Genomic DNA, 53104 nt, shown 5'->3' with positions numbered 1-53104 from the left:
CTGCCCGCTGTGTTTGACTTTGCGTCTGAATGGGCCATGATTGGCACATGTCCTCGCAGGTCCTGATCCGGCACGTCGAAGTGCATCCCGGCAGCAGCACCGAGCGCCTGCCTGCCCTGGGCTGAACCTGCCAGCTGCAGGCTGACCTAGGGCACCTTCCCCAGCTCGAGCTGGAATCGTGATTTCCGATCGCATGCGCCGACTTGGGTCTGGCCGCGATCGTGCGCGGAGGTTCAAATGGACAGGTTCGTGGTCGAGGCCGACCATCGGGTTGTAGGGATCGCCATTCGCGTTCCCGGAGGATTTAGGTTCGTGTGTTCGGATCCTGATTTCCAGGAGATGGACAGGAAAGTCTTCCCACGCGCGCGTGCATTGGCGAGCAGTGTTGCGGAGCTGGCAAAGGCGCGTCGCAGCGCGACCAACACGGTTCATTAGGGAGGGTTAGACGTGAATGCTATCTGTCCCTCCGTCATCGACTCGCTAGTTCACATCTGGACCGCGCTTCACAAGGATCTCGATGTCGAGATCGATGCTGGCAATGCTCGTTATCTGCGTGGCGTCGTCTTGAACATGGATGATGAACTGGTCGCGCGTCTGCTTTCGGCGAAACTGGCGATGTCGCGAATACCCGATGCTCAAAACGACGAAACGCTCGCGCGATGTGGAAGCGACCTAGTCTACTCGGTCCAAGGCCGAACATTGCACGCAACATTGGTGCACGGAACTGACGTCAGTGAGCGTCGCCTTGGCGTTGGAACCCGTTTTGGGGCCGCGTTGCTGGGCCTTCGACCAGATCAATCGCTGCTTTGGCCGATGGAGCGAGGACGATTGGTAGAGGTGCGCGTGCTGACGATCACATCGCCAAGCCTCTCTCGCCAGCGCCCAATCTCGCCGCTTTTGAGGATGGGAAAGCCATGCGCATTTGGGTGACCCGAACCGAGCCGGACAATCGCTCCACGGCGGCCCGTCTACAAGCTCTCGGGCATGACGTTGTAAGCGTGCCGGTGCTCGGTGTGCGACCGTTCTCGACCGAGCAGCCTGATCTGCTTCCGGACGCCATCGTGTTCACCAGCATGAATGGTGTTCGGCACCATGCCGCTCGCGCGCAATACAAGGCTTTACCTGTGTTCGTAGTTGGGGACGCTACCGCTGGCGCCGCTCGGGATGCAGGGTATTCCGACGTCCGTTCTGCCGGTGGCGACGTTCGAGACCTGCAACGACTGATCTTGAATGACCTGGCTCCGCCTGCCCGCATAGTTCACTTTGGCGCGCGCGAAACGGCTGGGGACCTCAAGGGATTCCTCCGGCGCTTTGGCTACCTGGTGGAACGTCGGATCGTCTACACCGCGCAGGCCGTTGCGATACGCTGGTTGCTGCAAGTGAGGACAGAGCTGCCGTCGATCGACGGTATTTTGGTCCACTCACCACGGGCAGCGGAGCGAGTCGCACGCGTCTTGGCGGGAACCTCATGGCGAGGAAATGTCTGGTGCCTATCGGAGGCATGCGCGCTGCGGTTGACGGATTTGCCGGGAATCCGGTTGCACTTTTCATCCCGTCCCAACGAGGCAGCGCTGATCGAGATGGTCCGTCAGGACCGAGTGATTAGAATGCCGTGTCGCGCATCGCTGCGCGCCGTTTCGGCCGCAACCAGACGAACGTTCGCCTCCGCTCCCTGGCAGCCAGCCAACGACAACCCGGATCTGCCTGGCGAGGATGATGGGCCGAAAACGGATCCGCCCCCCGCCGCTTGAACCATCGGCCTCGACGGACCCCGGGCGTTGACCTTATTGGGGCTCTCCCCAACACAAGGTGACCCATGTTCGAAGAAGCACTCTCGTGGGCAAAGAAGAAGCCGGACTTCGCCATCGATCTTGGCACCGCCAACACTCTGGTCGTTGACAAGGCTGGAGGCGTGATATTCGAGCAGCCGTCGGTGTGCTGCTTTGATGGCTCGGTCGGACCCGACGGCAAGCTGTTCGCCGTTGGGGCCGACGCGCAACCGATGATCGGCCGTGAAGTCAATCGCCTGCGAACCGTTCGGCCGTTGCGAAACGGGGTCTTGGTGGATGTAAGGGCAACATGCGAGTTGCTGAAGTTCGCGCTAAAACCGCTGACGCCCAAAAGGAGGCTGCGAGCCTCTCGTGTGGTCATCGGCGTGCCAACGGACGCAACACAGGCCGAACGTCGCGCGCTGGGTCGCGCCGCGCACGATGCTGGGCTTGCCGAGCCGATGCGCCTCGCCGATCCGATGCTTGCGGCCATCGGGTCTGGACTGGACGTGGCTGAAGCCCGCGGCCGGATGATCGTCGACTGTGGCGCTGGCTTGACCGACATCGTCGTGATTTCGCTTGGCGGGATCTGCATCTCACGATCGGTGCGGGGCGGCGGGGATGCGGTGGACGCTGCCCTGGTCCATCATCTTCATCTGCGCAAGCAGTTCAATATCGGCCAGTCGACCGCCGAGGCGCTGAAGATCGCGTTATCGGAAGCGCTGATGTCGCCCGGACGCTCTTATGTTGAGGTCAAGGGTCTGGACATGAGGAACGGTCTGCCGCGCGTCCTCGCGCTCGACGTCGAGGAGCTTCGACCCATTGTCGAGAGACACGCCGATGAGATCGCATCAGCCGTGCGAGGCGCTTTCGCGGCAACCCAGCCTGATCTGGTATCTGGGATCCTCGACGACGGGATTTCGCTGACAGGCGGCGCTGCTATGACTGCGCTAGTGGCCGAACGTATTCAGCGCTCGACAGGGATTTCCGTCAGGGTGATGGATGCACCGCAGCGCGCGGTGGCGCGCGGATTGGCCGTTATGCTGAATTAGTCTATAGCTTTCTGTGTTCGATCCCGGTGCGAAATTCGTCAAGCAGTCCGCGGCGGCTGAACTGGGTAGTCCTGCCTGGGTGGCCTGAACCGGCGATGTTCCCGTCACGGCCAGGCCTGAGTTCTCGGGCTTCCGACACCGCCTGTCGCGCCCCGGCGCCATGATCAAACAACATCGCCGATTACAGCCGGTGCAGGAGTTCACCGGTATCGACCACCTCAAAGAGGTCTGGGGCGATGTAGCGAACCCCCTCACCAGTCGAGAGCGCCAATCGAACCGCACCGGGAAATGTGCGGTGTCCGCGTTTCCCTTGCATCGTCAGGGAGTGCCGAAACTTGATCACGATCAACGGCGTGCCGTCGTCTCCGATGCATCGGAAGCGGGCAGTCTCCTCCTCCATCTCGCTCCCTCCTTGTCCGGCTAGATCTCAGCATGTGAGGTAAGGTCGCGCCTCGATTCTGCGGACCATTCACCGGCGAAACACTTTAGCAACCCGTCTGCGCACTTCGGGAAGAACATCCGCCTCGAACCATGGATTGCGCGTCATCCATCCTCGAGAGCGCCAGGATGGATGCGGCAGCGGAAGATATTGTGGGAGGTAAGTGTCGAAGTTCCGCACGCGGTCGGTCATGCGTCCCGCGCCCAACACATGATCCTGCGCGTAGGTGCCCACGAGTAGCGTCAGCTCGATTTCGGGAAGCTGCTGTAGCAACCGATCGCGCCATAATTCCGCGCATTCCGGCCGCGGTGGAGCGTCGCCGCTGCGGGCACGGCCCGGATAGCACAGAGCCATTGGAAGGATCGCAACTAACTCCGGATTATAGAACTTCGCATCCGTAACATCCATCCATCGCCGGAGCTGATCGCCAGACGCATCGGAAAACGGCCGGCCACTCCGATGCGCATGTGTCCCGGGCGCCTGGCTTGCAATCAGCAGTCGGGCGCGAGGTGAGAGTTGAAAAATCGGCCTCGCGCCCAAGGGCAATTGCGCTGCGCATGCCGTGCATGCTCGAACCTCCTCCATCAAACGAGCGAAGTTCGGCGATGCCAAGTCCTGGAGGCTTCCTCGACCCAGCATAATGTTCCAACCCCTTGCGCAAGATAGCGCCAGGAGATATATATCGGATCACGACATAAATCCACTAATGACGGGACGGGGCGCTAGCTCAGGCCGCTGCCGATGGCCTTAGCGATATACTGTAGGTGAGCAATATGGCTGCCGAAAAAGCATCGGATTGGTCGGTTTTAGCCAACTGCATTGCTGGTGACATCGAGCCCAGTCCTGCTGATATCGACCGGCTGGCAAGCCGCATATGGCGGGAAACGCATCCGAGCTCGTGTCCCTGGGAACAGGTGGCGTTGGAAAGCGATCAACATCGTGTCGCGGTTGTCATCGCCGAGGCCGCTGCAGGTGGTTCGAGGGGGACCGGCGTCCTCTCCGAACAACATTCAATCAGTCCGGACGAATGGGACACTCAACACGTTCTAGGCGCTTTGTTCGTTGGCAATGAGACTGCGGGCGATCGACAATTGCATTCGTTAAACTCAGGAGTTTCCAACTACTTGGATGACAATGCGTTTTCCGACGGCGACTATGCCGTGTTGGCAGCGTTCAGACGCAACTTGCGCCGCTTTCTGCGGTTCAGCGAAAAGGCCGCTGCGGAAGTTGGCTTAACAGCGCAGCAGTATCAGGTGTTGCTGTCGCTTCGTGCTGCACCGAACGGGCAGCTCTCGGTGGGAGAGCTTGCCGAACAGATGCTTTTGGCACCCCATAGCGCAAGCGAATTGCTCAGTCGTCTGGAAGCGGCCGGATTGGTGGTCCGATTCAAGTCGGATGTCGATGGCCGCCGGGTAGACGTCTCGATATCGCGGATGGGATCAAGGATCATCGCAACGCTGGCGCATTCGCATCGTGAGGAGCTCAAGCGTCTGCGGCCCATGCTTGAGGCGCTGATAGAGGGATTAGACGCTGGCGATCGGCGTCCGGAACCGATTGCGTTAGGAAGGTCCGATGTCTGAAGCGCTTCCCATCTATACGATCGGGCATTCGACGAGGACGATCCCTGAGTTCGTAACCCTGCTGCGAGCCGGGGGCGTTCAGCTCGTCGTGGACATTCGCACGGTGCCACGCTCACGCACCAATCCGAAATACAATCTCGACGTGCTTGGGGCAGAACTTGAACCCTATCAGATCGGACACAAGCGGATCGCGGAGCTGGGCGGGCTTCGCAAGAAGTCCGAGGTCGAGCCGGAGATCAACGGTTTGTGGCGGAATCAAAGTTTCCACAACTACGCTGATTACGCTCTTACCCCTCCATTCCGAGACGGATTAGCGACCCTTCTTAACGACGCAGCTGAGCGTCCGACAGCGATCATGTGCGCGGAGGCTGTCTGGTGGCGATGCCATCGCCGCATCGTGGCGGACTATCTGCTGTTCGAGGGGCGCACCGTGCTCCATCTCATGGGGCATAACACCGTCACGCTGGCGACGATGACTCAAGGCGCGTTCGCGTCGGATAACCGGATCCGCTACCCCGCCGTCACATCCAAGTGATCGTCGCACGCATCTTATGCTTCCGTGCCGCTGCGCGACGGTAAGCTGCGCGCCCGTGCTCATGGGACTGCCCTTTCGCTGAAATCTAGATACCCGCCAGCCGGTCATGGTGAGTATAATCGACCCACGCCTGCTTCTACGCCATGCCCACCGACCAGAGGCCTTCGCTGAAAATTCGGTCCACCAGCAACCGCTCGATCTCGACGGGCAGCTTTTCCACTTCCGCGTCGCTCGCCGTCCTGGTCGTATCACCCGCGCCCGAGAACATCGCTGACATCCCTTCGATCGTCTGCCGCTTCCACGCCGCGATCATCCTGTGATGCACGCCGTGCTTCGCAGCGAGTTTCGCCAGTTTCAGATCGTCCCGGATAGCATCCTGCGTCACTTTCGCATTGGAATCCGCGACAGAGCGCTCCATTTTCCTTTTTGTTGCCGTCCATCCTTCCGTCGGGTTTAGCTTAGCGACCTGTCGAATTTTCTTGGACCACCTCAGTTAGGTACCAAGCCGCGCGCACTTCATTGGTGTAGGCAGGCCGATAATAGGCAAGGTCGCTCCGTGCCGTCTCGTCAAACTCGCGCGTCAACGCAATCCGCTGTCCGATACCAAGCTGCGCCGATCGCAGATATGCACGGGCTCGTACAAGGTCTCGACCCTGATAGGTCAGCATCGCGCCAAGATTGAGTTCGTACAGGATACGGCGCGGATGGGCCGGTCCGGCGACTGCCGCCGTCATCCGGGCTGCCGAACGCGCAGCATCGATTGCCTCGGCCAGCCGCCCCTGCGATTGCAGATTCGTGGCCAGGTTGTTGTATGTCTGCGCAACATCGATGTGGTCTGCGCCGAACAAACGCTTCTGAATATCAAGCGCTTCGCGATAATAGGGTTCCGCTTCCGGGAACCGGCGCTGCTCGTCGAGATTGGTCGCGAGATTCTGGAGCCATAACGCAGTTATGGGGCTGTCCGCGCCAAAGCCCTTTCGACCGATCTCAACCGCGCGTCGATAGGCCGCTTCAGCCTCGCCGAACCGACCCAGGGCATCCAGCGTCACCGCAATATTGTTGAGCGCATAGCCAACATCGCTGTGATCGGCCCCCAACCTTTGCGTTTTGACATCGACTGCAGCGCGAAGCAACGCAATGGCCTGGTCATATCGGCGCAAGTTGCGGAGCGCGATGGCCAGCGCTTCCTGCGCGGTCGCAGTGTCCGGATCGGACGGACCTGCACGCGCAATTCGAAGCTCCAAAGCCCTGCGAAGCAATGGCTCGGCATCGCGGTAGTTGCCAAGGTTTACAAGGTTGTCCCCGGCGTGAATCAACGCTGATTCCAGCGCGACACCCGCGCGCTGCTCCTCACGAATGGCAAGCGCTCTTCGTAGCGGGCCGTCGGCATCGGCGTAACGCCCCGCCCCCGCCAAGATCGCGCCCAGATTGCCGACGGTTACGGCCACTTCCGTGCTGGAGAGGCCAAACAGCTTTTCTCGAAGTGCCAACGCTTGAAGGGCCAGTTCCTCGGCTTCCCGGTATTCCGCGACGCGATACAGAATGACGGCGAGCGAATTACAGGCGTCAGCCGTTTTGGCATGTTCCTTACCATAGAGTGCCAGACTGGCCGTCAGCGCTTTGCGATACAGCGCCTCGGCTTCGCGCGGTTGTGCGTTTTCAAGATTGCCCGCAAGCTGCATCAATGCCGTGATCGTGCTTTCGGACTGTGGTCCGGTTGCGGCAATGCTCAGGGGGAGCGCCTCACGAAGAAGCGGCTCGGCTTCCGCCGGTCGGCCGAGGCCCGTCAGATGCGCCGCAGCCATTGACGCTGCCGCCCATGCCTCAAACTTCTTGGCCGGGTCGGTCCTGTTGAAATTATAGGCGCTCCGCCATAGCGCGGCCGCCTCTTCGCTGGCACCGTCACGATCGAGGATACTGGCAAGCTGTGCTTCGGCGATCGCAATCAGGGCGGGTGATTGCGGTGGATCGCCACGCGCCAGCATTAGTGCTTCCCTAGAGCGCGCCTCATTGGTCTTCCGATCAGATCCAATCGTCGATGAGATCAGCATCAGTTCGATGCATAACGCGGGCCGGGTCGCCTCAATGCGACATCGGGCAATGGTTTGCTCGACGATGACATGCGCGGTGGCTTTGTCACCAAGGTCATACGCGGCGGATGCCTCAGCAGGGACAGGCCATTGCATGTCTACCTCTTCCGCGCGGTTTGAATGACCGCCCAGCAGCATCAGCACAGCAGTTACTGGAGGTAGATAGGACATGCTGGCCACCATGCGAAGGCAACGAAACATCGGCAGGGAATCGTAAATCCTGGTCGCAACGCATGGCAACGGACAATCTCGGTTGCACCGTCCCACTAACGCCGTGAGCGCTGTCTTACCGATCCATCAAATGTCTGTGGCAGGCGACTTGGTCAACGACGGTAAATGCGGGTTGTCTGCGCTGGGTCTGGACCGGTCAGGGTGTCGGTATTCGGAGGAACTCGACGTGGAATCGCACGACACCTAAAGGTGCCACCCGGTGCCGAACGGTAGGTTCGACCACGCCGGGATCTGTGTCGGGCGTGAGGATGCGCTCGGATCGGGGTCTCCTCGGGTCGTCCACAATATAGCGGAGCTGCCCTTTCTCGACGACGATCAGGCCCCACGTTCCTTCCTTAGTATCGTGATCTGCCAGAAGGCCTGCCGGCACGTTCTCCTCGGTGAAGGACGGCGTGCGCTTGTATGGGACAGCGTCGGGCGGTGGGCCAATCCTCATTTGACACTCCGATCGCGCGCATAGTGCACGCCGAGTTGCAGGCTCTCGGCGATCGTCTCAGCCTTCGACTGGAATTTTGCGGCCGTCTCGGGATCGAGGAGGTCGTTTGTCGTGGTCTTCCACAGCGCCAGCCAGTGCGCGAAGTTGGCGTGCGTCATCGCGTCCGCGTGACGCAAATGTACAGCCATCGGGTGCCCTTTGTAGCGGCCGCTCGTCAGCATCACCGACGACCAGAACGCCTTGAGCCGATCGAGGTGGTGGGGCCAGTCAGCGACTGCGCCATCGAAGATCGGCCCCAAGACCGGGTCAGCCCGCACCTTTTCGTAGAAGGTAGGCACCAGCCGCTCTATGTCCTCTTCCGTAATCATAATTACTCTCCGGTGACGTTGCCGACTGTACCGCTATGCTATGCTCCAAATCACGAATGGCGTGGCGGGGGAACACGTCCCGCAGATCAGGCCGCGTTTTTCCACATCGGCGTATCGCTGCGCGGGACTCACGCGGCCTGCGCGCGTTCGTACGCTTGCACCTCAGCTGCGATGAGGATGTCGGCAAGCATCCAGTAGGCTTCGCCCCAGGCGGCCAGCACGGTGTCGGTCGCGATCGCCTCGCCAAGCACTTCGCGGATGGCCGGAAGCAGCGCTGCGGCGACGTGCGGATAGTGTTCGGGTTTGACTCCAGTTTGCACGTGCCGAAGCACCATGCGCTCGACCGCGCTGCCGAGATTGTTCAGCTTGTCGATGTTCTTCGCGTAGGCCAGGATCGCTCCGGCCAGACGTCGGGGCTGCTCCCCACTGATTTGCGCGGCCTGATCGAACATTGCTTTGAGCTCGGGATTTTCGAACAGGCGTCGATACATTGCCGTGGTGATTGCGAGACCGTGCTTTTCCAGTGCAGGCGCGGTGGCTTTGACGATCGTCATGGTTTCAGTCGAGACAGTGCGCATCAAGATACTCCAACGACAGGGGAACGGGGCGCGGATGGCAGCGCCCCGATAGGTTCAGGCCGCCTTTTTCCAAATCGGCTCGAGTGCGACGTGCGGCGGGCAGTCGGCGACGGGACCGCTCGGCAGACCGGCAAGCTCGTTGGCGAAACCATGATTGACGTCGCGGTGGTGCGCCTCATCGGCGCGGACCACCAGCACCACATCGCGTAGCGTCGCGTCCTCGGGCAAGTTCCAATAGTCCTTCGCGATCTGCGGTGCGGGCACGTTCGGACTGCGGCCCTCGTCTATTTCGGCCAGGTAGTGGGTATAGCTGATGACCGCTTCTTCTTCGAAGTACCCGACGACACGATGTGCGGTCTTCGAGCTCACGAGGTAGAGACCGAAAAAGAACAGGTAGAACACCCACTGCACGCCGATGATCACCGCACGCTCGAACAAGGTGGGCTTCGAGATTTCGATGAACGTCATCAAATGCATACGCTCATTTTCGGCTTCGTCCATCAAGGTGCGGATCCAGCCCTTGTCGTCGCAGATGCGGCGCAGACAGGACAAGTGCGTGATGGTGGCGCCGACCATGCCGGGGACCGCAGCGACCGTTTCCAGAACCACGGCGCGATGGCCATAGCGCTCGGCAAAGAATGTGTCGGCGGTCCAGCGCAGCAGCTTGGTGAAACTGTAGGCGATGCGATCGGACAGACCCTTGGGCTGATGATGGACGCCGAGGTCGATATAGGGCGGGGTCATGGTCGGTCTCCGGTTCAATCTGCGTTTGGTGTGACGCCGAACTAAGCCCATGACGGACGCGCCGAAATTCAGATCATGTCCCTACGTAGGTTGACGGAGGTGGCGTTCGGCACGACCACGCGGCATGAAAGGCGTTGTGACCGAAAAGCGCCTTTCCCTGCGCCACACCATCATCCCCACGCCGCCGCTGCTGGTGACGTTGGCGATGGCGGCGATCGCCGTCGCCTTGGGGGCGGGGGTGCGGGTCACCTTCGCCGCAGAGCTCGGGCAGCGCGCGACCTACATCTTCTTCGTGCCTGCCGTGGTACTGGCGAGCGCGCTCAGCGGTCTGCGAACGGGCTTCGCGGCGAGCGTCGCGGGCGCGGCCGTCGGCCTATGGTGCGACCGGATGATCGGACCGGTCGGGGCGGGCAGCTGGATCGCCCCGGGCGCGTTCGTCGTGATCGGCGCTGCAATTGCGCTGGGCGGCGAGTGGTTTCAGCGCGCGCGGGCCGAAGCCGAGCGCGTGACCGAGGGACTGGCACGGCGCGAAGCGCATCTACGCTCGCTGCTCGACACTGTACCCGACGCAATCGTGGTGATCGACGAAGCGGGACTGATCCGCGACTTCAGTCCGGCGGCGACGCGCATGTTCGGCTGGGAGGCCGACGAGGTGCATGGCCGCAACGTCAGCCTGCTGATGCCCGATCCGTATCGCAGCGCGCACGACGGCTATCTCGCTCGCTACTACGAGACTGGCGAAAAGCGCATCATCGGCAAGGGTCGCGTCGTGGTCGGCGTCCGCAAGGACGGCTCGACCTTTCCGCTCGAGCTTGCGGTGGGGGAGATGCGGGTCAGTGGCCAGCGCCACTTCACCGGGTTCATTCGCGACTTGACCGAACGGCAGCAGGCCGAGACGCGTCTCCAGGAATTGCAGGCCGAGCTGGTGCATGTCTCGCGGCTGACCGCGCTGGGGGAAATGGCCTCGGCGCTGGCGCACGAGCTCAATCAGCCGTTATCGGCGATCGCCAATTACCTCAAGGGCAGCCGCAGGTTGTTGGCGCGGGACGAAGTGCCGGTCGAGCGGGTGAGCGACGCCGTCGAGCGCGCCAGCGAACAGGCGTTGCGCGCGGGCGATATCATCCGCCGACTGCGCGAATTCGTCGCGCGCGGCGAGACCGAGCGCTCAGTCGAAAGCCTGCCAAAGCTGGTCGAGGAGGCGAGCGCGCTGGCGCTGATCGGGGTGAAGGAGCAGGGTATCCGCGTGCGCTATTCTTTCAGCCCGGAAATCGATCTCGTGCTGGCAGACAAGGTGCAAATCCAGCAGGTGCTGCTCAATCTCGTGCGTAACGGGGTCGATGCGATGACTGCGGGGGACGGCGCCGTGCGCGAGCTGACCATCACCATTTCGGCGGCAGAGGACGATATGGCGGAGGTGACGGTGGCTGACACAGGTCCCGGAATTGATCCGGAAATCGCCGAACGCTTGTTCCAGCCGTTCGTCACGACCAAGCGGACCGGTATGGGGGTCGGCCTATCAATCTCGCGCACCATCGTTGAGGCGCATGGCGGCCACATCTGGGCGGCGGCGCGTGAGGGCGGCGGGGCAGTGTTTGGATTGACGCTGCGGCGCGTCGGGCAAGAGGAGCTGTATGATGGCGACTGACCCCATGGTCTATGTAATCGACGACGACGAGGCGGCCCGGCATTCGCTCGAGTTCCTGCTCGATTGCGCGGAAATCCGCGTCCGCACATTCCCCTCCGCCGATGCCTTCCTCGCCGCGTCGCCGCCATTGGCGGGGGCGTGTATTGTCACCGATGTGCGCATGCCGGGGCGCAGCGGGATAGAACTGGTCGAAGAGATGACGCGGCGCGGCGCCAGCGTGCCAGTCATCGTCATCACCGGCCATGCCGATGTCCCGCTGGCGATCCAGGCTATGCATGCCGGGGTCGCCGACTTTATCGAAAAGCCGTTCGACGACGAGGTCATGCTGGCCTCGATCCGCAAGGCGCTTGCCCGGCAAGCTGATAGCGCGGCTTCGCACGCCGAACGACAACAGGTGCTGGACCGCATCGCATCGCTGAGTGGCCGCGAGCGCGAGGTGATGGAAGGGCTGGCGCGCGGCGACGCAAACAAAGCGATTGCCTTCGACCTCGGTATCAGCGCGCGCACGGTCGAGGTCTATCGCGCCAACGTGATGCTCAAGATGCAGGCGAAAACATTATCTGACCTTGTGCGCATGGTGACCACCGCGCGGCTCGGCTGATCGCGAGGGCTCGGGGACTCAGGCCGGCTTTGGCGCACGCGTGACGAGCCATATGCCGCCGCACACCATGACCAGAGCCGCCAGGTTTTTCCAATGCCAAATGGATTCGCCGAGAAATGCCGCCGAGAGGCCGACGCCGAACACAGGCACAAGGAAGTTGAATGCGGCGATCAGACCCACCGGGTTATGCTTAAGCAACAAACTCCAGATCGCGAACGCCACAGACGACAGCACGACAAGATAAGTCAGCAGCGCGCCGGATCGGAAGTCCAGGTAATCGATGTGCCCGCCAAAGACTGTCCCTGAAACGGTAAGCAAAACGCCACCGACCAGCAGCTGCCAACCGGTCATGACCATCGGATCGAGTGATTGCGATAGCCGCTTGCCGTAGATGGAGGCGGCCGCCAGCACGAAGGCGGCAATGACGACAAAGCCTTCGCCCAGCAGGGTAAAGTCCAGACCAAGCTCGTTGTTTCCGCCGACGTTGACAACGATCACGCCCAGAAAGCCGATGAGGCAGCCGAGCGCTTTACGACTGCTCATGCGGTCATCGGCGTAAATTAAGTGCGCCAGCGCGACGCTGAAAAAGACGCCCGTGGCGTTCATGATCGACGACTTGACGCCGGTTGCGTGCGCCAGGCCGACATAGAAGAACACGTATTGAATGGCCGTTTGGGTCAGACCGAGCAGCGTCAGCTGACCCGCATAGCGGACGCCCTGGACGAGCACCGGACGACCCACCGCAGCAGCGAAGATCAGCAAGCCGGCGCCGGCGAGGGTAAACCGCCACCCGGCAAAGAGCATTTGGCTCGCAATGTCGGTTTTGCCGATGCCAAGCATCGCATAGCCACCCTTGATTGCGGGATACGCACTTCCCCACAGCAAGCAGCACAGCGTCGCCAGAATGAAAACGCCTGCGCGGCGCTCGTAGAGGCTTCTGCGGTCAGGTTGCACTGCAGCCCCGGGCGGAACACGCGCCGCTCCAGTCCCGGCGAGCGCTGAGGGCTCGACCGGCCCTGCGGGATTGTGTCGCTCTGTCATCGCGCCAGCTCAAAACTGTCCGAGCGCGCCAGCCGCCATGCCGCGCTGTAGAAGTCCCGGTCGTGAGATCCCGTGAGCAACTCGCCATCTTCGAGAAAGATGTGCAGCTGAGAAAAAAGCCGAATCTCGGTCAGTGAGACGCGACGGACAAGGTGATGAGGACCAAGCTGTGAAGGATGGTCCAGGCCTGCCGCAGCGAGCATCTCCGCTAGAGCCTTCATGGTATTGCGATGAAAGTTGAAGACGCGCTCGGCCTTGTCCGGCACGACGAGCGCACGCTGACGCATCGGATCCTGTGTGGCGACGCCCACGGGGCAGCGGTTCGTATGACAGGAGAGCGACTGAATGCAGCCAAGCGCGAACATGAAGCCGCGGCCCGCATTGGTCCAGTCAGCCCCCAACGCAAGCACCGATGCAATATCGAACGCGCTGACGATCTTGCCGGCCGCACCGATCTTGATGCGCTTGCGAAGCCCTGCGCCGACCAGCGTGTTGTGGACGAACAGCAAGCTCTCGCGCATCGGCATGCCGAGGTTGTCGGCGAATTCGACTGGCGCGGCGCCTGTTCCGCCTTCGGAGCCATCGACCACGATATAGTCCGGCATGATCCCGGTCTCGCGCATCGCCTTGACCATGCCCATGAATTCCCAGGGCTGACCGACGCACAGCTTCATGCCGACGGGCTTGCCCCTTGCGAGCCGGCGAAGCTCTCCCAGGAACTTGACCAGTTCCAGCGGTGTCGAAAACTCGCGATGGCGAGCCGGCGAGATACAGTCCTCGCCTACCGGCACGCCGCGCGTGGCTGCAATCTCGGGTGTCACCTTCTCGCCCGGGAGGATGCCGCCATGACCGGGCTTGGCCCCTTGGCTGAGCTTGAGTTCGATCATCTTGATCTGCGGATCAGCGGCCTGTTCGGTAAAACGGACCGGGTCGAAGCGTCCGTCCGCCGTCCGGCAACCGAAATAGCCACTGCCGATTTCCCAGATAAGGTCGCCACGATGTTCCCGATGGTAGGGACTAATGCTCCCTTCCCCGGTATCATGTGCAAAGCCGCCTAGACGAGCGCCCTTGTTCAGCGCGCGGATCGCGTTAGCGCTGAGCGAGCCAAAACTCATCGCCGAGATATTGAAGATCGACGCCATGTAAGGTGGAGCGCCATTACGTCCGCCGATCGGAATCCGGAAGGTTGCCGGGTCGGCGACGGGCGCTGGGCGCGTCGAGTGCGCTATGAACTCGTAGCCATTCTGATAGACATCGACGAGCGTGCCGAAAGCGCGGTCGCTGCTCTCGTTCTTTGCACGCGCGTAAACCAACGAGCGCTGGGCTCTTGAGAAAGGAGCCTTGTCGTTGTCGCCTTCGATCAGATACTGCCGGATCTCAGGCCTGATTTCCTCGAAGAACCAGCGCAGCCGACCGATGATCGGGTAATTGCGGCGGACCGAGTGCAGCGGCTGCGCAAGATCGTACAGACCGATTGCTGATAACACTGCTGTTACTGCGAACAAGAGCACGGCCCAAGCATTCGGGAGATACAGACATGAGACAACGGCGCTCACAAGGCAGACGCCGTGAGCCGTGAAGCGGGTGAAAAACAAGAGTGCCTCCAGGCACGGAGTACCCGCGCCATTCGAGAAATTATTCTGGTTGTATGTTTGTGCGGCGCGACGACGCCGGCTTTGCCTAGGCGAACATGCCTAGGGGCGCAGTCGCGCCGTGCCGCTGCCCCCAGGGCTCATGGCATTTGAAGGATCAACAACGATCATCGAACTGTAATGAGGCTTTGTCTGTGAGCTTTCAAGCCCTGCTCACGCTGGGGACGAGCGTCAAACATCTGGAGCGTCAAGCAACTACTCGACTTGCAGTGGTAGGCCAGAATATCCGATCTTGTCCTCGAGTCCGGCCTTTTGAAACACATTGCTCAGAAACAATGCCATCAGCGCTTTGCCGAAGCGTCGTTTGCGACGCGGCAGCTTTGCCGTTCTCGCCGACAAAGGCTGCTAGGCAGCATCCGGCCCACTTGCGGCCGTTCATATATAGCGGCCCACACACCTGGAGTTGATAATCTCTCATAGTTGGCGTGGTGGATCTATAAATTCGAAACCAGGCTCGCGCTCGCCAGACGCGAGTTTTGCAGCAATGCGTGCTGGAGACCCGGCAAAGCCGATAAACGCCACCAATAATTGAGGCGGCACATCGTGTTGATATGCGTAGAGCATCTGCTTTGAGTATACATTGCGATCGGAGTCCGAGAGCATCCCCTCGTCGGCAAACATCGCCACCAAACCCAGCTTGAATAAGTTCGAGCGCGCTTGAGTCACGAGGCGCTTGGGGCGCCCATCCGCCGCAGCAACATCCTCAAAGACACGCTCCTTCCCAGCGTCGATGTATGAGCGAATCAATCGATAGGCGTCGCGTTTGAATTGTGAATTGGGCGGGTCCCGACGATCGTCAGCATCCCGTTGCCGCCGCTTATACCAGCGCTCAGTTATAGCGCTGGCGTCCTTTACAAACTGCCTCACAGCTCCCGACACGGCCACTCCACAAATTTGCATTGCGATGCCAATTTGATTGGCTTATATTGGCTTCAGGATGCAAACTTATATGCGTTCCGCTCGTGCGTCAAGGCACGTGCGGAGCGATCAGTATGTGGGCGTGACATGGCGACAGGACGGAACAACCGATTTGACCCCAAGCGGCGATGCCAGACCTTGGAAGGGATCTGCGACTATCTTAACATCACACCGTCAACCTACAGGATTTGGCGCGCGCTTGGCCTGGTTCCTGGCCCTATCGCAGGGACGACCCGCTACGATTTGCGCCAGCATGACATGGTGCTGGATATGAGGGCTGGCATTAGCTCGGTGGGCGCAGGGAAAGCCGTCTCTGCCCTCGAGCAATTCGAGGCCAGCCTTGCGCGTTAGGCTGATTGGCGTTTACCGCAATCGAAAGCGGCTCGCGAGCGGGGTCATGAAGGACTTTTGGACGCTTCGTGGTGTCGGTCCGATTAAGCCCCTCCCAGGCGATGAAACGGCCGAGTTCCGCCCCGGAACGCCGGCCTTTATGCGTTCGTATCAGGCCATGATCGCCGCGCCGCGGTTGGCTCGTACCGTCGGCACGCTCCAGCAAATCATCAACGGCTATCAACGCAGTTCAAGCTGGTCGAAGCTCGCCCCGCGAACCAAGTCGGACTATGTCAAAGCCATTATCCGCATCGAAAATAAGTGGGGCTCGTACCCACTTGATGCGATTGAAGATCCAAAGATCCGTAGCAGGTTGTTGAGCTGGCGCGATGAGATGGCGGTCGCATCGCCACGGCAAGCAGATGCTGTCTTCGGAGTTCTGCGGATCATTCTTGAATGGGGCCGAGATCGGGGCCTAGTCGCCATCAACCATGCCACCAGACCGAAGAAGGTCTACCGCGCGGATCGCTCGGATAAGCTTTGGTTGCCCGAGAACATCAGCACGTTAAGAGCCGCGGCCCCCTACGAGTTGCTTCTCGCATTTGAGCTCGCACTCGGGACAGGTCAGCGAAAAGGCGATCTCCTGAAACTCGAATGGAACGCCTATGTCGATGATGCGCGCCGACCGGGGCGCAAGCGGCTTCAGCTTGTGCAGGGAAAGCGCAAGCGGAAAATCGACATGCCGGTGCCGATCGCGCTTCAGGCGCTGCTCGACAGCACACTGAGAAGCGCGCCGACCATTCTCGCGCGGAATGGCAAGCCATGGGGTATGGTGAACTTCGATCACAACTGGCGGAAAGCGATTTTGGCCGCTGGCCTTGATGGCCTGCACTTCCACGACCTTCGCGGAACCGCCTGCACCTTGCTCGCAGAGGCGGGCGCCACACACGCCGAGATTGCGGCGATGATGGGCTGGACCGTGACGACAGTGCATCGAATGATCGAAACGTACGCCGCGATGACGGCCACATTGAGCGATTCTGCGGTCGCAAAATTAGAGTCAAAAGCAGGTGAAAGTGCGGAATGAGGTGCGGAATATCGGCCCCCACAGGACCGAACTCTACCGTAAGCTACTGATATTCCTGGCTGGGGCGGCTGGATTCGAACCAGCGCATGGCGGTACCAAAAACCGCTGCCTTACCGCTTGGCTACGCCCCAGCATGCGATGCGGCGCTCCTTAGAGTGCGCCGCGCCCGGTGAAAAGGGTCAACCGAACCGGTGGACCCAGCCATGGGGATCGGCGACTTCACCGCGCTGAATCGCGGTCAGCTTCGCCTTCAGCGCTTCGGTCACCTGTCCCGGGCCACCGCCCCCGATCGTGAATTCGCGGTCCCGGCCCATGACCCTGCCCACCGGCGTGACGACGGCCGCGGTGCCGCAGGCAAAGGTTTCCACCAGCCTGCCGCTGCGTGCGTCCGCCTCCCACTGATCGATGGCATAGGGTTCCTCGCGCACCGTAATGCCCTGCTCGCGTGCGAGGCGAAGCAGCGAATCGCGGGTGATGCCGGGGAGGATCGTCCCGCCCAGCGGCGGGGTCACGATGCTGCCGTCGTCGAACACGAAGAACAGGTTCATCCCGCCCAGTTCCTCGACCCAGCGATGCTCGGCAGCGTCCAGGAACACGACCTGATCGCATCCCTGCCGGATCGCCTCGGCCTGGGCGACCAGGCTGGCGGCATAGTTGCCGCCGCACTTGGCGGCGCCGGTTCCACCCGGCGCGGCGCGGGTATAATGTTGCGAAATCCAGATCGAGACCGCCTTCGCCCCGCTCTTGAAATAAGCGCCCGCCGGAGAGGCGAGGACGAGATAGAGATATTCGGCGGCGGGCTTCACGCCCAGGAACACCTCGCTCGCGAACATGAAGGGGCGCAGGTACAGCGACCCGCCCTCGATCGTCGGAATCCAGTCGCGATCGGCCTTCACCAACGCCTCGATCGAGCCGATGAAGAGGTCGTCGGGCAGTTCCGGCATCGCCATGCGCTGCGCCGATTCGCGGAACCGGCGCGCATTCTCACCCGGCCGGAACAGCGCGGTCGCGCCATCGGCGAGGCGATAGGCCTTGAGCCCCTCGAAAATCTCCTGCGCATAATGCAGCACCGCGGTTGCCGGATCGAGGGTGAGCGGGCCACGGGGCAGGATCTTTGCATCGTGCCAGCCACGCGCGTCGGACCAGCGCACCATCGCCATGTGATCGGTGAAGATCTTGCCGAAGCCGGGGTTCTCGAGCAGCCGCGTCCGCTCGTTCGCCTCGACCGGGGCCGGATGGGCTTCGAAGCCGAAGGTCGCGCTCACCTGTCTCTCCCGCATTGGACCGGACCGCATGATGCCGGTTGCGCACGCCTAGGCCCGCTGGCAAAACAGGTCAACATGGCTGTCCCAACCGCCTCCCCCCTGTTCCTTCGCGAAGCCGAGATCCGGCGCGGCGTGGAGCTGCTCTATTTCGGGTATAGCCACCTGACCCGCTCGATCGACGAGACGCTGGCGGCACAGGGACTGGGCCGGGCGCACCATCGCGCGCTGTACTTCATCGCCCGCCAGCCGGACCTGAAGGTCGGCGAACTGATCGCGCTGCTGGCAATCACCAAACAGTCGCTGGGACGGGTGCTGGCCGACCTGACCGAGCGCGGCCTGATCGAGACGCGCCCCGGCGCGCAGGACCGGCGCCAGCGATTGCTGCGCCTGACCGACGAGGGCCGGGCGCTGGAAGCGACGCTGTTCGAAGCTCTGCGGGACAAGCTCGCCGATGCCTATTCAAGCGCCGGCCAGGGCGCGGTGGGTGGATTCTGGGCGGTGCTTGAAGGGCTGATCCCGGACGCCGAACGCGCGCGCGTTTCCGCATTGGGGAAATAGCGCCCAATTCATTCGCGCGCGGCCGCCGCCATTTCGGCATTGCGCCGCGCCGACGCCGCAAGCGTGTCGACCAGCAGGCGCCGCAGCGCGTCGTCGCGATCGAGGACGTTGAGCCCTTCGCGCGTCGATCCGCCCGGGCTGGCGACCTTGTCGGCGAGTTGCGCCGGCGTGTCGGGCAGGCTGGCGGCGAGCGCACCCGCCCCTTCCACCGTCGCACGGGAGAGCCGCAGCGCCTGATCCGCCGGCAGCCCGAGCGCCGCGCCCCCCGCCGCGAGCGCGTCCACGAACCGGTACACGAAGCCCGGCCCGCATCCCGCCAGCGCGGTCACCGCGTCGAACAGCCCGGGATCGACCCATTCGACCAGACCGAGCGGCGCCATCAACTCGCTCGCCGCGGCACGGGCGGCGGCATCGGCCCCGTCGGACTGGAGCGCGACGACCCCCTTGCCGATCTCGACCGGCAGGTTGGGCATCGCGCGGACGACGGCCTGTGCGTCGAACCGGCGTGCGATCGCCTGCTCCTCGACCCCGGCGAGGATCGACACGAGCAGCGGCACGCCCGCGATCCGCGCGGCGACCTGTCCCGCAACGACATCGATCTGTTGCGGCTTGACCCCCAGCACCACGGCATCGGGGAGCGGCCCCGGCGGCAGCGCGCGGCCCTGCGCCACCCCGTCCGGAAGGACGCGATCGGTGCGGTTGAGGACGAACACGTCCTGTCCCCGCACCGCACCCGCCGCGATCCATCGCCGCAGCATCGCGCCGGCCATGGTGCCACAGCCGATCAGCCAGAGGGTGCGGGGTGCGTTCATGCCTGGTTCCATCCTGTTTCCCATCGCGAAGGTTTCAAACGTCCGGTCCGGCCGGTTGACCCGACATGATGGCCAGTGCGCGCGCCGCGCGGATCGGGTGGCCAGCGGGGGAGGAACGGGAACGCATCGTGGCACGGAATATGCCGACGCGCGCGATGCAGGAAAGCCGTTTCTTGCTGGATCAATACGCGCGCGGCGGGTCATCGTGACGGGGCGACCGAAGAACGGGGTGCGCTACGCGATCCTGGCACGCAAAAAGCGATCAGCCGGGCATCGGCCTTGCGGTCCGCAACGAATGCGGCTTCATCGCTGACCTGCGCACGACCGCCGATCCGATCGCCGCCATTCGCGCGACGGTGAACGATGCGGTGCAGGCGCCGGCGGCCGCGGCGCCCTGGCTAGGCCTCGCCCTGGGTTTCGATCAGCGCGGCGGCGATCGCCTCACGCGGGGTCTTGCCGCCCCACAGGACGAACTGGAACACCGGGTAGAAACGCTCGCATTCGTCGATCGCGCTTTCGATCAGCAGCTCGGCCTGCTCCAGCGTCATCGATCCGCCGTCATCGCCCGGGATCATCGCGGCGTGGCGGAAGAGGAGGATGCCACTGGACGACCAGAGTTCGAAATGGCCGATCCACAATTGTTCGTTGATCAGGCCGATGGCTTCATAGATGTCGCCACGCCGATCGTCGGCGACGCGCACGTCGGGGAAGGCGAGGAACTGGAGCACCCCGTCCTCCTGCCGCCAGATCGCGCGCAGCTCATATTCGGTCCAGCTGCCCTTGACCCGTGCGACGATCTCGTCGTCCTCGCGCTCATGGCTCCAGCCATGCGCGGCGTAATAGCTTTCCAGCATGTCGATCGGCGCGGCGTCGTCGCGCTCATATTCGCTCTCGTCGAGCATCCGGTCGTCCCTCCGCCCGGTCCTTGCCTGGGCGCCTAGGTGCCTTGCCACGCCGCGCCGCACAAGCGGCGATGGTGAACAAGGCGGAAATAGATGTGGAAAAGCGCGGAATTCCACGGGGTTTCGACACCCGGACATTCCCGTCAGATCACGCGACGGCGATCCACAATGCGCGGAAACGAACCGGAACCGATGGCTCCGACCTCGCCCTACGCCCCCGGCTTCTTGCGCGGCTTTGCGGCCTTTGGCGCGGCGGCAGGCGCGGCGCCCAGTCGCGCCTCGAGCGCGTCGATGCGCGCCTTCAACGTCTCATTCTCGTCGCGGGCGGCGGCGGCCATCGCTTTCACCGCCTCAAACTCGTCGCGGGCGACGAAATCCATGCCGCCGACAAACCCCTTGAACCGCTCGCGCGCCGCTGCCTCGCCCTCGCGCGCCATGCCGGCCATCGTGCCGGCGGCGCCGTTCACGAACTTCACGAAGTCGTCGAAAATGCGGTTTTCGCTCTGCATGGGTCCCTCGTCACCGCGAGCCGGTCTGGCCGGACCGCTTTCCAAAAAGTCAGATGTTCATCTGGGGTGCCGATTGTGCCGGCACAAGGGTTTCCGCATTCGGGTTCAGCTGGTCGATCTGGTAATTCAGCGAGCCGGCAAAGCACAGCCAGGCAAGATAGGGCAGCATCAGCACCGCCGCGCCGATCCGGATCCGTCCAAAGACGATCGTCGTCACCAGCGCCAGCACGAACATCACGATCAGCAGCACGAACGCCCAGAACAGCTGGTGCATGCCAAAGAAAAGCGGGCTCCACAGCAGGTTCGCCGTCATCTGGACCGCAAAGATCGCAAGCGCGGGGCCGCGCAGCTTCGACCCGCGCGCGTTGATGATCATCGCCAGCGCCAGACCCATCAGCACATAGATGGTCGTCCACGCCACCGGGAACACCCAGTCGGGTGGGGTGTTGGCGGGCTTCACCAGCATCTGGTACCACAGATTCTCGCTGCCGCCCGGGGCGATGCGGGCCGACGTAAAGCCGAGCAGGACGATGAACGGCACCGTAACCACCGCCCAGCGCAGGAACGCCAACCGCAACTGACCCTTTGACGCGATTTCCATGCCCGTCCCTTTATTCGGCGGGCTGTGGATCACCCATCGCCGCCTCAAGCTCGCGGCTCACCGCCTGGGGCGAGCCGGTCCATTTCGCAAGCCTACTATAGAGAATCGGGATCAGGAACAACGTGATGAGCGTGGCGAGCAGCACGCCGAAGACGATGACCACGCCGATCGCCGATCGCGCGCCCGCGCCGGCGCCGGTGGCCAGCATCAGCGGGACCGCGCCGGCGGCGGTCGCGATCGAGGTCATCAGGATCGCGCGCAACCGGCGGGAGGCGGCGATGCGAGTGGCGTCGGCGATGCTGCGCCCCTCGTCACGCAGCTGGTTGGCAAACTCGACGATCAGGATGCCGTTCTTCGCCGCAAGGCCGACCAGCATCACGATCCCCACCTGGCTGTAGAGATTGAGCGTCTTGCCGAACAGGAACAGGCCGATCATCCCGCCCGCCACCGCCAGCGGGACGGTCATGATGATGACGCCGGGATGGACGAAACTTTCGAACTGGGCGGCGAGCACCAGATAGACGATCACGATGGTGAGGGCGAAGACCAGCAGGATCGAGCCGCCGGTTTCCTTGAACGACTGGCTCTCGCCGCGATAGCCCACCGCGATGACCTCGGGCGATTTCGCCGCCTCTGCCTCCAGGAACTTGAGCGCCTCGCCCAGCGAATAGCCGGGCGCGATCCCGCCCGACAGGGTGATCGCGCGCAGCTTGTTGAACCGGCCAAGGTCGCGCGGGCCGGCGACCCGCCGGGTGGTGACGAGATTGGACAGCGGGACCAGCGAGCCGTCGCGGGCGCGAACCTGGATCGCGGCGAGATTGGCCAGCGCCTCGCGCCCGCCGGCATCGGCCTGGACGATCACGCGATATTCCTCCCCCCGGTCGAGATAGGTGGTCACGCGGCGCGAGCCGAGCAGGGTTTGCAGCGCCTGGCTGACCGCGCTGACCGATACGCCAAGATCGCCGGCGCGAGTGGTATCGACCTCCACCCGCATCTGCGGCTTGGTCTCCTTATAGTCGGAATCGAGATTGACGATGCCGGGATTGTCGGCGGCGGCGGCAAGGATGCGGTCGCGCGCCTTTGCCAGCCCCTCATAGGTGGTGCCGGCGAGGACGAAGCTGATCGGCTGGCCGCGCCCGCGGCCGAGCGCGGACCGCACCTGGGCATTGCCGCGGATCGCCGGTTGATCGGCCAGGATGCGATTGACCTCCTGCGCGATGTCCTGCGTGGTCTTGGTCCGCTCCTCCCACGGCTTGAGGAAGATGACGAAATTGCCGCTGTTGAAATCGTCCGACGCGCCAAAGCCGCCGGGCGTGCGGGTGATGAGCGTGCGGACGGTGCCTTCGTCGAGAAGCGGGAGCAGCTTGCCCTGCGCCGCCACCATGTAACGGTCCATCTGCGCAAAGCCGGTCCCTTCCGGCGCGCTGATCTGAACCTGCGCCGCGCCCTGATCCTCCGGCGGCACCAGCTCCGACTGAAGCGAGACGAAGGCGAGCGCCGCGACGCCCAGGAACGTGACGACGGCGATCAGCGGCAGCAACGGCCGATCGATCGCACGGTCGAGGCGCCGCGCGTAGAATGTCTCGAGCGACCTGAACCGGTCGTCCACCCATCCGGTCAGGCGTCCGCGCGATTCCCTGCGCAGCATCTTTGAGCAGAGCATCGGCGTCAGGCTGAGCGCGAGGAAGCCCGAAAAGGCGACCGCACCAATCATCGCGACCGCGAGTTCGCGGAACAGCAGCCCGGTCTGTCCCGCCAGGAAACAGATCGGCACGAACACCGCGCACACGACCAGCGTGGTCGAAATGACCGCGAAGCCGACCTGGCGCGTGCCACGGAACGCGGCGACGAGCGGCGTCTCCCCCTCCTCGATCCGGTGATAGACATTCTCCAGCACCACGATCGCGTCATCGACGACCAGGCCGATCGCGAGCACGAGCGCGAGCAGGGTGAGCAGGTTGATCGAGAAACCGGCCCCCCACAGCACCGCGAACGCGCCCAACAGACAGATCGGCACCGTGATGGCCGGGATCAGCGTGGCGCGCCATGACCCCAGGAACAGGAAGATGACGAGCACCACCAGCACCGCCGCCTCGGCCAGCGTATGCCACACCTTTTCGATCGCGCGCCCGATGAACTGCGAATCGTCGGATCCGACCGCGATCACCATGCCGTCGGGCAATTCGGGTTGCAGCGCGGCGACGGTGCGCTTTGCCCCGTCGGCGACCGCCAGCGTGTTTGCCCCCGACTGGCGTACGATGCCCAGCCCGACCGCCGGCGCCCCGTTCATACGGAACATGCTGTACGGATTCTCGGCCCCCTGCTCGACCCGGGCGACGTCGCCCAGCCGGACCAGATAACCGTCCGGGCCACGTCCGACGACAAGGCGGGAGAAACTCTCCGCGCTGGCGAACGGGCGATCGACGCGCAGCGTGGTATTCTGTTGCCGCGATTCGATGCGTCCGGCGGGCAGCTCGACATTCTGGCTGCGCAGCGCGGTTTCGACATCGGCGGGGGTGAGCGCGAACGCGGCGAGCTTCGCGGCGTCCAGCCAGACGCGCATCGACGGTTTCTGCTCGCCACCGACGAACACGCGCGCCACGCCGTCGATGGTGCTGAACCGATCGACCAGATTGCGCTCGACATAATCGGACAGCTGGAGCGGCGACCAGCCCGGGCGCGAGATGACGAGAAACATGATCGGCGACGCATCCGCATCCACCTTGCGCACTTCGGGCGCGATCACGTCCTCGGGCAGGTCCTCGACCACGCTGCCGACGCGATCGCGCACATCGTTGGCCGCGGCATCGACATCGCGCCCGGGACGGAATTCGATCGAAATGTCCGAAACGCCGTCGCGGGAGCGCGACGTGATCGTCTGAATCCCTTCGATTCCCGCCAGCGCTTCTTCGATCGGCTGGGTAATGCGCGCCTCGATCACGCTCGCGGCGGCGCCGGTATAGGCCGTCTGGACCGACACCACCGGCGGATCGGTGTCGGGATATTCGCGCACCGACAGGCTCATGAACCCGACGATCCCGACGATCGTCAACAGGATCGCCATCACCGCCGCGAGAACCGGCCGGCGGACCGAGACGTCGGAAAGCTGCATCAGCTCGTCTGGCGCGGCGCGGGCGTGGCGTTGCCCGGGCCGGCGGTGCGAACCGCCTGGCCTGGGGCGATCTTCACGATCCCCTCGGTCACCACGCGCTGGCCCGGTTTCAGTCCGGCGAGGATTTCGATGAGGCCGTTCTGGTGAAGCCCGGTGCGCACCTGCACCCGCTTTGCCTTGCCCCCCTCGACGACGAACACGAAGCTGTCATCGCCGTCGCCCGCGACCGACAGTTCGGGAACCGCCATCGCGGTGCGCGCGCTCGATTCGACTGCCACGGTGAGCAGCATGCCCGGTTTCAGCTTGCGGTCGCCATTGGGCAGGATCGCGCGGACCGTGGCGGCGCGGGTGGCGGGATTGAGCACCGGATCGACCGTGGCGACGGTGCCGCGAAACGGCTGATCGGGATAGGCGGCGGCAGTGGCGACGATCGCCTGACCCGGCCGAACCTGCGCCAGCAGCGTTTCGGGAACGGTGAAATCCAGCTTGATACGGCTGACGTCGCTGATCGTCGCGATCGCGGTTCCGGCGCCGACCACCGCTCCCGCGGAAATATCCCGCAGCGACACCCAGCCGCCAAACGGCGCGGTCACCACGCGATCGCCGATCGACGCGCGCGCCGCCGCCGCCTGCGCCCCGGCCTGGCTGGCCAGCGCCTGCTGCGCATCGACCGCGCTGCGGGTGGCGAAGCCGCGCTCCTTCAACGCCTCCAGCCGGTCGAGCTGCTGCCGTGCCTCCTGCGCGCGGGCCTTCGCTTCGGCAAGCTGGGCGGTTTCCTGTCCCTGCGCCAGCACCGCGATCACCTGACCGCGCCGCACGAACGCGCCGTCATCGAAATTCAGGCGCACGATCCGCTCGGTCACCGGCGCGCTCAGCGTCACCTGTTCGTTCGCGCGGGCGGTGCCGACCGCGTCGATCCGCTCGACGAAGCGGGCCGACTGGACCGGGGCGAGCGTCACCAGTGGCGCGTCCCGTTCCTTCTTTTGCGCCGCACCACCGCCATTGCAGCCGGCGAGTGCCGTCGCGGACGCGACGAGAAGAATGAGAAACCGCATGAACCAACGCGCTATGAAGACCGGGGGAGGAAAGACAAGCCTTTCCACGAATTTGTCGCAAAAGTGTGTCAGGCAGTGTTGCGGTGCAGCGTCGGTCGTGCGCGATGCGCGCTAATCGCCCGCAAAGCCGAAGGGCGAAACCCCCGCCTCACGCTCGTTCACCACCAGCGCGCGACCGGTCGGCGGAGCGGAGCGTTGCGGGCATTCGCGGGTGCAGGCGCGACAGCCCAGTCCGACCGGCGTCGCCTCACCCGCAAAATCAAGACCGCGCGCGGCGGCCAACCCCCGGGCCGCGTCCGCCGCAAGGCCGAGCATCACCACGAACCGCGCCTTGACCGCGCCCGCCCACCCCCCGGGCGGCGCAACGCAGCGCGATGAGGTGAACCAGCGCGTCGTGCCGGCGCCGGCGACATCCTCCAGCTCGACCAGCTGGACGACGCGCTCGTCGGCCCGCTGAAAAGCGGCATAGGCATCGAGCAGCGGACATGGCGCGATCGATTCGACGATCGGCGAACCGCTGGCCCCGGCGAAGCGTTTCGACACCTGTCCGGCGCGATCGATGCGCAGCATGAAGAAGGGCAACCCCCGCGCGCCGACACGTTGCAGCGTGGTCAGCCGATGTGCGACCTGTTCGGCGCTGGCGCCGAAGCGGCGGCGCAGCAGTTCGAGGTCATAGCCGGTCGCCTCACACGCGCGCAGGAAGCGGGCGTAGGGCATCATCACCGCCGCGGCGAAATACCCGCTGAGATGCCGGCGATAGAGCCGTTCGGCGGTGCGATCGGTAAAGCCCGCGCCGCGCACCAGCGCGTCGATCTCCGCGCGCGCCTCACTCGCCAGTTGCCGCGCGAGCGCGAAGACGCGGCTCGGCGGATCGAGCGCTTCCGACAGCTGCAACTGGCGGGCATGCAGGTCGAGCCGCACGCGCAGGCCCGACAGCACCTCGATCGGCAGCACACGGATCGACAGTTGATGCTTGACGCGCAGCCGATCGGCCATGGCGCCGAACGGATCGCTCGACGCGATACGCAGTTCGTCGGCCAGCGCCTCGGCCGCCGCGTCCAGATCGGCGAAATGATTGCGCCATCGCTCGATCTCGCGACGCACCGCGCCACCGGGATCCTCCCCCTCCCCCGTGCTCGCGACGGCCCCCGCGCCGATCCGGTCATAGGCACGCGCGAACGCCTCTGCCCCGCCCGGCGCGGCGGCGAGCCATTCGGTCAGTTCGGTGCGATCGATCTCGATATCGGCGAACAGCGGATCGGCGAGGCGACGGCGCATCGCCTCTTCCCCGCCGCCCGGCTCCCCCGCCGACAGCGCGCGCGGATCGAAATCGAAGGTTTCGGCAAGGCCCAGCAACAGGGTCGCGGAGACCGGGCGCTGGTTGCGCTCGACCAGGTTCAGATAGCTGGGCGAGATGCCGAGCATTTCAGCCATCGTCGCCTGGGTCAGGCCCTGGCCGCGTCGCAGGCGGCGCACCGCATGTCCCGCGAACAATTTGCGCTCCGCCATGTCCATCTCCGCCGTGATCGACGCGGCTTCGCAGCCCCGTCAGCGCGAGTCAATATTTTACAACATTTCCGCCCCCGCCTCCGGAGACGCTACAGCCGGACCCCGCGAAACGCCATGTCGGCGTGACAAAGCGCCCCGATGTTAGTCATGAAGTTCACACGACTTCAGTTGCAGGAGCATCGATCATGAATACCCCCGAACCGGCCCGCGCCCGCCCGATCTTTTCGACCGCCGATTTCGCGCTGCTGAAGGAAGCGGTCGCGGATTACACCCGCAAGATCGCCGACGAGCCGCGATCGGTGCAGTTCGCCAACCTGTACCACCGCCTGGGACGGCTGGGCTGAAACCCGCCCGGACGCGGCCCGCCAGCCAGCCATGGCGGGTCGCCGGTTCGGATTTTCCGTGACCCTGGCATTTCCTGCTGCTATCCGCTTTCGAAGATAGGGTATGGAGCAGGATCGCCGCGCATGAGCCTTGACGCAGATACGTTCGACGCGTTGATCGAAGCGGTACGCCGGTTCGTGGCGGAACGACTGCGCCCGCTGGAGGCGGAGGTAGAGGCCGCCGACGCGATCCCCGCCGATGTGATCGACGAGATGAAGGCGCTGGGCCTGTTCGGCCTGTCGATCGCGGAGGAACATGGCGGGCTGGGCCTGACCATGGCCGAAGAATGCCGCGTGGCGATCGAGCTGGGGCGGACGACGCCCGCATTCCGATCCACCTTTGGCACCAATGTCGGCATCGGCTCGCAGGGCCTGGTGATGGCCGGAACGCCGGAGCAAAAGACCCGCTGGCTGCCCGGCATCGCCAGCGGCGATATCGTCACCAGCTTCGCGCTGACCGAACCCGATGTCGGATCGGACAGCGGCGCGGTAAAAGCCCGCGCGGTGAAGGATGGCGACGTCTATCGCCTGTCCGGCACGAAACGCTTCATCACCAATGCCGACAAGGCACAGCTGTTCACGGTGATGGCGCGCACCGGCGACGAACCCGGCGCGCGCGGGGTCAGCGCATTCCTGGTCCCGCGCGACCTGCCCGGCGTCAGCATCGGCGAGCCGGAGAAGAAGATGGGGCAAAAGGGCGCGAAGGTCGCCGACGTCATCTTCGACGACGTTCCCGTTCCCGCCGCCAACCGGCTGGGCGCGGAGGGCGAGGGGTTCAAGATCGCGATGCGGGTCCTCGATCGCGGGCGGCTTCACATCAGCGCGGTGTGCGTGGGGGTCGCCGAACGCCTGATCACCGACTGTGTCGCCTATGCCACCGAACGGCGACAGTTCGGCAAGCCCATCGCCGAGCATCAGCTGATCCAGGCGATGATCGCCGACAGCAAGACCGAGGCGCTCGCCGCCCGCGCGCTGGTGCTGGAAACGGCCGCGGCAAAGGACGCCGGCCGGGACGTGGTGCTGGAAAGCGCCGCGGCGAAGCTGTTCGCGAGCGAAATGGTCGGCCGCGTCGCCGACCGGGCGGTCCAGATTTTCGGCGGCGCGGGCTATATCGCCGATTACGGGATCGAACGCCTCTATCGCGACGTCCGGCTGTTTCGCATCTACGAAGGCACCAGCCAGATCCAGCAACTCATCATCGCACGCGAGACACTGAAGCGCGGCGGCTGAAGATACGGGAGAGAGACATGGACACGAGCGGATTCTTTCGTCTGGACGGCAAGATCGCGCTGGTCACCGGCGGCAGCCGGGGGATCGGCAGGATGATCGCCGAAGGGTTCATCGCACAGGGGGCAAAGGTCTATATCTCGTCGCGCAAGGCGGATGCGTGCGACGAGACCGCCGCCGAACTCGGCCCGAACTGCATCGCGCTGCCGATGGACGTATCGACGGTCGAGGGGTGCAAGGCGCTGGCGGCGGCGCTGGCCGAGCGCGAATCCCGCCTCGACATCCTGGTCAACAATGCCGGCGCAGCATGGGGCGTGGCGTTCGAGGAATTTCCCGAGAGCGGCTGGGACAAGGTGATGGACCTGAACGTCAAATCGCCCTTTTTCCTGACCCAGGCGCTGCACACGCTGCTGAAGGCCGAGGCGAGTTTCGATGCGCCGTCAAAGGTCATCAACATCACCTCGATCGACGGGCTGCGGCTCAACCCGTGGGAAACATACAGCTATCATGCATCGAAGGCGGCGCTGATCTACCTCACCAAGCGGATGGCGGCGCGGCTGATCCATGACGGGATCATCGTCACCAGCCTGGCCCCCGGCGCCTTTGCCAGCGAAATGAACCGCGCCGCCCGCGACCATGGCGATGCAGTGGCCAAGCGTATCCCGATGCGGCGCATCGGCACGCCCGAGGATATGGCGGGCGCGGCGATCTTCCTCGCCAGCCGGGCGAGCGACTATGTCGTCGGCGACACGCTGGTGGTGGATGGCGGGCTGGTCAACGCGTCGCTGGGGACGAGCATCGACGCCTGACGCACGCGCGGCGCCTCAGCGCGACGTCGTGCAGAAGGTGCGCCAGGGATCGACGATGTAGCTGCCATCGGCGCGACGATTGTCCTCGCGCTCGAAATAGACCGCCGGGCTGCCGCTGTTGTCGGGCATCAATCGCCCCAGCGCACCGGCCCACGGACCGCTGGTCAGGCGGATCGCCTGCCCCTCGCGGACGAACCGGCCCGACCCGTTTCGTGCGACATAGGTGCCGGACGGTGACAGCGTCAGCGTGCCGAGCGCGCTGGGGCGGATTTCGCGGGTGCCGATATCGCCGGCGACCACGCCGCCCATACGCTCCATATAGCTACAGGTCAGCTTGCCGGCCGGCAGCACGCCGGCGGCCGGCGGCCGCGACCCGGCCGCACCCCATTTCAGCGTGCCGGTGAAGGACCCGTTCACCTCACCCACCTTGTCGTAATAGCCGTTGATCGTGCCGGAATAGGGTTCGCGATCGCACCGCCCGCGAAGCTGGAAGCGATTGCGCCCGGCAACCCCCTTCAGCACGCAAAAACCGTTCTCGAAATAGGCGTGGCCCTGATCGAGATCGACGGTCATCGTCCGCCCGGCGACGTCCACGTCGAGCGTCCCCTTGATCATCCCCGCCGACAGGACGCCGCGAACGCGCCAGGCCCCCGACTCGCCATCGCTGGTGGCCAGCGTGCCGGCGCCGCTGAACGGACCCGAATTCGGATTGACGCTGACGGGTCGCTGGGCGGCGGGCGGTGGGATCCGTGCAGGGCGCGAAACCGGCGTCGGAGCGGGCGCGGGTGCTGGTGCATCCGGCCTGCGGCTCGCCCCTGCCGCCGCGAGCGATCCGGTGAACGTCCCGGAAATGGCGCCCTCCCCATCCAGAAAGCCGCGCATCACGCCAGAGAACGGCTTCGCATCACAGCTTCCCGCCAGTTCGATCCGGTCCCGTCCCCGCTCGCCGCGAATATAACAGCGGCCGTTTTCGCGATAGGCGCGCGCCTGGCCCGGATCGAGCCGCATGGTCCGGCCGGCCAGCTGTACGACCAGCGTTCCGGTCAGCCCCGATCCGGCAGCAACGGCATCGACGCTCCAGCTGCCCTGCCGTCCCTCGCTATCCGAAAGGGTTCCGCCGCCGGCCAGTGCCGACGCGCTGCCCGGCGTCGATTGCGCCCGGGCCGGGGTCAGGGAAAGCGGCGCGAGGATGGCCGCCACGGCAATGATACCGACCGAAAACATGCGCACATTCATGCATATAGCCCTCAACCCAAGGGCGAACGCTATCCGGTGGAGAGCGAATGCACAATCGGCGACGCTTACCGCGCGATGCCCCCCGCCGCGAGCACCGCCAGCGTGACCAGATCGCCGGCGGTGCTGGTCATCGGGGTGACCTGCACCGGCTTTTCCATGCCGACCAGCATCGGCCCGATCATCGCGTCACCACCCAGTTCGCGCAGCAGCTTGGCCGAGATATGCGCCGACTGGAGGCCCGGCATGATCAGGATATTGGCGGGACCCGACAGCCGGGCAAAGGGATAGTTGGCGAGCTGGCGGGGATTGAGCGCCACATCGGGTGCCATTTCGCCCTCATATTCAAAGCCGACCCCGCGCGCGTCCAGCACCTTCACCGCATCGCGGATGTTTTCCAGATAGGCACCCTTGGGATTGCCGAAGGTCGAATAGCTGAGGAACGCGACGCGCGGCTCATGGCCCATGCGCCGCGCGACATGCGCGGTCTGTTCGGCGATGTCGGCAAGCTCTTCCGCGCTCGGCCGTTCGTTGACGGTGGTGTCGGCAATGAACACGGTATGGCTCTGGCCGACAAGGATGTGGACGCCGAACGCGGTCTGCCCCTCGGCGACGTCGATCACGCGGCGGATCTCGCGCATCGTCTGCGCATAGGTGCGGGTGACGCCGGTGATCATCGCATCCCCCTCCCCCAGCTGAAGCAGGAGCGAGCCAAAGATGTTGCGATCCTGATTGACCATCCGTTCGCAATCGCGACGCAGATAGCCGCGCCGCTGAAGCCGGGCGTAGAGGAAATCCACCATCGCCGGGACCAGCGGCGAGACGCGGCTGTTGTGCAGCTCGAAACTCTCCGGATCGGCGACGCCCAGCGCGCGCAGCCGGTCGTACACATCGTCGCGACCGACCAGCACCGGGGTGCCATAGCCGCCGTCGCGGAACGCGATCGCCGCGCGCAGCACCACCTCTTCCTCGCCCTCGGCAAAGATCACCCGCTTGGGGTGGGCGCGCGCGCCCTCATAGGCCAGGGTGAGAACCGATGTCGTCGGATTGAGCCGGGCGCGCAGCGCATGGCGATAGGCGGCGAGGTCGAGGATCGGCTTGGTCGCGACCCCTGAATCCATCGCCGCCTGCGCGACCGCGACCGACACCACCTCCATCAACCGCGGATCGAACGGCGCGGGGATGATATATTCGGGACCGAAGCTGTGCTGTGTGCCATAGGCCAGCGCCACTTCCTCCGGCACCTGTTCGCGCGCCAGTTCGGCGATCGCCTGCGCGGCGGCGATCTTCATCTCCTCGTTGACCGCGGTGGCGCGCACGTCGAGCGCGCCGCGAAAGATGAAGGGAAAGCCGAGTACGTTGTTGACCTGGTTGGGATAGTCCGACCGGCCGGTCGCGACGATCGCATCGGGCCGCACGCCCTTGGCCAGTTCGGGGCGGATTTCCGGTTCCGGATTGGCCATGGCAAAGATGATCGGCGCAGGCGCCATGTCCTTCACCATCTCCGGCTTGAGCGCACCGGCGGCCGACAGGCCCAGAAACACGTCGGCGCCGACCAGCGCCTCGGTCAGCGAGGTGCGATCGGTGGCGACGGCGTGCGCCGACTGCCACTGGTTGACGCCCTCGCGGTCGGGGGTGATCACGCCCTTGCGATCGCACATCAGCACATGGTCGTGGCGCACGCCCATCGCCTTGATGAGTTCGGTGCAGGCGATCGCCGCCGCGCCGGCGCCGTTCACCACCACCCTGATGTCCTTCAGTTCGCGACCGGTCAGCCGGCACGCGTTGATCAGGCCGGCGGCGGTGATGATCGCGGTGCCGTGCTGATCGTCATGGAAGACCGGAATGTTCATCCGCTCGCGCAGCGTCTGTTCGATGATGAAGCATTCCGGCGCCTTGATATCCTCAAGGTTGATGCCGCCGAAACTGGGTTCGAGCAGTTCGACCGCGTCGATGATGCGATCGACGTCCTCGGTATTCAGTTCGATGTCCATCGCATCGACATCGGCGAACCGCTTGAAGAGCACCGCCTTGCCCTCCATCACCGGCTTGGAGGCGAGCGCGCCCAGATTGCCCATCCCCAGGATCGCGGTGCCGTTCGAGATGACCGCGACCAGATTGCCCTTTGCGGTATAGTCGTATGCCGTCGCGGGATCGTCGGCGATCGCCTGCACCGGCACGGCCACGCCGGGCGAGTAGGCGAGCGCCAGATCGCGCTGGGTGGTGAGCGGTTTCGACGCGACGATCTCGATCTTGCCGGGCCGTCCTTCCGAGTGGAACAGCAGCGCCTCGCGCTCGGAGAACTGGAGATTGGCTTCTTCGGACATCGCATCTTCCGCATGAGAGGGGGTGGCACCTGCCCTGTGACCGATGCGGGGGCCGCTTTCAAGGCGCGACCTGTCGTGCAGCGCAGCATGCATCCACAGCTTTCCGCAGCGCCGGATGCCCGCAGGGCGGGTGCGGGGTTGCCGCGCGCCGCCTCCTGCCTTTAACCCCGCGTCATGGCCGACGCCGCCCCCACCCCGATGATGGCACAGTATCTGACGCTGAAGGCGGAGTCGCAGGACTGTCTGCTCTTCTATCGCATGGGTGACTTTTTCGAACTGTTCTTCGACGACGCGAAGGTGGCGAGCGCGGTGCTGGACATCGCGCTGACCGCGCGCGGCGAGCATGGCGGGGAGAAGATCCCGATGTGCGGCGTGCCGGCGCATTCCGCGGAGGGATATCTGGCGCGGCTGATCAAGGCCGGCCATCGCGTCGCCATCGCCGACCAGATCGAAACCCCGGAGGAGGCGAAGAAGCGCGGCGGATCGAAGGCCCTGGTCGCGCGCGCCATCGTCCGGGTCGTCACCGCAGGCACGCTGACCGAGGAAGCGCTGCTCGACAGCCGTACGGCGAACTGGTGCGCCGCGATCGGCGAGGCGGGGGGCGAGTTCGCGATCGCCGCGGCGGACATCTCGACGGGGCGGTTCGAGATCCTGGAATGCCCGCAGGACGGGGTCGGCGCCGCGCTCGCCCGGCTGGCGCCGGCCGAGACGGTGTCCGCCGAGGCGGGGACGCTGGCCGGACTGGCCACGGTGCTGCGGCCGAAGGGCGAGTTCGACAGCGGCCGCGGGGAGACGCGGCTGAAGGCACTGTTCGCGGTCGCGACGCTGGACGGGTTCGGCGCGCCCGGGCGTGCGGCGCTGGCGGCGGCGGGCGGGCTGGTCGCCTATCTGGACCATACGGCAAAGGGGGCGCTGCCGTTTCTGCGCCCGCCGCGCGTCACCCGGGCCGAGGCGTGCATGGCGATCGATGCGGCCACACGCGAAAGCCTGGAGCTGACGCGGAGCCAGGCGGGCGTCCGCCGGGGCAGCCTGCTCGACGCGGTCGATCGCACCGTCACCGGTGCCGGCGCGCGGCTGCTGGCCGCCGATATCGCCGCGCCGCTGATGGACCGCGACGCGATCGAGGCGCGGCTGGACCTGGTCCAGCGTTTCCATGACGAGCCGGGGCTGCGCGAGGATGTCCGCGCGGCGTTGCGGGCGCTGCCCGATATCGGCCGCGCGATCGGGCGGCTGGCGGCGGGGCGCGGCAGCCCGCGCGATCTGGGCCAGCTGCGCGACGGACTCGACGGCGCGTGGCGGCTGGGCGAAAAGCTGGGCAGGCTGACGGAGCCGCCGGCGCTGCTCGCCGGGCTTGCCCCCGAACTGCGCGGGCATGGCGCACTGATCGACCTGCTCCAGCGCGCGCTGGTCCCGGCGCCGCCGGTCGATGCGGCCAATGGCGGCTATATCGCCGAGGGCTATGACGCCGCGCTCGACGACCTGCGCGACGCCGGAGCGGGGGGGAGGCGCGCGATCGCCGCGCTGGAGGCCGATTATCGCGAACGCACCGGGATCGCGGCGCTGAAGATCAAGCATAATGGCGTGCTCGGCTATCATATCGAGGTCGCGTCGAAACACGCCGACGCGCTGATGCGGCCCGACAGCGGCTTTACCCACCGCCAGACGCTGGCGGGCGTGGTGCGCTTCAATGCGCCCGAACTGCACGATATCGCGGTCAAGGTGACGCAGGCCGGCGCCCATGCGCTCGCCGCCGAGGCCGCGCATCTGGAGGAGCTGACCGGCGCCGCGCTCGACCGGCGTGAGGCGATCGCGGCGACCGCCGACGCGCTCGCCCGGCTCGACGTCGCGGGCGCGCTGGCGGAACGCGCGGCAGAGGGCGGGTGGAGCCGGCCCGCGTTGGTCGATCACGCCTGTTTCGAGGTCGAGGGTGGGCGCCATCCGGTGGTCGAGGCGGCGCTGGCGAAGAGCGGCGAGCGGTTCGTCGCCAATGATTGCGACCTGTCGGAGCGCAGCCGCCTATGGCTGGTCACCGGGCCGAACATGGGCGGCAAATCGACCTTCCTGCGCCAGAATGCGCTGATCGCGGTGCTGGCACAGGCGGGCGCCTATGTCCCGGCCACGCGCGCGCGGCTGGGGCTGGTCGATCGCCTGTTCAGCCGGGTGGGCGCGTCCGACAATCTGGCGCGCGGACGATCGACCTTCATGGTCGAAATGGTCGAAACCGCCGCGATCCTGGCCCAGGCGACGCCGCACAGCTTCGTCATCCTGGACGAGGTCGGGCGCGGCACCAGCACCTATGACGGCCTCGCCATCGCCTGGGCGGTGGTCGAGGCGATTCACGAGGACAATCGCTGCCGCTGCCTGTTCGCGACCCATTATCACGAGCTGACGCGGCTGGCCGAGCGGTGCGAGGCGCTGTCGCTCCACCATGTACGCGCGCGCGAGTGGAAGGGCGATCTGGTGCTGCTGCACGAAGTGGCGGAGGGGCCTGCCGATCGCAGCTATGGGCTGGCGGTCGCGCGGCTCGCCGGCCTGCCGCCGGTCACGATCGCGCGGGCAAAGGCGGTGCTGGCGAAGCTGGAGGCGGGACGGGAGAGGACCGGCGGGATCGCGGCGGGGCTGGACGATCTGCCGCTGTTCGCCGCGACGAGCGTAGCGGAAGCCGAACCGGTCGATGCGCTGCGTGCCGAACTGGCGGAACTCGACATCGACGCATTGAGCCCGCGCGACGCGCTCGATACGCTGTACCGGCTCAAGGGGTTGATGGACGGATGATGCGCGAATCGGGACTTGTCGGCCTGTTGCAGGTGATCTTCGCGTGCGTGCGCGAAGGCTATGGCCGGGCGCGGGCGTGGCAGGTGATGGCGGGATTTGCAGGGCTCGTCCTGCTGATCGTCGCGGCGTTCGCGGTGCTGATCTCTGCCGGCCGGTGGCTCGCCTGACCGGATCAGTCCGACGCGGGTGAGTGGGCGCGCCGCGCCTTCACCGCCTCGACCCACCACAGCAGTTCGTCGGCGAAACCCGGGAAACCGCGAACCAGCGCGGCCCCGCCCTCCCCCTGCGGCGCGTCGCTGGCGTCCAGCGCCTGGCCGACCTGCCCGACCGTGAGCGTGGCGGGGATGACGACCATCCCCAATTCGGTCAGCGTCGGATGCCACATCGAATTGCTGCGCGCGCCCGCCAGTCGCCCGCCCGAATAACTGGCGATCGCGGCGGGCCGGCGGAACCATTGGGCAAGAAAATGATCGGTCAGGTTCTTGAGGCCCGGCTGCATCCCCCAATTATATTCGCCCGCGACGAACACGAAGCCGTCTGCGGCCGCGATCCGATCGGCAAGTGCCGCCATCGCCGCCGGCGCCTCGCCCTCGGGATAGTCGCTATGGCGACGGTCGAGCATCGGCAGCCCGACCTCCTGCGCATCGACCAGTTCGGCGTCGCATCCGCGCGCGGCGAATTGCGCGGTGAGCCAGCGGGCGAGGCGGATGCCGACCCGGTCGCGGCGATAGGACCCATAGAATATGAGGATGCGGTGCGACGTGGCGGCGGCTCCCCTGGCTTGGCGCGGGCATCGCGGCGATACGCGTGCCGGTCGGGTGCGATCGATGCCCTATACCCGATCCCGACAAATGAAAGAGGCCACCGGGGCCATCTCTGGCACCCGGTGACCTCCGACATGGTCAGCGGCCGGAGAGCTCCAGCCCGGGAGACCATGCGGACCGCGTTCCGCCTGGCGGTGCCGTTGATTGGAGGAGAATACCTCCCGGCACCCTATGGGTGGAAAAACCCCACCCAATGCAGACGATCAGCGGCGCGTCTCCCGAACGAACTGAACCGACCTCACTGCTGAACCATGAGACATCGGATCACCTCCTTTCGCTTGTTGAAACGGCGTGTCCTCGCCTGGACACGGACACACCATGAATCAGTGCGAAGAGCAGAACAAGCCTTGTTTTCGTTCGCGGAATCGGCGAATCATGGAGGTCTGGCGCGCGTTCAGCCGCGACAGTCCTCCACCACCCGCGACACTTCGGCCCAGGCCGGCACCACCAGCGGCGCGAGCGGCGGGGTTTCGACGATGAAGCGGCCGCGGCTGAACCCCATCGCGTCGAGCAGCGTGTCGCCGGCGGCAAGCACCGCGCCGGCGCCAGGCTGGGCGACCAGGCCGCGCAGCGTGCTGGACGTGCGGATCGTCATCGCGCCGGATGCGACGCCCACCCGCTGCAACTGCACCTGTCGCAACGCGCGATCGCAGCGAATGGTGAACACCGGCACCGCGCCGGTCACCCCGAACGCGGCGAGCGATCCGCGCGGATCGGCGCGATACGTCCAGGTGCCGGGCGTCACCGGCCAGTCGCGCCAGTCCCCGGCATAGGGCGACGGCGCCGGGGCGACGGGCGGTGGCGTATAGGTCGGCACCGGCACCGGCGCCGGAGGACGCGGCGCCGGAGCCGGCGTGGTGGCGCATCCGGCGATGAGGATGAACGGAGCGAGGGCGAGGGTGCGGCGCATGGCGCGCCTTATGGGCGAAGCGCCGGCGCGGCTCAACCGTAACCGGTCAATTGAGCGCCGGCGCGATCGTGCTTCTGGGCAACCAGATGCGCAGGCCCAGTCCGCCCCGCGCGGCGTCTCGCGAAATCCGGCCCATGAATTGGCGCCCGATTACCGAATCGACCAGCCGGGTGCCGAACCCTCCCGCCGACCCGTCGCCGCGCGCATCGGGGCCGCCACGCTCCTGCCAGTCGATTTCGATCGCATCGGCCAGATGCTCGACCCGCACCACCACCTCGCCATCGGGACCCGACAGCGCGCCATATTTGACCGCGTTGGTCGCCGCCTCGTGAAAGACGAGCGCGATGCCGGTCGCCGCCGACGCGCTGATCGCCACATCCTCGCCCTCGACGCGGATGCGCTTGCCCTGAACATCGCGATAGGGCGCGAACAACGTATCGAACAGGCGCAGCAACGTCGTTTCCCGCTCACCGGCATGTTCGGGCGGAACCACCAGATCGCTGGCACGCGCCAGCGCGCCCAGCCGGTCCGACAGCGCATTCCACCCGTCCACCTCCCCGTCATTGCGACGGGAAACGTGGACGAGTCCCCCGACGACGGCGAACAGGTTCTTGATCCGGTGCGACAGTTCACGCGCGATCAGCGCGCGCGATTCGACCTCGCGCCGCGCCTCCAGGATCGTCATGACGTTGGCCGCGAGCACCCGCATCGTCCGCGCCTGAACCGGGGTCAGCCCCGCGCGCGGAACGGTGTCGATGACGCATAGCGCGCCCAGCGGCACCCCCGACGAGGTGACGAGCGGCGCGCCGGCATAGAAGCGGATATGCGGATCGCCGGTCACCAGCGCGTTCTGGGCGAAGCGGGGGTCCAGGGTCGCGTCGGGAACCACCATCGTATCGGGCAGGTCCATCGCATGGGCGCAGAACGACACCGAACGCGGCGTTTCGGTCGCATCGAGGCCGGCCCGGCCCAGGAACCGCTGGCGCTCGCTCTCGACCAGGCTGACGAGCACCATCGGCGCGTCGCACAGTTCGCGCAGCAGCGCGACGATGGCATCGAACTCGCCACCGCCATCCCAGCCGCCCAACGCAAGCTCCATCATCGCCTGCGACCGGATCTGCTCATCCGTTAGAGCCAATTATCGCTCCTTACACAACGGCTTAACACGACAATGTGGCCGGGCGCGCAGTGAGAGCAACATTGCACTGCCAGGTCAACCTCGCCCGCCGCGTCCGCCCCCCCATTTGCGTTGCGTCTTGCCGAACCGGGTCTTGCGCGTGCCGGGCTTGCCCTCGTTGCTGCGGCCCATCACCGGCGCGCGATGCTCGCCCGCCGGCAGGCCCAGCTCCTCGGCCTCAAGGCTGCGGATCTCGTCGCGCAGGCGGCCCGCTTCCTCGAACTCCAGATTCGCGGCGGCGTCGCGCATCTTCTTTTCGAGCTCCTCGATATAGGCGCGCAGATTGTGGCCGACCATGTGCTGGGGGCCGTCCTCGATCTCGACCGTCACCTGATCCTTGCTCGCGACATGGGCGATGATGTCGCCGATATTCTTCTTCACCGTCGCCGGGGTGATGCCGTGTTCGGCGTTATACGCCTCCTGCTTCTCGCGCCGTCGCGACGTTTCGTTGAGCGCGCGCTCCATGCTGCCGGTGATCCGGTCGGCATAGAGGATCACCCGCCCCTCGACGTTGCGGGCGGCGCGGCCGATCGTCTGGATGAGCGAGGTTTCGGAGCGCAGGAACCCCTCCTTGTCCGCGTCGAGGATCGCGACGAGGCCGCATTCGGGAATATCCAGCCCCTCGCGCAGCAGGTTGATGCCGATCAGCACGTCGTACACCCCCATGCGCAGGTCGCGGATCAGCTCGATCCGCTCGAGCGTCTCGACGTCGGAATGCATGTAGCGGACCTTGATCCCCGCCTCGTGCATATATTCGGTCAGGTCCTCGGCCATCCGCTTGGTCAGCGTGGTGACGAGCGTGCGATAGCCCATCTCCGCCGTCTTGCGGCATTCGACGATCAGGTCCTGCACCTGCTCCTCGACCGGCTTGATCTCGACCGGCGGGTCGATCAGGCCGGTGGGACGGATCACCTGTTCGCTGAACACGCCGCCGGTCTGCTCCATCTCCCAGCCGCCGGGCGTCGCCGACACGCAGACCGTCTGCGGCCGCATCGCATCCCATTCGTTGAAGCGCAGCGGACGGTTGTCGATGCAGCTGGGCAGGCGGAAACCATATTCGGCCAGCGTGATCTTGCGCCGGTGGTCACCGCGCGCCATCGCGCCGATCTGCGGCACCGTCTGGTGGCTTTCATCGACGAACAGCACCGCGTTTTCGGGGAGATATTCGAACAGCGTGGGCGGCGGCTCGCCGGGCAGGCGGCCGGTGAGGAAGCGGCTGTAATTCTCGATCCCCGCGCACGAGCCGGTGGCGGCGATCATCTCCAGGTCGAAATTGGTGCGCTGCTCCAGCCGCTGCGCCTCCAACAAGCGCCCTTCGGCCTGCAATTCCTTCAGCCGTTCGGCGAGCTCGTGCTTGATCGCCTCCATCGCCTGTTTGAGCGTGGGGCCGGGCGTGACGTGGTGCGAATTGGCATAGACGCGGATCGTATCCAGGCTCGCGACCTTCGATCCGGTCAGCGGGTCGAATTCGGTGATCTCCTCGATATCGTCGCCGAAGAAGCTGATCCGCCAGGCGGTATCCTCATAATGCGACGGGAAGATTTCGAGGCTGTCGCCCCGCACCCGGAAATTCCCGCGGGCGAAGGCGGCGTCGTTGCGCTTGTACTGGAGCGCGACGAGCTTGCGGATGATCTCGCGCTGATCGACCACCTGCCCCTTTTTGAGGTCGAAGATCATCGCCGAATAGGTCTCGACCGATCCGATGCCGTAGAGGCACGACACGGATGCGACGATGATGACGTCGTCGCGTTCGAGCAGCGCGCGCGTCGCCGAGTGGCGCATCCGGTCGATCGCCTCGTTCACCGAGCTTTCCTTCTCGATATACGTGTCGGACCGGGGGACATACGCCTCGGGCTGATAATAGTCGTAATAGCTGACGAAATATTCGACCGCGTTTTCGGGGAAGAAGCTCTTGAACTCGCCATAGAGCTGCGCGGCGAGGATCTTGTTGGGGGCGAGGATCAGCGCGGGGCGCTGAAGGTGATTGATGACGCTCGCCATCGTGAAGGTCTTGCCCGATCCGGTAACGCCCAGCAGCACCTGATCGCGCTCCCCCTCCCGCGCTGCGGCGACGAGCTCCCGAATCGCGGTCGGCTGGTCGCCGGACGGGGCGTAATCGCTGACCAGCCTGAACGCGCGCCCGCCCTCGCTCTTTTCGGGGCGCTGCGGACGATGCGGGACGAAGCTATCCCCGGTTTCCGGTTCGGCGAGGCTGGTACGGATCTGGATCGGCATCGACGTGATATGGGACCTGAAGCTGATCAGACAATCGGTGGCAGATTGCCACAGGATTTGGAACGTAACAAGAACCTTGTCCGAATTCGTCGCCCCAATTCGTCGCCCCAATTCGTCGGTTGTCAAACGGCCGGTCCCGCGCCAGCATCGGCGGAACCATCGGGGGAGAAGCCACTATGCGCCGCACCGTTATCGTCACCACTGCCGCCCTTGCCCTCGCCGCCTGTGGCGGGAGCGAGGTGTCGATCACCAACGCCTCGCCCGAAGAGGTGGCAAAGAAGGTCGATGAAGCCGGCGGCGCGGGATTCAAGCCGGGCGAATGGGAAACGACGGTCGAGACGGTGTCGGTCGATATCCCCGGACTGGACGGCCCGATGGAGGAGCAGATGCGCCAGATCATGCTCAAGAAGAAGCAGGTCGGCAGGCATTGCGTGACGCCCGAACAGGCCAAGTCGCCATCGGCCGAGGTGCTGGCCAACAGCCAGGGCCGCTGTACCTATGAGACGTTCAGGATGGCCGGCGGAAAGATCGACGGCACGCTGGTCTGCGCCTCGCAGGAAATGGGCGGCAAGATGACGATGCGGATGTCGGGCAGCTTTACCGGCACCAGCTTCGCGATCGACAATGCGATGGAATCGCCCGCACCCAATGGCGGCCCGGCGATGAAGATCACTGCGCGCACCACCGGCAAGCGGATCGGCGATTGCCCGGCGGCGAAGGCGGCGACACCCGCTCCCGCCCCTGCGAAAACCGGCGGCTGAGACGGTCAGGCGCGGCGATAGGCCACGCGCCACATCGCCGCGCCGATCGCCGCGCCGACGATCGCCAGCAGGCCGCTGGTCGCGAGCGCGCTGAACCAGCGATAGAGCCACGTCCGGTGATCGGATGGGGGCGCGTCGAACAATCCGAATCCATAGGTCTGCCCGGCGACGAACACGATCATCGCCAGCAGCGCGCCCAGCGCCGCCGCGTGCCACATCCGCCGCAATCCCGACAGATGGAGCACCAGCCACAGCGGCGTGGCGACCGCAGTGATCCCCAGCATCGCAAAGACGGTACCGAGAATCCAGCTCGCCACCAGCGACAGCGCATCGCGCTGCCCTGCCGCGACGACGAGCAGCAGCACGGCCAGCCCGGCCAGCAGCCCCCCCGCACCGAGCGCCAGCCCGGCACGATCCAGCGATGTCTCATAGCTGCGCGATCGTCCGCGCATGGCAGATTCGTTCACCAGGACCCCTCCGGTGCCGACGCCATATCATCGCGCACGCGCTTTGCTCAAGCGTCCGCCACCGCGCCGATACCCGCATCGGGACGCGCGCGGCTATGGGCGGCGCGCGCCGGGACCTGCCACAGACGTGCCTCGCGGCGCGCCGGAAGGCGCATTTTGTGCCACCCGATGCTTGATCGGCATCCCCCGGCGGCGTAGCCGTCGCGGCGATGGCAGCGCTTCCCACCAACGACGCCGATGCCGCCGCCGAACTGGAGCGGCTGGCGCGCGAGATCGCCCGGCACAACCGGCTGTATCACACCGACGACGCGCCGGAGATCAGCGACGCCGACTATGATGCGCTGATGCGTCGCAACACCGCGATCGAGGCCGCGTTTCCGGCGCTGGTACGTGCCGATTCACCATCGAAACTGGTCGGAGCGGCGCCGGCGTCGAACCTGGTAAAGGTGGCGCACGCACGGGCAATGATGAGCCTGGATAACGGCTTTTCGGACGCGGACGTGGTCGACTTCGTCGCGCGCGTCCGCCGGTTCCTGTCGCTGGGCGAGGACGAGCCGGTTACGCTCACCGCCGAGCCAAAGATCGACGGCCTGTCCTGCTCGCTGCGATATGAGGGCCGCAAGCTGGTGCTCGCCGCCACGCGCGGCGACGGACAGGTGGGCGAGAACGTCACCGCAAATGCGCTGACGATCGCCGACATCCCGCGCGTCCTGCCGGACGACGCGCCCGACATTTTCGAGGTGCGCGGCGAGGTCTATATGGCCAAGGCCGACTTCCTGGCGCTCAACGCGCGGCTGGCCGAAGAGGCCGATGCGAGTGGCAAGGAGGCGCGCCAGTTCGCCAATCCCCGCAACGCCGCCGCCGGGTCGCTGCGGCAAAAGGACGCGGCGGTGACCGCGTCACGCCCGCTGCGGTTCCTGACCCATGGCTGGGGCGAGGCGTCGGCGGTGCCGGGCGAGACGCAGCAGGCGGTGATCGCCGCGATCGCCGGATGGGGCTTTCCGGTGTCGCCGCTGTTCATCGCCTGTGCGGACACCGATGCGGCGCTGGCCCAGTATCGCGAAATCGAACGGCAACGCGCCGACCTGCCGTTCGACATTGACGGCGTGGTGTACAAGATCGACCGGCTCGACTGGCAGGCGCGGCTGGGCAGCGTCGGGCGGGCGCCGCGTTGGGCGATCGCGCACAAATTTCCCGCCGAACGCGCCGAGACGACGCTGCGCGAAATCGACATCCAGGTCGGGCGGACCGGCAAGCTGACCCCCGTCGCACGGCTGGAGCCGGTGACGGTCGGCGGGGTCACCGTGACCAATGCGACGCTGCACAATGCCGATGAGATCGGCCGGCTGGGCGTGCGCCCCGGCGACCGGGTGGTGTTGCAGCGCGCCGGCGACGTCATTCCCCAGATCGTCGAGAATCTGACCCGCGATGCGCCGCGCCCCGACTGGCATTTCCCCGTCACCTGCCCCGAATGCGGATCGGAAGCCGTGGCGGAAGAGGGCGAGGTCGATATTCGCTGTACCGGCGGCCTGATCTGTCCGGCGCAGCGGCTGGAACGGCTGCGCCACTTCGTCAGCCGCGGCGCGCTCGACATCGAGGGGCTGGGCGAAAAGACGATCCAGGAATTCCTGGCGCTGGGCTGGATCGCGGAGCCGGCCGACATTTTCCGCCTGGCCGCGCATCGCGACGAGCTGATCGGGCGCGAGGGGTGGAAGGACCGATCGGTCGACAATCTGATCGCCGCGATCGAGGCGAAGCGCGCGCCTGACGCGGCGCGGCTGCTGTTCGGCCTCGGCATCCGGCACATCGGTGCGATCACCGCGCGCGACCTGCTCAAACGCTATGCGACGCTGCCGGCGATCGCCGCACTGGCGGATGAGCTCATCGCGCTGCGCGCTGCGGCGACGCCGGACCCGGAGGAGGAAGCGCAGCGGTTCCGCAACCGGCTGGACAAGGCGATCGCCGAGTTGATCGGGGTGGAGAATGTCGGCGCGGCGGTGGGGCATGCGCTCGCGGACTTCTTTCACGAACCGCACAATCGCAGCGTATGGGCCGACCTGCTGGCACAGGTGTCACCTCCGCCCTTCGCGGTCGAGGCGCGCGAATCGGAGGTGTCGGGCAGGACGGTCGTCTTTACCGGCACGCTCGAATCGATGAGTCGCGACGAAGCGAAGGCGCAGGCGGAGGCGCTGGGCGCGCGGGTTTCGGGTTCGGTATCGGCGAAAACCGATCTGGTCGTGGCCGGCCCGGGCGCCGGATCGAAGCTCAAAAAGGCGGAAGAGCTTGGAATCCGGGTGATTGACGAAGCCGGTTGGGCGGCGATCTTCGCTGCGGCAAAGTGATGCTTTTTTGCAACGCACAATTTGCTTGATTTGACTGTAACATAATCGCAAAGAACCGATCCCATGGGCGGGCGAGTGACGGTGCCTAGACATCGCAATCGCAGGCTTTGAAAGCCGATCCAAGGGGAATAGAATGCGACATTATCTACTCGTTGGCGCAGCTGCGGCTGCGCTTGTGGCGCCGGGTGCGGCGTTCGCGCAGTCGACCGGTTCGGTCGAATTCGACGACACCGAAATCGTCGTCACCGGCCAGTCCGGCCCGGAGCAGGTCGGTGGCATCCAGATCCCCGATCAGCCCAAGCCGAAGGTCGTTCTCGACCAGACCTATATCGCGCGCCAGAATCCGGGCCAGACGATCCTCGACACGATCAACGTGATCCCGGGCGTCAACTTCCAGAACAACGACGCGTACGGCTCGTCGGGCGGCACGCTCACCATGCGCGGCTTCTCGAGCGATCGCATCAGCCTGACCTTCGACGGCGTTCCGCTGAACGATTCGGGCAACTACGCCATCTATTCGAACCAGCAGCTCGACCCGGAAATCATCGAGCAGGTCAATGTCAGCCTGGGCTCGACCGACGTCGACAGCCCGACCGCTTCGGCGACCGGCGGCACGGTGAACTATCGCACCAAGACCCCGGACAAGGATTTCGGCGCGATGCTGTCGGGTTCGGCCGGCGAATACAGCTTCATGCGCATCTTCGGAAAGATCGAGACCGGCGAGATCGGCCCCTGGGGTACGCGCGCGTTCATCTCGGCCTCGACCGCGACGAACGACAACCCGTTCAACAATTACGGCCGCGTCCGCAAGGAACAGTATAACGGCCGCCTGTATCAGCCGATCGGCAGCAATGGCGACTTCGTCTCGATCGCCGGCAACTACAACCAGAACCGCAACAACTTCTTCGGCTCGCTGCCGCTGCGTTGGGACGCGGGCCGCGTCGTCGGTTCCAGCTCGAGCAACCGCTATCCGATGAATGCGGACGAGCGCACCTACAACATCAACTATCCCTGCACGACCAATCAGGCGTCTGGCGCGGGCGCGCAGACCGCCAACAGCTGCGGCACCGAGTTCGACCGCCGCTACAACCCGTCGAACACCGGCAACATCCGCATCAACTCGCGCTTCACCCTGGCTGACGGCCTCGTCCTGACGGTCGATCCGAGCTACCAGTATGTGAAGGCGAATGGCGGCGGCACCGTCACTCTGAACGAGCGCAGCGTCGCGCTCGCCAACGGCCGCGCGGCCGGCACGACCTTCACCGGCGTGCTGAACGCGGGTTCGGGTTCGGGCGCCACGTTCAATCCCAATGGCGGCTTCGGCTATTATGTCGGCCGTGACCTGAACGGCGACGGCGACACGCTCGACACCGTGACCGGCATCGCGCCGAGCCAGACCCGCACCAACCGGTACGGCGTGATCGCGGGCCTGCGCTACGACATCGCCGACGGCCAGGTCGTCCGCCTGACCTACACGCACGACTATGCGAACCACCGTCAGACCGGCCAGGTCGGCCTGCTGAACGCGAATGGCGAGCCGTTCGACGTGTTCCCGGTCAATTCGCCGCTGCTCGACGGCAATGGCCGCGCACTGCAAAAGCGTGACCGCCAGTCGTTCGCGATCCTGGATCAGGTCGCGGGTGAATATCGCGGCGAGTTCGGCGACCTGACCGTCAACCTCGGTCTGCGTGCGCCGTTCTTCAAGCGCAACCTGGACCAGCGCTGCTTCACCATCGCGGCGAACGGCAACGTGTCGTGCGTATATTCGAACGTCGCGGCCTATCAGGCGGCGAACCCGACCTACGCACCGCCGACGAAGCGCAGCTATGACTATAACAAGCTGCTGCCCAGCGTCGGCGTGGTCTATCACGTGACCCCGGACATCAGCGCCTTCGCGAGCTTCGCGCAGGGCCTGTCGGTTCCGGGTACGGACCCGCTGTACAACTCGCTGTACCTGACGACCGCGAATGCGCGTCCGGCGCCGGAAACGACCGACAGCTTCGACGGCGGCCTGCGCTACACCTCGCGGATGGTCCAGGCGTCGATCTCGGGCTACTTCACCAAGTACAACAACCGCCTCGCCTCGGCGTTCGATCCGGTTCTCAACGAGACCGTGTATCGCAACCTCGGCCGCGTGGATAAGTACGGCATCGACGCATCGTTCGCGGTTGCGCCGATGAAGGGCCTGACCTTCTACGCCTTCGGCTCGCTCAACGAGAGCGAGATCAAGGACAATGTCCAGATCGGCACCGGCACCTTCGCCCCGACCAAGGGCAAGAACGAATCGGGCGCGCCGACCTACAGCTATGGCGCGGTCGTCCGCGGTTCGACCGACTGGTTCGACCTCGGCATCACCGCCAAGCGGACCGGTGGTCGTTACATCTACGACACCAACCTCCCGGTGTGCAGCACCGGCCGTTCGGTCGGCACGACCGCGGGCGTGCTGGACAATTGCGGTGGCACCACGGTGTTCGGCGCCAAGGCCCCGGCCTACTGGCTGGTCAACCTCGACGCGCGCGTGCCGCTGAAGTTCGCGGGCCTGGGCGACAAGACCTATCTGCAGCTGAACGTCTACAACCTGTTCGACCAGTTCTATGTCGGCGGTTTCGGCGGCAACCTGGCGCAGACCGGCAGCCCGCCCTTCGTTCAGATCGGCGCGCCGCGCACGATCAGCGGCACCGTCGTGTTCGCCTTCTGATCGAAGCGCCTTCAGGGCAAAACGAAGCCGCCGCTCCGGAAACGGGGCGGCGGTTTTCGTTTGTGGTGGAGCGAGAACCGGCCGCGTCGCGCCGGTGTCAGCCGCCCTCAGCGGCGTGCGGCGAGCGCCGCTGCCTCCGCGCCCGCATCCAGCGGGTCACCGGCCATCATCGCCTGGGCGTCCGCCATCATCGCCGCCGACGATCCGGCCTGACGATAGGCCGTATCCTGCCGTGCGACGTCGCCATAATAGCGCCGCAACGCCCAGTCCTTTCCATCGGCGCAGGCGATGCCGCCCCCGCCGTCCTGCTCGAACGTCCGGCACAGCTGCCCGCCGGCGTCGCGAAAGCTCACGCCGATCCGGATCGGCGCATCGGCCGCCTGGGTCGAGGCGAGCTGGGTGTCGAGTGCATGGGCGACCGCCCCGCGCGCGACCGCGCGCCCATCGCCGAACGCGATATCCCCGCCCCCTGCCCCCGGCGCGACCAGCGGTGCGGCCAGCAGCCCGGCGACCAGACTCGCCGCGACCGCCGCCATCCATAGCGGGCGTTCCCGCGACACCGGACGCGGCGCCAGTCGCGATACCTTTGCCGCATCGCGCACCATCGCCTCCACATGCGGCGGCACCGGCGCGTCGGCGACCGGATCGAACGCGTCGCGCAGCATGCCGGCGAGCGCACGATGATCGGCGACACGCGCGCGCAGTGCGGGATCGTCGGCGATCGCCCGCTCGACCCGTTTCGCCGCGATCGGGTCAAGCTCGCCATCGGCATAGGCCATCAGCGTTTCGGGATCGATCGTCATGCCGCTTCTCCCAATCGGGCCATCAGCGCTTCGCGCCCCCGGGCAAGCCGCGAGGTCAGCGTTCCCATCGGAATGTCCAGAATGTCCGCCGCCTCGCGATAGGCGAACCCTTCGACCAGAACGAGAGCGATCGCCTCACGCTGCTCGGGGGGCAGGGTGCCGAGTGCGCGGCCGACATTGCCCAGCTCGACGGCATCCTCCTGCCCGCCGCCGGTGCCGACCTGCTCGCCGGCTTCGGGCGGGACGAAGGTTTCGCCGCGACGGTTCGTCGCGCGAACGGTATCGATCCACAGATTTCGCATCAATCGGTACATCCAGCTATCCAGTCGCGTTCCCGGCTCCCACTGGTCGCGCCGCATCAGGCCGCGCTCGACCGCCGCCTGCAACAGATCGTCGGCATCCGCGCCATCCCGCGCCAGCGCATGCGCAAAACGGCGCAGGCGCGGAAGGATGCCCAGCAGCTGCGTTTCGAACTGCAAGCCTTGTGTTCCTCCGGGTTCGGGGATGAAACGGATGCCCCCACGCGTTTCATCCAGCATGACGCAGAAAAATTCCTTGTCTAGAATGCGCGTGATGACGCTTCCGCGCTGGATCCGGACGGCGACGGGAGTCGCCCTGCTCGCCCTCGCCGCACCGGGCGGTGCGCAGATCCTGCCGCCGTTGCCCCCGGTCGGCCCGGTGATCGATCGCGCGACCGATTCGCTGCCCGTCGCATCGGCACTTCGCGGCGCGCAGGCGCTGGCGCGCGTGCCGATCGATCGCGCCCGCGATCTGGTGCGTCAGCATCCCGACCGCATCGCCCTCGATCCGGACGGCAACGCGGTCCGTGCGCATGAACTGATCGTGATGGACGCGGACCCGGCGCTGATCGGTGCGGCCGCGCGTCAGGGGTTCGCCCTGATCGAACAGGTGAGGCTGGACGAACTGGGGATCGGCTATGCCCGTTTCCGCACGCCGGCGGGCGCCTCGCTCAAACGGGCGCTCAAGCGGATGCGCGGTATCGCCGGCGATCGCGACGTCTCGACAGACCCGCTGCATTTCGCCAGCGGCGCGACCGGCGCCGCGACGGTTCCGGCGATCACGGCGCCCGCGCCCGGCGGGACCGGCACTGGCGGCGCGATCGGCATCATCGACGGCGGTGTCGCCCCCACAACCCCCGGCCTGACCGCGCAAAAGGGCTTCGCCGCCGGGGGGATCAGGGCGCATGACCATGCGGCGGCGATCGCGTCGATCCTGAGCGGAGGCGCCGGCGTGCGGGCCAGCGCACCGGGCGCGCGGCTGTACGTGGCCGACGTCTATGGTGGCGACCCCGCCGGCGGTAACGCCTCGGCGATCGGGCTGGCGCTCGCCTGGCTGACGCGCGAGAGGGTGCCGGTGGTGGTGGTCAGCCTGGTCGGCCCGCCCAACCCGCTTCTCGGCCGGATCGTCGCTGCGGCGCGACGCACGGGAACCGTGGTGGTCGCCGCGGTCGGCAATGACGGGCCGGCCGCGCCCCCGGCCTACCCCGCCTCCTACCCCCAGGTGATCGCCGTCACCGGTGTGGATGCACGCGGTCGCGCGCTGATCGAGGCGGGCCGGGCGACACGGCTGGACTATGCGGCGCCCGGCGCGGACCTGGTCGCGAGCGATGCCCGGGGCCAGCCACGCACGGTGCGCGGCACGTCGTTCGCCGCGCCGTTCGTCGCCGCGCGGCTGTCCGCGCATCTGGGCGGCGGGATCGATGCCGCGCTCCGCGATCTCGACGGCGAGGCGCGCGACCTGGGCCGCAGGGGCAGGGATCCGGCATTCGGCCGCGGCCTGATCTGCGGCGATTGCGCCACCCGCCCACGCTAGGCGCCAACCGCGACGCCGGGTTCCGACCGTTCGCCCCGACACGGGCGCGGATGCCGCCGCGCCTACAAAAGCCCCGCCGCACGAAAACTCCACCAACCGCCACGCGCCCCCGCGATCCAGTGATCGTGCAGCCGCACCTCCAGCGTGCGCAGCGCATGGGCCAGCCGCGCGGTAACCTCTCGGTCGGCACGGCTCGGCCATGCCTCGCCCGACGGGTGGTTGTGCGCCAGCACCACCGCCGCCGCGCCGAACGCCAGCGCGTCGATCGCGATCCGTCGCACCGACAGATCGACATGGCCGTGTCCGCCGCCGAAATGCCGCGCCCCGCACAGCTGGTCGTGCCGATCGAGATAGGCGATGGCCGCACGCTCGCGCGCCGCCCCGGAAACCCGGACAAGCACCGGCCACGCCGCACCGGCGGCAGAATCCGTCCAATCGAAGGAAATCGTGCGCGACGCCATGGCGTCACCCTTTCGCGCGGGCCGCCCCGGGTCGAGCATAACCATCTCCACGGCGGAAGGATTATCCACCGTTTTGGAGGGGTCGCGCTTGGCGCATCCCGGACGCTTCGCTAGGCTCGGCAACGATGCGGCAATATCTCGACCTCATGGAGCGCGCGCTCGCGCATGGCGCGGTGCAGATGGACCGGACCGGCGTCGGCACGCGCAGCGTGTTCGGCGCGCAGATGCGCTTCGACCTGGCGCAGGGCTTCCCGCTGCTGACGACGAAGAAACTGCATCTCCGCTCGATCATCGTCGAGCTGCTGTGGTTCCTGCGCGGCGACACCAACGTCAAATGGCTCAACGAACGGCGCGTGAGCATCTGGGACGAATGGGCCGACGCACAGGGCGACCTTGGCCCCGTCTACGGGAAGCAGTGGCGCGACTGGGAAGCGCCGGACGGCCGCCATATCGACCAGATCGCCGAACTGATCGACCAGCTGCGGACCGCCCCCGCCTCCCGCCGGATGATCGTTTCGGCGTGGAATCCGGGTGAGCTGGGCGCGATGGCGCTCGCGCCCTGCCATTGCCTGTTCCAGTGCCATGTCGCGAATGGCCGGCTGTCGCTCCAGCTGTACCAGCGCAGCGCCGACATCTTTCTGGGCGTGCCCTTCTTTTCCGGCATAGCGCCGACCTATCACTGAATGAATGCCTCCTAAAATGGGACTCTGGTCGGCAATAGCGTTATTGTCGATGAATGATGTTCCGTTTATGATCCGGTCACTGTGCTGAAAAGGATCGTATTAGGAACAGCTGAAAAGCTGAGTTGAATTGGGCGCGCTGGATTGCTTGTCATGCACCAAAACCGCGTCCCGATATCAGTGTGCAGAAAAGGGTCGTAGCATGAAGTTTGGATACATGCGGGTCTCAACGCCCGATCAGGTCACCGACCATCAGCGCGACAGCCTAACTGCTGCGGGCGTCGACGAAGATCGGCTGTATTCCGACATAGGATCGGGCGCACGCTTCGACCGGCCTGGCCTCCATGCCATGCTGAAAGCGATGCGCGACGGAGATCAACTCGTCGTGGCGAGCCTCGACCGAGTTGGCCGTTCGACCAAGGACCTGCTGGCCACGGTCGACGAACTCGCTCGCCGTGGGATCGAATTCGTCTCGCTGCGCGAGAAGATCGATACGAGCACAGCCACGGGGAAGCTGACGCTCACGATCTTCGCGGCCATCGCGGCGTTCGAACGCGAGCTCCTCGCCGAGCGCACCCGCGCGGGCCTCACCGCGGCCAGGGCACGGGGACGCAGAGGAGGCCGGCCTAGAGCATTGAAGCCTTCGGACATCCGGCTCGCAAGAACCATGCTCGCCGACAACAGGGTGACGGTGACGGAAGTCGCGGCTCATTTTCAGATCGGCAGGAACACGCTCTATCGAGCACTGAACAGGGAGAACGCGAAGTGATCAGCCAAGAGCAGCAGTATCTCGATCTCATGCAGGCCGTGCTTGAGCGCGGCGACGAGCGGATTGACAGGACCGGCGTTGGCACCCGTTCCCTGTTCGGGACGACCCTCCGGTTTGATCTAAGCGACGGCTCAGCGCCCATCATCACGACGAAGCGCGTCTATTGGAAAACCGCCGTCAAGGAGATGCTTTGGTTCCTCACTGGTGGCACGAACATCCAGGCCCTGCTGCGTGACAACGTGCGCATTTGGACCGACTGGCCGCTGGACCGATACCGGCGGGAGACCGGTGAGAACGTGAGCCAGGAGGCCTTCGAGAAACGCATCGTCGAGGACGACGAATTTGCCGGCCAATGGGGCGAGCTTGGACCGGTATACGGAAAGCAGTGGCGACGGTGGCAAGGACCTGACGGCCGTGAATACGACCAGATCGCAGAAGTTGTGCGGCAACTGCGTGAGAGCCCCGCGAGCCGGCGCATTCTGTTCCACGGGTGGAACGTCCCGGAAATTAGCAGCATGGCGCTCCCGCCATGTCACATGGTTTACCAGTTTCACGTGACGACTGGAGGGAAACTCAACTGTTTGCTCTTCCAGCGATCCTGCGATCTGCTGCTTGGGGCTCCGTTCAACTATGTGGGAGCGACCGCGCTCCAGCTCATGCTCGCCCAGCAGGCCGGACTGCAGCCCGGCGAACTCGTCTGGATGGGTGGCGACGTCCATCTTTACATGAACCATCTCGACCAAGCGCACGAGCAGATATCGCGGGCCCCGCGGGCGCTTCCCCGCATGTCGCTCGGGGCGGCGCCTTCGTCGATCGACGGATACACGATCGATGACTTCACGGTGGAGGGATATGATCCGCATCCCGCCATCAAGGCCGACGTGGCGGTGTGACATGTCGGATGCCGCATCACGAGGGCGACGGGCATCCCCGGCGTCCGACGCACGTGTCGTTGAGATGCGTGCTTGGCT

The 53104-nt window shown here is 65.5% G+C and carries 49 protein-coding genes, 1 tRNA gene and 1 pseudogene; 21 read left to right on the top strand and 30 right to left on the bottom strand.

What is annotated here, in order from left to right; genetic code table 11:
• Positions 1 to 447: 447 nt before the first annotated feature.
• The 3 genes from KF783_RS15045 (at position 448) to KF783_RS15035 (ending at position 2821) form a co-directional block, all read left to right on the top strand.
• On the top strand, positions 448 to 930 hold the full coding sequence (locus KF783_RS15045) for a hypothetical protein (RefSeq protein ID WP_294080776.1): 483 nt from the start codon (positions 448 to 450) through the stop codon (positions 928 to 930).
• Positions 915 to 1751: a uroporphyrinogen-III synthase gene (locus KF783_RS15040; protein WP_257842967.1), complete on the top strand. Its 837-nt coding sequence runs from the start codon at positions 915 to 917 to the stop codon at positions 1749 to 1751. The genes KF783_RS15045 and KF783_RS15040 overlap by 16 nt, the downstream gene beginning before the upstream one ends.
• A gap of 65 nt (positions 1752 to 1816) precedes the next feature.
• On the top strand, positions 1817 to 2821 hold the full coding sequence (locus KF783_RS15035; RefSeq protein WP_294080771.1) for a rod shape-determining protein: 1005 nt from the start codon (positions 1817 to 1819) through the stop codon (positions 2819 to 2821).
• A 181-nt stretch (positions 2822 to 3002) separates the two neighbouring features.
• Here KF783_RS15035 and KF783_RS15030 read toward each other — a convergent pair whose 3' ends face one another.
• Both KF783_RS15030 and KF783_RS15025 read right to left on the bottom strand, forming a co-directional pair.
• Positions 3003 to 3221, bottom strand: coding sequence for a hypothetical protein (locus KF783_RS15030; RefSeq protein WP_294080769.1), 219 nt, complete (start codon positions 3219 to 3221; stop codon positions 3003 to 3005).
• A 69-nt stretch (positions 3222 to 3290) separates the two neighbouring features.
• The gene (locus tag KF783_RS15025; RefSeq protein WP_294080787.1) at positions 3291 to 3845 is read right to left on the bottom strand and encodes a uracil-DNA glycosylase family protein; all 555 of its coding nucleotides are present in this window, start codon (positions 3843 to 3845) and stop codon (positions 3291 to 3293) included.
• 188 nt (positions 3846 to 4033) lie between these two features.
• On the opposite strand from KF783_RS15025, the gene KF783_RS15020 reads away from it, so the two are divergent.
• Positions 4034 to 4840: a MarR family winged helix-turn-helix transcriptional regulator gene (locus tag KF783_RS15020; protein WP_294080785.1), complete on the top strand. Its 807-nt coding sequence runs from the start codon at positions 4034 to 4036 to the stop codon at positions 4838 to 4840.
• Entirely contained in the window at positions 4833 to 5375 is a 543-nt protein-coding gene (locus tag KF783_RS15015) for a DUF488 domain-containing protein (RefSeq protein WP_294080767.1), read from the top strand. The genes KF783_RS15020 and KF783_RS15015 overlap by 8 nt, the downstream gene beginning before the upstream one ends.
• A gap of 136 nt (positions 5376 to 5511) precedes the next feature.
• Here KF783_RS15015 and KF783_RS15010 read toward each other — a convergent pair whose 3' ends face one another.
• The 6 genes from KF783_RS15010 to KF783_RS14985 form a co-directional block, all read right to left on the bottom strand.
• A complete protein-coding gene (locus KF783_RS15010) occupies positions 5512 to 5793 on the bottom strand; it encodes a hypothetical protein (protein ID WP_294080765.1) in 282 nt (93 codons plus the stop codon).
• A gap of 40 nt (positions 5794 to 5833) precedes the next feature.
• Positions 5834 to 7603: a tetratricopeptide repeat protein gene (locus KF783_RS15005; protein WP_294080782.1), complete on the bottom strand. Its 1770-nt coding sequence runs from the start codon at positions 7601 to 7603 to the stop codon at positions 5834 to 5836.
• 229 nt (positions 7604 to 7832) lie between these two features.
• Positions 7833 to 8132: a DUF1971 domain-containing protein gene (locus KF783_RS15000; protein ID WP_257842959.1), complete on the bottom strand. Its 300-nt coding sequence runs from the start codon at positions 8130 to 8132 to the stop codon at positions 7833 to 7835.
• The gene (locus KF783_RS14995; RefSeq protein WP_257842958.1) at positions 8129 to 8500 is read right to left on the bottom strand and encodes a group III truncated hemoglobin; all 372 of its coding nucleotides are present in this window, start codon (positions 8498 to 8500) and stop codon (positions 8129 to 8131) included. Before KF783_RS14995 ends, KF783_RS15000 begins: the two co-directional genes overlap by 4 nt.
• Positions 8501 to 8628: 128 nt before the next feature.
• The gene (locus KF783_RS14990) at positions 8629 to 9078 is read right to left on the bottom strand and encodes a globin domain-containing protein (RefSeq protein ID WP_294080760.1); all 450 of its coding nucleotides are present in this window, start codon (positions 9076 to 9078) and stop codon (positions 8629 to 8631) included.
• A gap of 54 nt (positions 9079 to 9132) precedes the next feature.
• Positions 9133 to 9822: an alternative oxidase gene (locus KF783_RS14985; protein WP_294080758.1), complete on the bottom strand. Its 690-nt coding sequence runs from the start codon at positions 9820 to 9822 to the stop codon at positions 9133 to 9135.
• A 124-nt stretch (positions 9823 to 9946) separates the two neighbouring features.
• On the opposite strand from KF783_RS14985, the gene KF783_RS14980 reads away from it, so the two are divergent.
• Both KF783_RS14980 and fixJ read left to right on the top strand, forming a co-directional pair.
• Positions 9947 to 11467, top strand: coding sequence for a PAS domain-containing sensor histidine kinase (locus tag KF783_RS14980; RefSeq protein WP_294080757.1), 1521 nt, complete (start codon positions 9947 to 9949; stop codon positions 11465 to 11467).
• Positions 11457 to 12068, top strand: coding sequence for a response regulator FixJ (gene fixJ / locus KF783_RS14975; RefSeq protein ID WP_294080754.1), 612 nt, complete (start codon positions 11457 to 11459; stop codon positions 12066 to 12068). The genes KF783_RS14980 and fixJ overlap by 11 nt, the downstream gene beginning before the upstream one ends.
• Before the next feature lie 18 nt (positions 12069 to 12086).
• On the opposite strand, the gene KF783_RS14970 is transcribed toward fixJ, so the two are convergent.
• The 3 genes from KF783_RS14970 to KF783_RS14960 form a co-directional block, all read right to left on the bottom strand.
• The gene (locus tag KF783_RS14970; protein ID WP_294080752.1) at positions 12087 to 13022 is read right to left on the bottom strand and encodes a DMT family transporter; all 936 of its coding nucleotides are present in this window, start codon (positions 13020 to 13022) and stop codon (positions 12087 to 12089) included.
• An 83-nt stretch (positions 13023 to 13105) separates the two neighbouring features.
• Entirely contained in the window at positions 13106 to 14596 is a 1491-nt protein-coding gene (locus tag KF783_RS14965) for an FMN-binding glutamate synthase family protein (RefSeq protein ID WP_294080750.1), read from the bottom strand.
• Between the two features lie 579 nt (positions 14597 to 15175).
• Positions 15176 to 15628, bottom strand: coding sequence for a hypothetical protein (locus KF783_RS14960; protein WP_294080748.1), 453 nt, complete (start codon positions 15626 to 15628; stop codon positions 15176 to 15178).
• 448 nt (positions 15629 to 16076) lie between these two features.
• Here KF783_RS14960 and KF783_RS14955 point away from each other — a divergent pair, with 448 nt between their 5' ends.
• Positions 16077 to 17096, top strand: coding sequence for a tyrosine-type recombinase/integrase (locus KF783_RS14955; protein WP_294080746.1), 1020 nt, complete (start codon positions 16077 to 16079; stop codon positions 17094 to 17096).
• Positions 17097 to 17152: 56 nt separating this feature from the next.
• Here KF783_RS14955 and KF783_RS14950 read toward each other — a convergent pair.
• Both KF783_RS14950 and KF783_RS14945 read right to left on the bottom strand, forming a co-directional pair.
• Positions 17153 to 17227: transfer RNA gene (locus KF783_RS14950), tRNA-Gln, on the bottom strand.
• A 48-nt stretch (positions 17228 to 17275) separates the two neighbouring features.
• Complete coding sequence (locus KF783_RS14945; protein WP_294080744.1) at positions 17276 to 18361, bottom strand: branched-chain amino acid aminotransferase; 1086 nt, start codon at positions 18359 to 18361, stop codon at positions 17276 to 17278.
• Between the two features lie 75 nt (positions 18362 to 18436).
• Between KF783_RS14945 and KF783_RS14940 the strand changes: the two genes are divergently transcribed.
• A complete protein-coding gene (locus tag KF783_RS14940; protein WP_294080742.1) occupies positions 18437 to 18919 on the top strand; it encodes a MarR family transcriptional regulator in 483 nt (160 codons plus the stop codon).
• Positions 18920 to 18927: 8 nt separating this feature from the next.
• Here the strand turns inward: KF783_RS14940 and proC are convergent, their stop codons facing one another.
• The 7 genes from proC to KF783_RS14905 form a co-directional block, all read right to left on the bottom strand.
• Entirely contained in the window at positions 18928 to 19731 is an 804-nt protein-coding gene (gene proC / locus KF783_RS14935; protein WP_294080738.1) for a pyrroline-5-carboxylate reductase, read from the bottom strand.
• Between the two features lie 398 nt (positions 19732 to 20129).
• Positions 20130 to 20633, bottom strand: coding sequence for a YbjN domain-containing protein (locus KF783_RS14930; RefSeq protein ID WP_294080736.1), 504 nt, complete (start codon positions 20631 to 20633; stop codon positions 20130 to 20132).
• Between the two features lie 209 nt (positions 20634 to 20842).
• Positions 20843 to 21142 (bottom strand): accessory factor UbiK family protein, encoded by a 300-nt coding sequence (locus tag KF783_RS14925; protein WP_294080734.1) that lies wholly within the window; start codon positions 21140 to 21142, stop codon positions 20843 to 20845.
• Between the two features lie 49 nt (positions 21143 to 21191).
• Complete coding sequence (locus KF783_RS14920) at positions 21192 to 21743, bottom strand: TspO/MBR family protein (RefSeq protein WP_294080732.1); 552 nt, start codon at positions 21741 to 21743, stop codon at positions 21192 to 21194.
• Positions 21744 to 21753: 10 nt separating this feature from the next.
• Positions 21754 to 24855: an efflux RND transporter permease subunit gene (locus KF783_RS14915; protein WP_294080730.1), complete on the bottom strand. Its 3102-nt coding sequence runs from the start codon at positions 24853 to 24855 to the stop codon at positions 21754 to 21756.
• Positions 24855 to 25910 carry an efflux RND transporter periplasmic adaptor subunit gene (locus KF783_RS14910; protein WP_294080728.1) on the bottom strand — a complete coding sequence of 352 codons (1056 nt, stop codon included), beginning with the start codon at positions 25908 to 25910 and terminating at the stop codon, positions 24855 to 24857. Before KF783_RS14910 ends, KF783_RS14915 begins: the two co-directional genes overlap by 1 nt.
• 111 nt (positions 25911 to 26021) lie before the next feature.
• Positions 26022 to 27419 carry a helix-turn-helix transcriptional regulator gene (locus tag KF783_RS14905; RefSeq protein WP_294080726.1) on the bottom strand — a complete coding sequence of 466 codons (1398 nt, stop codon included), beginning with the start codon at positions 27417 to 27419 and terminating at the stop codon, positions 26022 to 26024.
• A 185-nt stretch (positions 27420 to 27604) separates the two neighbouring features.
• On the opposite strand from KF783_RS14905, the gene KF783_RS14900 reads away from it, so the two are divergent.
• From KF783_RS14900 to KF783_RS14890, 3 genes are all read left to right on the top strand, one after another.
• Positions 27605 to 27763, top strand: a complete 159-nt coding sequence (locus KF783_RS14900; RefSeq protein ID WP_294080724.1) for a hypothetical protein — start codon at positions 27605 to 27607, stop codon at positions 27761 to 27763.
• Between the two features lie 123 nt (positions 27764 to 27886).
• A complete protein-coding gene (locus KF783_RS14895) occupies positions 27887 to 29032 on the top strand; it encodes an acyl-CoA dehydrogenase family protein (protein WP_294080720.1) in 1146 nt (381 codons plus the stop codon).
• Positions 29033 to 29049: 17 nt separating this feature from the next.
• Complete coding sequence (locus KF783_RS14890; protein ID WP_294080718.1) at positions 29050 to 29838, top strand: SDR family oxidoreductase; 789 nt, start codon at positions 29050 to 29052, stop codon at positions 29836 to 29838.
• Between the two features lie 15 nt (positions 29839 to 29853).
• Here KF783_RS14890 and KF783_RS14885 read toward each other — a convergent pair whose 3' ends face one another.
• Together KF783_RS14885 and KF783_RS14880 are read right to left on the bottom strand one after the other, a co-directional pair.
• Complete coding sequence (locus KF783_RS14885; RefSeq protein WP_294080716.1) at positions 29854 to 31074, bottom strand: hypothetical protein; 1221 nt, start codon at positions 31072 to 31074, stop codon at positions 29854 to 29856.
• Positions 31075 to 31139: 65 nt separating this feature from the next.
• Positions 31140 to 33398 (bottom strand): NADP-dependent malic enzyme, encoded by a 2259-nt coding sequence (locus tag KF783_RS14880; protein WP_294080714.1) that lies wholly within the window; start codon positions 33396 to 33398, stop codon positions 31140 to 31142.
• A 198-nt stretch (positions 33399 to 33596) separates the two neighbouring features.
• On the opposite strand from KF783_RS14880, the gene mutS reads away from it, so the two are divergent.
• Positions 33597 to 36173, top strand: coding sequence for a DNA mismatch repair protein MutS (gene mutS / locus KF783_RS14875; RefSeq protein WP_294080780.1), 2577 nt, complete (start codon positions 33597 to 33599; stop codon positions 36171 to 36173).
• The gene (locus KF783_RS14870; RefSeq protein WP_294080712.1) at positions 36170 to 36340 is read left to right on the top strand and encodes a hypothetical protein; all 171 of its coding nucleotides are present in this window, start codon (positions 36170 to 36172) and stop codon (positions 36338 to 36340) included. Before mutS ends, KF783_RS14870 begins: the two co-directional genes overlap by 4 nt.
• 5 nt (positions 36341 to 36345) lie before the next feature.
• On the opposite strand, the gene KF783_RS14865 is transcribed toward KF783_RS14870, so the two are convergent.
• The 4 genes from KF783_RS14865 to uvrB form a co-directional block, all read right to left on the bottom strand.
• Positions 36346 to 36924, bottom strand: coding sequence for an NAD(P)H-dependent oxidoreductase (locus KF783_RS14865; protein WP_294080778.1), 579 nt, complete (start codon positions 36922 to 36924; stop codon positions 36346 to 36348).
• 467 nt (positions 36925 to 37391) lie between these two features.
• Positions 37392 to 37907, bottom strand: a complete 516-nt coding sequence (locus KF783_RS14860) for a hypothetical protein (RefSeq protein WP_294080709.1) — start codon at positions 37905 to 37907, stop codon at positions 37392 to 37394.
• A 46-nt stretch (positions 37908 to 37953) separates the two neighbouring features.
• Positions 37954 to 39045 (bottom strand): GAF domain-containing protein, encoded by a 1092-nt coding sequence (locus KF783_RS14855; RefSeq protein ID WP_294080707.1) that lies wholly within the window; start codon positions 39043 to 39045, stop codon positions 37954 to 37956.
• A 75-nt stretch (positions 39046 to 39120) separates the two neighbouring features.
• A complete protein-coding gene (gene uvrB / locus KF783_RS14850; protein WP_294080705.1) occupies positions 39121 to 41319 on the bottom strand; it encodes an excinuclease ABC subunit UvrB in 2199 nt (732 codons plus the stop codon).
• Positions 41320 to 41495: 176 nt separating this feature from the next.
• On the opposite strand from uvrB, the gene KF783_RS14845 reads away from it, so the two are divergent.
• On the top strand, positions 41496 to 42080 hold the full coding sequence (locus KF783_RS14845) for a DUF3617 domain-containing protein (RefSeq protein ID WP_294080703.1): 585 nt from the start codon (positions 41496 to 41498) through the stop codon (positions 42078 to 42080).
• Between the two features lie 5 nt (positions 42081 to 42085).
• On the opposite strand, the gene KF783_RS14840 is transcribed toward KF783_RS14845, so the two are convergent.
• On the bottom strand, positions 42086 to 42547 hold the full coding sequence (locus KF783_RS14840) for a hypothetical protein (RefSeq protein ID WP_294080701.1): 462 nt from the start codon (positions 42545 to 42547) through the stop codon (positions 42086 to 42088).
• A gap of 209 nt (positions 42548 to 42756) precedes the next feature.
• Here KF783_RS14840 and ligA point away from each other — a divergent pair, with 209 nt between their 5' ends.
• Both ligA and KF783_RS14830 read left to right on the top strand, forming a co-directional pair.
• Positions 42757 to 44889 carry an NAD-dependent DNA ligase LigA gene (ligA, locus tag KF783_RS14835; RefSeq protein WP_294080699.1) on the top strand — a complete coding sequence of 711 codons (2133 nt, stop codon included), beginning with the start codon at positions 42757 to 42759 and terminating at the stop codon, positions 44887 to 44889.
• A gap of 133 nt (positions 44890 to 45022) precedes the next feature.
• Positions 45023 to 47587, top strand: a complete 2565-nt coding sequence (locus tag KF783_RS14830; RefSeq protein ID WP_294080697.1) for a TonB-dependent receptor — start codon at positions 45023 to 45025, stop codon at positions 47585 to 47587.
• Between the two features lie 107 nt (positions 47588 to 47694).
• Here KF783_RS14830 and KF783_RS14825 read toward each other — a convergent pair whose 3' ends face one another.
• Both KF783_RS14825 and KF783_RS14820 read right to left on the bottom strand, forming a co-directional pair.
• The gene (locus KF783_RS14825) at positions 47695 to 48390 is read right to left on the bottom strand and encodes an anti-sigma factor (protein ID WP_294080696.1); all 696 of its coding nucleotides are present in this window, start codon (positions 48388 to 48390) and stop codon (positions 47695 to 47697) included.
• Positions 48387 to 48869, bottom strand: a complete 483-nt coding sequence (locus KF783_RS14820; RefSeq protein ID WP_294080695.1) for a sigma-70 family RNA polymerase sigma factor — start codon at positions 48867 to 48869, stop codon at positions 48387 to 48389. Before KF783_RS14820 ends, KF783_RS14825 begins: the two co-directional genes overlap by 4 nt.
• Positions 48870 to 48963: 94 nt before the next feature.
• Between KF783_RS14820 and KF783_RS14815 the strand changes: the two genes are divergently transcribed.
• A complete protein-coding gene (locus KF783_RS14815; protein ID WP_294080693.1) occupies positions 48964 to 50223 on the top strand; it encodes a S8 family serine peptidase in 1260 nt (419 codons plus the stop codon).
• A gap of 62 nt (positions 50224 to 50285) precedes the next feature.
• Here KF783_RS14815 and KF783_RS14810 read toward each other — a convergent pair whose 3' ends face one another.
• Positions 50286 to 50684, bottom strand: coding sequence for a JAB domain-containing protein (locus KF783_RS14810; protein WP_294080692.1), 399 nt, complete (start codon positions 50682 to 50684; stop codon positions 50286 to 50288).
• Between the two features lie 125 nt (positions 50685 to 50809).
• Between KF783_RS14810 and thyA the strand changes: the two are divergent.
• The 3 genes and pseudogenes from thyA to KF783_RS14795 form a co-directional block, all read left to right on the top strand.
• Positions 50810 to 51337 (top strand): annotated as a pseudogene (thyA, locus tag KF783_RS14805) (thymidylate synthase); the annotation flags it as partial.
• Between the two features lie 229 nt (positions 51338 to 51566).
• A complete protein-coding gene (locus KF783_RS14800) occupies positions 51567 to 52133 on the top strand; it encodes a recombinase family protein (RefSeq protein WP_294080690.1) in 567 nt (188 codons plus the stop codon).
• On the top strand, positions 52130 to 53026 hold the full coding sequence (locus KF783_RS14795) for a thymidylate synthase (protein WP_294080688.1): 897 nt from the start codon (positions 52130 to 52132) through the stop codon (positions 53024 to 53026). The genes KF783_RS14800 and KF783_RS14795 overlap by 4 nt, the downstream gene beginning before the upstream one ends.
• Positions 53027 to 53104: the final 78 nt, after the last annotated feature.

The sequence above is a fragment of the Sphingomonas sp. genome (assembly GCF_019635455.1).
Taxonomy (GTDB): Bacteria; Pseudomonadota; Alphaproteobacteria; order Sphingomonadales; family Sphingomonadaceae; genus Sphingomonas.
This window is presented reverse-complemented; position numbering and strand designations above follow the sequence as displayed.

Excerpts from the sequence above, each read along its gene's own strand:
- uvrB (WP_294080705.1), bottom strand. The coding sequence starts at position 41,319 with ATGCCGATCCAGATCCGTACCAGCCTCGCCGAACCGGAAACCGGGGAT.
- mutS (WP_294080780.1), top strand. The coding sequence starts at position 33,597 with ATGATGGCACAGTATCTGACGCTGAAGGCGGAGTCGCAGGACTGTCTG.
- KF783_RS14930 (WP_294080736.1), bottom strand. The coding sequence starts at position 20,633 with ATGCTCGACGAGAGCGAATATGAGCGCGACGACGCCGCGCCGATCGAC.
- KF783_RS15000 (WP_257842959.1), bottom strand. The coding sequence starts at position 8,132 with ATGAGGATTGGCCCACCGCCCGACGCTGTCCCATACAAGCGCACGCCG.
- KF783_RS14990 (WP_294080760.1), bottom strand. The coding sequence starts at position 9,078 with ATGCGCACTGTCTCGACTGAAACCATGACGATCGTCAAAGCCACCGCG.
- KF783_RS15035 (WP_294080771.1), top strand. The coding sequence starts at position 1,817 with ATGTTCGAAGAAGCACTCTCGTGGGCAAAGAAGAAGCCGGACTTCGCC.
- KF783_RS14890 (WP_294080718.1), top strand. The coding sequence starts at position 29,050 with ATGGACACGAGCGGATTCTTTCGTCTGGACGGCAAGATCGCGCTGGTC.
- KF783_RS15015 (WP_294080767.1), top strand. The coding sequence starts at position 4,833 with ATGTCTGAAGCGCTTCCCATCTATACGATCGGGCATTCGACGAGGACG.
- KF783_RS14810 (WP_294080692.1), bottom strand. The coding sequence starts at position 50,684 with ATGGCGTCGCGCACGATTTCCTTCGATTGGACGGATTCTGCCGCCGGT.
- KF783_RS14920 (WP_294080732.1), bottom strand. The coding sequence starts at position 21,743 with ATGGAAATCGCGTCAAAGGGTCAGTTGCGGTTGGCGTTCCTGCGCTGG.
- KF783_RS14880 (WP_294080714.1), bottom strand. The coding sequence starts at position 33,398 with ATGTCCGAAGAAGCCAATCTCCAGTTCTCCGAGCGCGAGGCGCTGCTG.
- KF783_RS14985 (WP_294080758.1), bottom strand. The coding sequence starts at position 9,822 with ATGACCCCGCCCTATATCGACCTCGGCGTCCATCATCAGCCCAAGGGT.
- KF783_RS14885 (WP_294080716.1), bottom strand. The coding sequence starts at position 31,074 with ATGAATGTGCGCATGTTTTCGGTCGGTATCATTGCCGTGGCGGCCATC.
- KF783_RS14870 (WP_294080712.1), top strand. The coding sequence starts at position 36,170 with ATGATGCGCGAATCGGGACTTGTCGGCCTGTTGCAGGTGATCTTCGCG.
- ligA (WP_294080699.1), top strand. The coding sequence starts at position 42,757 with ATGGCAGCGCTTCCCACCAACGACGCCGATGCCGCCGCCGAACTGGAG.
- KF783_RS15025 (WP_294080787.1), bottom strand. The coding sequence starts at position 3,845 with ATGGAGGAGGTTCGAGCATGCACGGCATGCGCAGCGCAATTGCCCTTG.
- KF783_RS15040 (WP_257842967.1), top strand. The coding sequence starts at position 915 with ATGCGCATTTGGGTGACCCGAACCGAGCCGGACAATCGCTCCACGGCG.
- KF783_RS14910 (WP_294080728.1), bottom strand. The coding sequence starts at position 25,910 with ATGCGGTTTCTCATTCTTCTCGTCGCGTCCGCGACGGCACTCGCCGGC.
- KF783_RS14845 (WP_294080703.1), top strand. The coding sequence starts at position 41,496 with ATGCGCCGCACCGTTATCGTCACCACTGCCGCCCTTGCCCTCGCCGCC.
- KF783_RS14940 (WP_294080742.1), top strand. The coding sequence starts at position 18,437 with ATGGCTGTCCCAACCGCCTCCCCCCTGTTCCTTCGCGAAGCCGAGATC.
- KF783_RS14800 (WP_294080690.1), top strand. The coding sequence starts at position 51,567 with ATGAAGTTTGGATACATGCGGGTCTCAACGCCCGATCAGGTCACCGAC.
- KF783_RS14915 (WP_294080730.1), bottom strand. The coding sequence starts at position 24,855 with ATGCAGCTTTCCGACGTCTCGGTCCGCCGGCCGGTTCTCGCGGCGGTG.
- KF783_RS14830 (WP_294080697.1), top strand. The coding sequence starts at position 45,023 with ATGCGACATTATCTACTCGTTGGCGCAGCTGCGGCTGCGCTTGTGGCG.
- KF783_RS14860 (WP_294080709.1), bottom strand. The coding sequence starts at position 37,907 with ATGCGCCGCACCCTCGCCCTCGCTCCGTTCATCCTCATCGCCGGATGC.
- KF783_RS14955 (WP_294080746.1), top strand. The coding sequence starts at position 16,077 with ATGAAGGACTTTTGGACGCTTCGTGGTGTCGGTCCGATTAAGCCCCTC.
- KF783_RS15005 (WP_294080782.1), bottom strand. The coding sequence starts at position 7,603 with ATGCTGCTGGGCGGTCATTCAAACCGCGCGGAAGAGGTAGACATGCAA.
- proC (WP_294080738.1), bottom strand. The coding sequence starts at position 19,731 with ATGAACGCACCCCGCACCCTCTGGCTGATCGGCTGTGGCACCATGGCC.
- KF783_RS14815 (WP_294080693.1), top strand. The coding sequence starts at position 48,964 with ATGACGCTTCCGCGCTGGATCCGGACGGCGACGGGAGTCGCCCTGCTC.
- KF783_RS14995 (WP_257842958.1), bottom strand. The coding sequence starts at position 8,500 with ATGATTACGGAAGAGGACATAGAGCGGCTGGTGCCTACCTTCTACGAA.
- KF783_RS15020 (WP_294080785.1), top strand. The coding sequence starts at position 4,034 with ATGGCTGCCGAAAAAGCATCGGATTGGTCGGTTTTAGCCAACTGCATT.
- KF783_RS14895 (WP_294080720.1), top strand. The coding sequence starts at position 27,887 with ATGAGCCTTGACGCAGATACGTTCGACGCGTTGATCGAAGCGGTACGC.
- KF783_RS14905 (WP_294080726.1), bottom strand. The coding sequence starts at position 27,419 with ATGGCGGAGCGCAAATTGTTCGCGGGACATGCGGTGCGCCGCCTGCGA.
- KF783_RS15010 (WP_294080765.1), bottom strand. The coding sequence starts at position 5,793 with ATGGAGCGCTCTGTCGCGGATTCCAATGCGAAAGTGACGCAGGATGCT.
- KF783_RS15030 (WP_294080769.1), bottom strand. The coding sequence starts at position 3,221 with ATGGAGGAGGAGACTGCCCGCTTCCGATGCATCGGAGACGACGGCACG.
- KF783_RS14980 (WP_294080757.1), top strand. The coding sequence starts at position 9,947 with ATGAAAGGCGTTGTGACCGAAAAGCGCCTTTCCCTGCGCCACACCATC.
- KF783_RS14925 (WP_294080734.1), bottom strand. The coding sequence starts at position 21,142 with ATGCAGAGCGAAAACCGCATTTTCGACGACTTCGTGAAGTTCGTGAAC.
- KF783_RS14825 (WP_294080696.1), bottom strand. The coding sequence starts at position 48,390 with ATGACGATCGATCCCGAAACGCTGATGGCCTATGCCGATGGCGAGCTT.
- KF783_RS14900 (WP_294080724.1), top strand. The coding sequence starts at position 27,605 with ATGAATACCCCCGAACCGGCCCGCGCCCGCCCGATCTTTTCGACCGCC.
- fixJ (WP_294080754.1), top strand. The coding sequence starts at position 11,457 with ATGGCGACTGACCCCATGGTCTATGTAATCGACGACGACGAGGCGGCC.